This is a genomic window from Actinophytocola sp. (genome assembly GCF_035634895.1).
Taxonomy (GTDB): Bacteria; Actinomycetota; Actinomycetes; order Mycobacteriales; family Pseudonocardiaceae; genus Actinophytocola.
In genome coordinates this window covers 1-41,233 of the sequence record NZ_DASQCC010000122.1, presented here as the reverse complement: position 1 = coordinate 41,233, position 41,233 = coordinate 1, and the positions used below count along the sequence as shown (strand labels likewise).

Genomic DNA, 41,233 nt, shown 5'->3' with positions numbered 1-41,233 from the left:
CCGGCGCGCGCTACAACTGCGCGGGCGGCCCGACCAACAACTCGCCCAACAACACCGGACTGACGACCCTGCCACCCGTACGGCCGGCGTGGATCAAGTACGACGACTGCTCGATCGCCGCGTTCGGCTGCGGGTCGGAGTCGCCCATGGGCGGCCCCGTCTACCACTACGACGCGAACCTGAGCTCGTCCGTCAAGTTCCCGGCCGTCCTGGACGGACACGTCTTCCTCGGCGAGTACGGCCGCCGGTGGCTGCGCACCGCCCACGTCAACAGCGACGGCTCCGCCGGGCAGATCGACACCTTCCCGTGGACCGGCACCCAGGTCATGGACATGGCGTTCGGCCCGGACGGCGCGCTGTACGTGCTGGACTACGGCACGGGGAACTTCGGCGGCGACGCCAACTCCGCCCTGTACCGCATCGAGTACAACCCGGCCGGCAACCAGGCGCCGACCGCGACGGCCACCGCGAACCGGACCTCGGGGACGGCGCCGCTGACGGTGGGCTTCTCCGCCGCGGGCTCGTCCGACCCGGAGGGCGGGGCGCTCACCTACCTGTGGAACTTCGGTGACGGCACCACGTCGACCGCGGCCAACCCGACGAAGACCTACACCACCAACGGACAGCGCACGGCGACACTCACGGTCACCGACCCCGGCGGCCGGACCGCCAACGCCACGGTCGTGATCACCGTGGGGAACACCGCGCCGACGGTCACGCTGAGCACCCCGGTCAACGGGTCCACGTTCAACTTCGGCGATACGGTGCCGTACACGATCACCGTGTCCGACCCGGAGGACGGCACGATCGACTGCACGAGGGTCAAGCTGACCTACGTGCTCGGCCACGACAGCCACGGCCACCCGATCACGTCGCAGAACGGTTGCTCCGGTTCGATCACCATCCCGGTCGACGGAGAACATGACACCGCCGCGAACCTGTACGCGGTCTTCGACGCCGAGTACACCGACAAGGGCGCGAACGGCCAGCCCGCGCTGACCACCCATGCGCAGAACCGGTTGCAGCCGGCGCACCGGCAGGCGGAGCACTACAGCAGCCAGTCGGGCACCACCCTGATCGACAAGACCGGCGCGGAGGGCGGCAAGACCGTCGGCGACGTCAACAACGGCGACTGGATCGCGTTCCAGCCGTACGCGCTCGGCGGCGTCGCGCGCGTCTCCGCGCGGGTGTCCTCCGGCGGGGTGGGCGGCACGCTCACCGTGCGGTCCGGCTCGGCGACCGGCACCGTGCTGGGCACGATGACGGTGCCGAACACCGGTGGCTGGGAGACGTTCACCGACGTGGCGACGAACCTCTCGAGCGTGCCGGCCGGCACCACGACGCTGTACCTGACCTTCTCCGGTGGCACGGGCGCGTTGTTCGACGTGGACGCGTTCACCTTCTCGAAGACGGCGGCCGGCGGGCAGGGACCGATCCGCGGCAGCGGCAAGTGCGTCGACATCTCCGGCGCGAACACCGCGGACGGCACGAAGATCCAGCTGTACACGTGCAACAACACCGCGGCCCAGTCGTGGACGGTCACCGGCTCGACCCTGCGTGCGCTCGGCAAGTGCATGGACATCGCCGGCGGCGGCACCGCGGACGGGACGGTCGTGCAGCTGTACACCTGCAACAACTCCGGCGCGCAGAACTGGGCGGCCAACGCCGATGGCACGCTGCGCAACCCGCAGTCGGCCAAGTGCCTGACCCCGACCGGCAACGGCACGGCGGACGGCACCCAGCTGGTGATCTCCACCTGCACCACCGCCGCGACCCAGCGCTTCACCCTCCCCTGAGAGGAAACGACATGAGACACACTGCTCGCTCAGCGCTCGCGGTGGCGGCCGCCACCGCGACGATCATGGCCTGCACCACCGGCCCGGCCGCCAGCGCGGCCGACGCCCCGTACGACGTGCTGGTGTTCTTCAAGACCGCGGGCTTCCGCCACGACGCGATCCCGATCGGGATCCAGACCATCCGGGAACTGGGCGCCGCCAACAACTTCACGGTGACCGCGACCGAGGACGCCGGCGCCTTCACGACCGGCAACCTCGCGCAGTACGAGACGGTCGTGTTCCTCAACACCACGGGCGACGTGCTCGACGCCACCCAGCAGACCGCGTTCGAGTCCTACATCCGTTCCGGCCGCGGGTACGTCGGCGTGCACGCGGCCGCCGACACCGAGTACGACTGGCCGTTCTACGGCGAGCTGGTCGGCGCGTACTTCTCGTCGCACCCGGCGATCCAGCAGGTCACCGAACGCGTGGAGAACCGGGCGCACGCGGCCACCGCCCACCTCGGCCAGAGCTGGGTCCGTACCGACGAGCTGTACAACTACCGCACCAACCCGCGAAGCAGCGCGCGGGTGCTGGCCACACTGGACGAGTCGACCTACTCCGGCGGCACCATGGGCGCGGACCACCCGCACACCTGGTGCAAGGCTTACCAGGGTGGTCGCTCGTTCTACACCGGCAACGGCCACACCCAGGAGAGCTACGGCGATCCGGCGTTCCGGTCGATGCTGCTCGGCGGAATCCGTTACACCGCGGGCCGGTCGAAGGCCGACTGCCGTCCGGAGACCGGCTACACCAGCCTGTACAACGGATCCACGTCCGGCTGGTCGCAGGCGGGGCCCGGCAGCTTCACCAACTCCGACGCCACCCTCACCTCGGTCGGCGGCATGGGCCTGTTCTGGTACAGCGCGAGGGAGTTCCGGTCCTACTCGCTCAAGCTGGACTGGCGGATGGCCGGCGACGACAACTCCGGGGTGTTCATCGGGTTCCCGTCGAGCACCGACCCGAACTCGGCGGTGAACAACGGCTACGAGATCCAGATCGACCCGACCGACACGGCCGACCGCACGACGGGTTCGGTGTACGGCTTCAAGTCCGCCGACCTGGCGGCCAGGGACGCCGCGCTCAACCCGCCGGGGGAGTGGAACACCTACGAGCTGTTGGTCGAGGGCGAGCACCTGCAGGTGTTCCTGAACGGAGCCAAGATCAACGACTTCACCAACACCGACCCGGTCCGGTCGCTCACCGGCTACGTCGGCATCCAGAACCACGGCACCGGTGACGACGTGTCGTTCCGGTCCGTCCGGATCAAGGAGCTGGGTGGCACCACCCCGGGGGTCGGGGCGATCACCGGCAGCGGCAAGTGCGTCGACATCTCGGGCGCCGGGACGGCGGACGGCACGAAGATCCAGCTGTACACGTGCAACGGAACCGGCGCGCAGATCTGGACCGTGTCCGGCACGACGCTGCGTGCGCTGGGCAAGTGCATGGACGTCGCGGGCGGCGCCACCGCCGACAACACCCGCGTACAACTGTGGACCTGCAACGGAAGTGGCGCGCAGAACTGGGTGCCGCAGGCCGACGGGACACTGCGCAACCCGCAGTCGGCCAAGTGCCTGACGCCGCTCGCGGGCGGCACCGCCGACGGCACACAGCTGGTCATCGCGCCGTGCACGTCCGCGTCGAACCAGAAGTGGACGATGCCCTGACGGCCGGACGGGTGCCGCGGGTCCCTCGACCCGCGGCACCCGTCGCCGCGACCGCGCGCCGGCCGGACACTCAGGTGATGACGGCGCGGAACTGGTAGCGGTCACCCCGGTAGGCCTGGTCGGTCAGCTCCAGCGGATGGTCGTGCTGGCTGTAGGTGAGCTGTCGCGCCATCAGGACCGGGACGGCGGTGCCCGCCAGCTCCAACAGCCGCTGTTCCTCGCGGTTGGGGGGCCGGGCCTCGACGGCGTACTCGGCACGGCGCGGGATCTGGGGCGGGTCGGCGGTCAGCAGCGTGGCGTACAGCGACGCCTGGGTGAAGTCCGTGTCGACGAGGGCCGGGCACAGGGCGAGCGGCAGCCGGTTGTGTTCCAGGACGACGACCATCCCGTTGAGCGAGCGGAGCCGCCGCATCTCGAAGAGGTCGTCGCCCGGGGTGACGCGCAGGCGTTGCGCCTCCCGGACCGTGCAGGGCCGGACGCGGGAGAGCAGCACCTGGCTGCTGAGCGGGATGGCGTGCTTGCGGGCGTAGTCGGCGAAACCCTCGACATGCGCGGTGGCTGTCACGGCGGTCACCTCGCCGGCGACGAACCAGCCGCGGGCCGGCGCGGCCTGCACGGCGCCGCGTTTGGCGAGGAACGCCAGCGCGGAACGCATGGTCACGCGCGAGGCGTGGTAGCGGTCGGCGAGGACCCGCTCGGACGGGAGGCGGTCGCCGCTGCGTGCGCCGCTCGCGCGCAGCTCCTCCCAGAGCCGGCTCGCGATCCGCTCGTACAACGGGACCGACGTCGGGTCGAAGGCGCCGCGGGGGAGTTCGAGGGGTCTGAGTCGCCGGTCGGGGCCTGACATACCAGTATGCTACCAGTATCTGAATCGTTGCATACCAGTTTCAGCAACCCTACGTTCTTGCCATGACTTCACTGCGCGAACGGCTGGCCCGTCACCGCGATGGCGAGGCCGTCGGCGTGACCTCCGTGTGTTCCGCGCACCCCCTCGTCATCGAGGCGGCCGCCGTCCAGGCGTCGGCCGACGGCGCCGTGCTGCTGGTCGAGGCGACGTCGAACCAGGTGGACCAGTACGGCGGCTACACCGGCATGGGGCCGGCCGACTTCGCGGCGCTGGTGCACGGGATCGTCGACCGGGTGGGGTTGCCGCGCACCCGGGTCGTGCTCGGCGGCGACCACCTCGGGCCGCAACGGTGGTGTGACCTCGGTCCGGACGAGGCGATGGACCGGGCCGACGTCCTGGTGACCGCCTACGTCCGGGCCGGCTTCACCAAGATCCACCTGGACTGCAGCATGGCGTGCGCGGACGACCCCGTCCCGCTGCCCGGCACCCTGGTCGCCGCGCGTGCCGCCCGGCTCGCCCGAGCGGCCGAGAAGGCCGCCGCCGAGCTGGGGAGGTCGGCGGACCTCGGCTACGTGATCGGCACGGAGGTCCCGGTTCCGGGTGGTGCGCGGGAGACCATCGAGTCACTCACCCCGACCACGCCGGAGGCCGCGCGGGCGACCGTGGCCGAGCACCGCGCCGCCTTCGGCGAGGCGGGCGTGGGCGAGGCGTGGGAGCGGGTGATCGCGCTCGTGGTGCAGCCGGGCGTCGAGTTCGACCACGTCCGGGTGTTCGACTACGCGCCGGCGGCGGCCCGGCGCCTGAGCGCTGTCGTCGACGAGTACCCCGGTCTCGTGTTCGAGGCCCACTCCACGGACTACCAGACCCGCGACGCGCTGGCCCGGCTGGTGCGCGACCACTGGGCGGTGCTCAAGGTGGGGCCGGGACTGACGTTCGCGCTGCGCGAGGCGCTGTTCGCGCTCGCGGCGATCGAGGACGAGCTGGTCCCCGGCGCGGACCGGTCGGGCCTGGTGGACGAGCTGGAGTCGGCCATGCTGGCCGACCCGACGTGGTGGGCGGGCTACTACGACGGGGACCCCGGCGGGCAACGCCTGGCCCGGCGTTACAGCTACAGCGACCGGGCGCGTTACTACTGGCCGCAGCCGCCGGTCGCCGCCGCCGTGGCGCGGTTGTTCGACAACCTCGACACCGCCGGGATCCCGCTGCCGTTGCTGAGCCAGCACCTCCCGGACCAGTACCGGCGCGTGCGGGCCGGCGAGCTGCCGCCGATGGCCCGTGACCTGGCCGTCGACCACGTCCGCGACGTGCTGCGCGACTACGCCTACGCGTGCGGCGAGCGGGAGGTCGCGGCATGACCGGGGATGTGTGGACCGCACGCGAGATCGCCCAGCAGCCCGACGTCTGGCGCACGCTCGCCGGCTCCCTGGCCGCCGACAGGCCGCGGATCGACGCGTTCCTCGCACCGCTGCTGGCCGGTGACGACCTCCGGATCGTGCTGACCGGCGCCGGCACGTCGGCGTTCGCCGGGCAGATTCTCGCTCCCGGTCTGTCGAGGGCGTTGCGCCGCCGGGTGGACGCGGTCGCCACCACGGACCTGGTGAGCAACCCCCGTGAGCACCTGGCCGAGGACCTCCCGACGCTTCTCGTCTCCTTCGCGCGCTCCGGGGACAGCCCCGAGTCGCTCGCCGCGGTCGGGCTCGCGGACGAGCTGCTGTCCGAAGCCTGGCACCTGGTCCTCACCTGCAACCCGGACGGGCGGCTGTACCGGACCATGAGCGAGCCGGGGGCCGGGAACCGGAGCCTCGCGCTGCTGATGCCCGAGGGCACCAACGACCACGGCTTCGCCATGACCTCCAGCGTCACCAGCATGGTGCTGGCGGCCCTGACCGTGCTGGGGGCGGAGCCGGACGTCGCCCTCCTCGCGGACGTCGCGGCGGCCGTCCTGCCGGACCTGGCCAAGCGGGCGCGGACACTGGCCGAGGGCCGCGCGGACCGGTTCGTCTACCTCGGCAGCGGCCCGCTGACGGGGCTCGCCCGCGAGTCCGCGCTGAAGCTGCTCGAGCTGACCGCGGGCCGGGTCGTGAGCTACTTCGACTCGTCGCTGGGGTTCAGGCACGGCCCCAAGTCCGTGCTCAACGACGCGACGGTCGCGTTCGTCTACCTGTCGAACGATCCCCACACGCGCCGTTACGACCTCGACATCGCCCGCGAGCTCTGCGAGACCCTGCCCGACGGGCACGTGATCACCATCGGCTGCCGGGACGACGCGGGGGAGGAGACCTGGTCGTTCCCGGGGCTGCACGACCTGCCCGACGCCGTCGTCGCGCCCGCGCTGCTGCTTGCCGCACAACAGGTCGCGCTGGCGACCTCGCGTGCGCTGGGGCTGGACCCGGACAACCCGTTCCCGGCGCAGGAGGTGAACCGGGTCGTGAAGGGGGTCAGCATCCATGCGCTCGAACGGTGAGCCCGGCGTGTTCCTCGGCGTCGACGGCGGCGGCACCAAGACCGCCTTCGCGCTGCTGACCGGCGATGGCGAACTGCTCACCACCGCGCTGGCACCGAGCTGCTACTACCTCGGGCGCGGCATCGACCTGGTCGAGGAGGTCCTGCGTGCCGGCGTCGCGTCGGTGTGCGGCGAGACCGGCATCGCGCCGGGGGAGTTCACCCACGCGTTCGTCGGGCTTCCCGGCTACGGCGAGGTGAGCGCCGACGTCGAGACGCTGAACGCGATCCCCGGCCGGGTGCTCGGCCACCAGCGGTACCGCTGCGACAACGACATGGTCGCCGGCTGGGCCGGCTCGCTCGGCGCCGTGGACGGCGTCAACGTGATCGCGGGGACCGGGTCCATGACCTACGGCGAGCGTGCCGGCCGCGGGCTGCGCGTCGGGGGCTGGGGCGAGCTGTTCGACGACGAGGGATCGGCCTACTGGATCGCGATCCGCGGGCTGAACGCGTTCGCGCGGATGTCCGACGGCAGGCTGCCCACCGGGCCGCTGCGCGAACACCTGGCCGATCACCTGCGGCTCGCCGCCGACCTGGACCTCGTCGACGTCGTGCTCAACCGGTGGCACGGCGACCGGATGAAGGTGGCGTCCCTGGCCCCGGTCGTCACCGCGGCCGCGGCCGGCGGCGACACCGAGTGCGCGCGGATCCTCCGCGACGCGGGCACCCGGCTGGCGGACCTCGTGCGGGTCACCATCGACCGGCTCGGCTACGCACCCGGTGAGGTCGTCCCGGTGTCGTGGTCGGGTGGGGTCTTCGCGAGCGAGGAGGTGCGCGCCGCGTTCCGCGAGCGCCTCGCGGGCGCGTCGGTCGACCTGCGCGACCCACTCCTCCCACCGGTCGTCGGCGCCGCCCTGTACGCGGCCCGGCTGTCCGGCGAACCACTGCGCACCGAAGCCGTGCACCGGCTGCGCACTCGCGCGACCGGCATCGACGCCTGACCCCGTCGCGGTATTGGGCCGATATCACTTTCGGCTTTCCACGGTGAAAGTCCATTCCGTGAATCCACTGCGAGATCATTGATCACCGGCCTGAACAGCGCGCACCCGGGCCGGTGGAATCCGGACCTTGACGACCCCGCGCGTCGGGTTCAGAGTTAGGCGAACGTTCGCTCTCGATGAGGAGGGTGGTCGGTGCCACGCTCAGGGGCCCGCCACCCGTCGTCAACAGCAACCGGATCCACGGCGTCGCCGTCCCCACCGTGGGCTCCGACCACACCGTGACCGGCTCCCTCGCGGCCGGACACCTGCTCGGACTGCCCGTCGAACCGGTCGTCCGCGAGTCGACCAGTGTCCCGTTAGGACGGTGAAACATGACCGGTCCCCCCAGGAATGCGTTTACCCGACGTGACATGCTCCGCGCCACCCTGCTGGGGGCCGGGACACTGGCCCTGCCGAGCTGTTCCGCCGTCGGCGCGGGCCTGCTCGACACCGGGCCCTCCGCCGGCTCGCTGGCCTACTGGAACCTGTTCGGCGGCGGTGACGGCGTCCGGATGACGCAGATGGAGGACGGCTACCGCCGGGCCAACCCCGGCGTCGACCTCCAGGCCGTCACCCTCGCGTGGGGAAACCCCTACTACACCAAGCTCGCGCTCGCCACGGTCGGCGACAAGCCACCCGACGTCGCGGTCTCCCACCTGACCAGGATGAAGACCCTCGCCGCGGGCAACCTGTTGCAGGAGCTGCGTCCCGAGGACCTCGAGCGGCACGGCATGACGGCCGACAGGTTCAACCGGCGCGCCTGGGATGCCGGCCTGATCGACGGGAGGATCTACGCGATCCCGATCGACACCCACCCGTTCGTCCTGTTCTACAACACGAAGATCTGCGACGAGGCCGGTCTGCTCGACGCGAAGGGCAAGCTCAGGCCGATCAGGGGCCAGGACGCGTTCGTCGACGCCCTCACCAGACTCAAGAAGGTCACCGGCCAGTACGGCGCCACCCACGGCATCAACTCCGACACCGCCACCCCGTGGCGGCTCTTCCAGACCCTCTACGCCCAACTCGGCGGCGAGGTGCTCGCCGACGACGGCACCCGGATCGTCATCGACGACGCCAAGGCGCGGCAGGTGCTCGACTTCCTCCGGCAGCTCACCGTCGAGAAAGGACTGATGCCGGGGAGTATCGACTACCAGGGCGCGATCGCGCTGTTCGCCAGCGGCGCGGCCGGGTTCCACCTCAACGGCGAGTGGGAGATCTCCACCTTCCAGACCGCGCAGACGCCGTTCAGCATGACGTTGGTGCCCAACGTCTTCGGCGGCGACTACGCCGTCCAGGCCGACTCGCACACCCTCGTGCTGCCGGTGCGGCCCGACCAGGACGACCGGGCCAGGCTCGACCTCTCGCTCGGGTTCGTCCGGTCGATGCTCGACCAGAGCCTCACCTGGGCCGAGGGCGGCCACGTGCCCGCCTGGCAGCCGTTCGCCACCAGCGGCAGGTACGAGAAGCTCACCCCGCAGTCGGACTACGCGGCGGCCGCCGACGCCGCCGTCTACGACCCGCCCGCGTGGTACTCCGGGTCGGGCTCGAACTTCGAGATCGTGATGGGCTCGGCGGTCGGCGCCGTCGAGTCCGGCGGCATGTCCGCCGAGGCCGCGATCGCGCAGATCCGTTCGAAACTGTCCGAACTGGCCAACACCGCACCCCCGGTCTGAGCGAACAGCCTTACCGCACAAGGAGGTTGGCCGTGGCCACCACGATCGAACCGCCCACCATACGCACCCCGCCACCGGCCCGCCGGACCACGGGCACGCGCCGCGAGGCCCGGCCGCTCGGACACGGACGGCCCGCGCTCCTGATGCTCGCGCCCTTCCTCGTCCTGTACGTGCTGTTCATCGTCGGCCCGGCCGTCTACGGCGTGGTGATGAGCTTCTTCGACACCAGCATGGTGTCCACCGGCCTCGGCACGTTCGCCGGGTTCGACAACTACGGCGAAGCCCTGACCAGCGGCGACTTCTGGGCCGCGATGTGGCACACGCTGTGGTTCACCATCCTCACCACGCCGCCGCTGATCGTGCTCGCTCTCGTGTTCGCGCTGCTCGCCGAGCGGGCCCGCCGGGCGCGGTGGTTCTTCCGGCTGGCGTTCTTCCTGCCCTACATCCTGCCCTCGGCGGTCGTCGCGCTGATCTGGATCTGGATGTACACGCCGGCGCTCGGCCTGCTGACCCGCACGATGACCGCACTCGGCTTCGCGGAGCCCAACTGGCTCGGCGACCCGGACTGGGCGATGGTGTCGCTGGCGGTCACCACCGTGTGGTGGACGCTCGGCTTCAACTTCGTGCTGTACCTCGCCGGCCTGCAGGACATCCCGCGCGACCTCTACGAGGCGTCGGCCATCGACGGCGCCGGGCCGTGGCAGCAGATCCGCATGATCACCCTCCCGCTGCTGTCCCGCACCACGTCGCTGGTCGTGGTGCTGCAGATCATCGCGTCCATGAAGGTGTTCGACCAGATGTACATCATGACGCAGGGCGGGCCGAACTTCGCCACCCGCTCGCTCCTGGAGTACGTCTTCGACGTCGGGTTCACCGACTTCCGCAGCGGCTACGCCGCGGCCGCGTCCACGCTGTTCTTCGTCGCGGTGCTCGCGGTGTCGACCGGATGGGTCGTCATGACCCGCCGCCAGGAACCGGAGCTGTAAGCCATGGCCACTCTCACCTACGAAACCCGTGCGCTCAGCACCGCCGAGGCACGCCGCTACGCCGCGTCCGCCGACCGCCGCACCCGCCTGTTCAACCGCTGCTGCACCGGTGTGCTCATCGCCTTCGCCATCCTCTGGCTGGTGCCGCTGGCCTGGGCGCTCGACACCGCGCTCAAGCCCAACGCCGAGACGACCAACCCGACCTGGCTCATCCACAACCCGACGCTCGAGTCGTTCCGGGCGCTGCTCGCCGAGGGCGACGTGCTCAACTGGTACGCGGCGAGCTTCATCACCTCGGCGGTGGTGGCGGCCGGCACGGTGGTCACCGCGAGCATGGCCGCCTACGCCCTGTCACGCCTGCGGTTCCGGTTCCGCTGGCTGGCGTTCTGGGCGATCCTGATCGGCATCATGATCCCCAGCCAGGTGCTGATCGTGCCGCGGTTCCGCGAGCTGGGCAGCGTCAACCTGCTGAACACGTACTGGGCGGTGATCCTGCCGCAGATCCCCATCGCGATCGCGGTGTTCGTGTTCAAGCAGTTCTTCGACGGGATCCCGAAGGACCTCGACGAGGCGGCCCGCATCGACGGCGCGGGCTTCTTCCGCGCCTACGCCCAGGTCGTGATGCCGCTCGCGCGCCCCGCGGTGTCCGCGGTGGCCATCTTCAGCTTCGTCTGGACGTGGAACGACCTGCTGTGGCCGCTGCTCGCCCTGAGCAACCCGAAGATCATGACGATTCCCGTCGGCCTCGCGACCGTGCAGGGCACCTACGGGATCCGTTACGCCGATACGATGGCGTCGGCCATCCTCGGCGCGCTGCCGCTGGTGCTGGTGTTCCTGCTGTTCCAGCGCCGCATCGTGGAGGGAATCGCCGGCACCGGCCTGAAGGGATAGAACATGCAGCACGCCGCCATGACGATCGACCCCGCGTTCCGCATCGCCGTGGTGGACCCACGCCTGTACGGGTCGTTCGTGGAGCACATGGGTCGCTGTGTCTACACCGGAATCTACGAGCCGGGCCACGAGACGGCCTCCCCGGACGGATTCCGGCGCGACGTGTCCGCACTCGTTCGCAAGCTGGGCGTGCCGGTGCTTCGCTACCCGGGCGGGAACTTCGTGTCCGGGTACACCTGGGAGGACGGCATCGGCCCGCGGGACCATCGGCCGACCCGGCTCGACCTCGCCTGGCGCTCGTACGAGACCAACCAGGTGGGTGTCGACGAGTTCTGCAAGTGGGCGAGAAGGGTCGGCAGCGAGCCGATGATGGCGGTCAACCTCGGCACCCGGGGCATCGACGCGGCACGCAACCTCGTGGAGTACGCCAACCACCCCGGCGGCACGCACTGGTCGGAGCTGCGGCGCCGCAACGGTTTCGAGGACCCGCACGGCATCAAGCTGTGGTGTCTTGGCAACGAGATGGACGGGCCGTGGCAGATCGGTCACAAGACGGCCGACGAGTACGCGCGGCTCGCCGCCGAGACGGCGAAGGCGATGCGGCGGGTGGACCCGTCGATCGAGCTGGTCGCGTGCGGCAGCTCGCACCAGCGGATGCCGACGTTCGGCGACTGGGAGGCGACGGTCCTGCGGGAGACCTACGACCTGGTCGACTACGTTTCCCTGCACAGCTACTACGAGCAGCACGGCGACGACCGGGGAAGCTTCCTCGCCAGCGGCGTGAACATGGACCGGTTCATCGAGTCGGTGATCGCGACGTGCGACCACGTGCGTGGGGTGGGGCAGCACAAGAAGCGCGTCAACCTGTCGTTCGACGAGTGGAACGTGTGGTACCAGGCCAGGTTCCCCGGCGAGGACAACCTCGACTGGGGTACGCGGCCGCGGCTCATCGAGGACCAGTACTCGGTGGTCGACGCGGTCGTGGTCGGCAGCCTGCTGATCTCGTTGCTGCGCCACGCCGACCGGGTCAGGATCGCCTGCCTTGCCCAGCTGGTCAACGTGATCGCCCCGATCCGGTCCGAACCGGGCGGCCCGGCATGGCGGCAGACGACGTTCCATCCGTTCTCGCTGACGTCGCGGCACGGGCGGGGGACCGTGCTGCGGGTGGAACCGACCGGTCCGTCGTACGAGACGTCGAGGATGGGTGAGGTGCCGGTCGTGTCGGCGACGGCCGTGCACGACGAGGAGGCCGGCACGGTCACGCTTTTCGCCGTCAACCGCGCACAGACCGAACCGCTGACGCTGGCGGTCGATGTGCGGTCGTTGCCGAACCTGGTGGTGGGCAACCACACCGCACTGTTCGACGAGGACCCCGAGGCGACGAACACAATGGACAGTCCTGACCGGGTCACGCCGACCCGCCTCGCGGACGTGAAGGCCGTGGACGGGACGGTGACGGCGGTGCTGCCCGCGCTGTCGTGGAACATGATCCGGCTGCGGACCACCTAGCCGGGGGAGTGCGGCGGGCCGCGTGCCGGCGCACGGTCTTTCCGTGCCACGCGGGCGGTCCGTCCTGTGTGGACGTGGCACGCGAGCTCAACCTCGGCGTCGGCTCGCCGCGGTCTCGGCTGCGCTGGGTATGTGCCTCTGACGGTGAGTAACGAGCCACCCGATGGCGACGACGTCATACGGAGACCGCCGCTTTCGCGTTCACCTGGGAGGACAGCCGAGCCATGCCAAGTAGTGGAGCACCCTACTTCGAGCAGGACAACACCCTCGACTTCATCGAGAGCGTGGCGCAACAGCGGTCGCTGGTCATCTACGTGGGCGCCGGCGTGTCCATCGACCGGACCGGGCTGCAGTGGGAGCACCTGATCGACAAGCTCATGGCCAGGAAGGTCGCGAACGACAAGGTCAGGGAGCAGCTGCGGTCGGACAGCCCGCTGCAGACGGCCTCGATCGTCAAGCAGCTGTACATCAACGAGGCCAAGGACCTGAAGGCGGCGAACACCCAGATCGTGCGGGACGTGCATTCGTGCCTGTACACCGAACAGTGGCGGCGCGCCGACATCGCGCGTTCGGTGATGAAGCTCGTAGTCGCGCTCAGGGAGCGGAACAGGGTCTGCTATGTGGTCACGACCAACTACGACGACTGCCTGCAGCAGGAGCTGCGCACCCTGAACGTCGAACGCGGCCGGCGGAGGGAGAAGAAGCTCACGCTCAAGACGTTCGTGTCGAAGGCGGAGGTCGCGATCGACAGGATCGACGACGAGGTGGCGCGGCTCATCGGCCCGGACCGCATCGTGCACATTCACGGCTACGTTCCGGAGAGCGACACCCGTGTCCCGCGTCGCGTCACGGTGAGCGAGGTGGACTATGCCAAGGCCTACCCGTTGTCCAGCAGGTTCCTCGAGCAGTTGTTCAAGGACAACTCGGTGTTGGTGCTCGGCTCGAGCCTGACCGACCCGCCGCTGCTCAACGCGCTGGCCACCACCGCGAACACCGGCGGCCGAAAACGGGCTCGGTTCGCGGTGATGCCGATCCAGGGGTTCTCCCTACCGCTGGACCTGCAGAAGGACATCCGGGAGAATGTCGCGTCCCGGATGAAACACTTCGACGTGCAGGTCACTTTTCCCGACTTCTACGCCGAGGTCTCCCAGTTCGTCACCGAGGTGCGGATCCGCGCCGGGCAGAACGGTTCGCCGGGCCCGCTGCGGGAGTCGCCCAAACGGCACGGCGCCCGCCTTCGCGACTGGTGGTCGGCGTGGGAGAACAGGCGCAAGAGCGACTGGGCCCGCGCGAACGACGACGACCACAAGCTGCTGAGGTCGTGCGTCGACAGGGCGAAGAGCGGGCTGCAGAGCCAGGTGCGCGACGTGGAGATCGAGATCTGGGTCAGGTGGAAGCCGGACGAGCACGGCACGCGGCTGCGCCTGTGGGCGTCGTCCAAGGCGGCCTGGCCCGACGTGGACGCGCGGACCGCGAAGGTCGTCAACCGCTCGGAATACCTGTCCGTCAAGACGTTCACCCACGGCCGGGTGGAGATCCACCCACCGGAGGCACGGCGACCGCGCAGGTATCTGTCGGTGCCGATCCGGTCGTTCGAGTCACGGCAGGAGGAACTGCCGACCGCGGTGATCTCCTTCGCCTACCGGCTGGACAACGGCGACGATCCCGACAAGGACCTCGTGGTCATGGACAAGATGCAGGTTGTCAGGCTGCTCACCGAGTACGGCGAGAAGATCATCGAGACCTGACGTCACGACATCAGGCGTGCCGCAGCTGGCTTTCGACGATCAGGGTGATGTCCGCCTTGATCTGCTCGTAGGGCCGCGCGTCGAAGTTCGACCACAGATAGGTCAGCAGCCGGTCGACGACCAGCTCCTCGGCCGAGTCGGCGCGGCCGCGGCGGTCGTTGTGCTCCGCCTGCGCCTTCGCGAAGTTGCGTTGGTAGCGGCGGACATCGGTCTCTGTCGCGCCTGGTCGCGTCCCGACCGGCTTCTCGAACACCGCACGAGTCATGCCGTCACCACCTGTCCCGGGAGGAACCCGGTCTCGAGTCTGGCCAGAGACACTCGCGCGCGGCTGGCATCTCGTTGGGACGATGGTAGGTCGCCCCACCCCGGCCGAGGAAGCCGACCGCGGCCAACAGGCGCCGAACGCCGTCCATGGTCACATGGTCGTCGCCGCCGGCAAGCCCGTTACGGCGCGCGTGGTGGCGCCAACCATTGTCCGGCAGGGCCGACGGGCGGTAACGTTTTTCCCACCACGATCGTCGAAGCGCTTCGACAACGGTGATGGAGCGTGTCATGCATGAGCGAGGGTTCGGGCGGCGCGGGTTCCTGACCGCCGCCGGCTCGGCGGCGGCTTTGACGGCGGCGGTGACGGCGATGCCGGCCGCGGCACAGGCCACAGGTCACTCCAGGGGCAACCGCTACGCACCGCAGAAACGGTTCGTCGACTGGCGGTTCGGCATGTTCCTGCACTTCAACATGGGGACGTTCCACGACCGGGAATGGGTCGACCCCGGCCAGGACCCGATGTCCTTCGCCCCGACCGCGCTCGACTGCGGCCAGTGGGCCGACGCGGCCGCGGCCGCGGGCATGCGGTTCGCCGTGCTCACCGCCAAGCACCACGACGGTTTCTGCCTCTGGCCGTCCCGCTACACCGACTACGACGTCATGAGCAGCGGGTACCGGCACGACATCGTCCGCGAGTACGTGGACGCCTTCCGCGCCCGGGGCGTCACCCCGTGCCTCTACTTCTCGATCTGGGACCGCACCAACGGTGTCGGCCCGCCGGTCTGGGACGAGCCGGCCCCCGTGGACCTCGACCTGGTCAAGGGCCAGCTCACCGAGCTGCTCACCCGCTACGGCCGCATCCCGCTCCTGATCTTCGACGGCTGGGCCTGGCACCCCGGCCTCGGCCACCACACCATCCCCTTCGGGGAGATCCGCGCGCACGTCGCCGCCCTGCAGCCGGACTGCCTCGTGCTCGACCTGAACGGTCTCTCCGAGCCCTGGGACACCGACCTGCTCTTCGTCGAGGAGCCCAAGGGCGGCGTGTTCTGCCCGCCGGACAACCGGTATGCCGCCAGCCAGGGCCAGACGATCTCGCCGGCCGGCTGGTTCTGGCACCCCGCGACCCCGACCGCCCTGCTCACCCCGGAACAGATCGTCGACGGTCACCTCGCCGTGCTGGAACCCAGGTACTGCACGTTCATCCTGAACTGCCCGCCGAACCCGCGGGGCCTGCTCGACCAGAGCACGGTCGACACACTGCGGCAGGTCGGCGCGCGGTGGTCGCCGGACCGCGGCCGCCCGCCACTGCCCGCCCAACCGGACCAGCTCCGGTACCCCGTCACGCCCGTGTCGGCGACCGCCACCAGCGGCGACCCGGCGCGGGCCATCGACGGCCACAGCGACTTCGGCTGGAACGGCCAGGCGGACCAGACCCTGTGGCAGGCCGGCGATGCGGCGCCGCGGATCACCCTCGACCTCGGCCGCGTGTACGCCGGCGTCGACACCCTCACGTACCTGCCCAGGCAGGACACCGCCACCCCGTACGCCTACGACCACCTCACCGACGGCAACATCACCGCGTTCCGCATCGAGTCCAGCGCCGACGGCCGCCGCTTCCGGGAGGTCGCCCGCGGCGCGTGGGCACCGGACAAGACCCTCAAACGAGCGCGCTTCGACGCCCCACCGCTGCGCTACCTCCGCCTGACCGCCCACGCCACGGTGGGCGACCTCCCCGCCACCGCCAGCGAGATCGACTGCGGCGGCACCAACACTCCGCCGAGAGCGGCGCGCTGAGCATGCGGATCGTCGTCGACCGTGGCTGACGGCGTGTCCACCACACCGAACGCGTGCGCCACGCGGAACCGCGGCGGACCACGTCACCCGGCCAGGTCGCCTTCGGCGGCGCGCCGGACCGCGGAAAGCGGCGGCGGCTCGGGCAGGCGTGCCGCCGAGGCGTCGGACACCCAGCCGTAGTGGTCGCGGCCGGCGATCCTGACGTGCACCGTGGGCTCGAAGGCGTCCTGGTCGATGCTGTCGTACCCGTGGCGGATGATCGACTGGTAGATGAGGTCGGACACCACCAGTGCCAGCGGCGCGGTCGACCGGCCGAGGGTCGCCTTCAGCGCGGGGGAGTCGAGCAGGCGGAACGTGAGGTCCACGGCCTCACCGAAGCAACCGTGGCGGTCGTAGTGGATCTCACCGGCGTGGACGACCGCCCGCAGCCGCAGCTGGTGACTCGGTTGGCGGGCGTTGTGTTCGGCCAGGAGCCGGCCGAGCGCGGGGATCACCCGGGTCAGCAGCGACGTCTTGGGCACCCCGTCCGCCGGGCGGATCAGCGTCAGGATGCCGTCACCGCAGTTGATCAGTGGATCGCGGTGCCGGCGGGTGACGCCGCCATCGCGCAGTGCCGCTTCGAACAGCCGGTACAGCGCCGCACGCAGCACGAGTTTGTCCGGGTTCGTCCGGGTCGTGGAGGCCTCGACGTCCACCGCCATGATCGACCGGTGGCGCGGCGCGTGTGGTCCCCTCACAACCGCCGGCGCAGCACGATCGCGAGGCGCACCATCCCGCCGAGGATCTGCAGGGTGAACCGGGTCCTGGCGCGCCGGTCGGGGAGCGCGTGCAGCTCGCCGCTCCACTCCTCGAGCCAGCGTGCCCGGACCGCGGCGGGCAGCAGCACCGTCGAGACAGCGAGCATCCGCGACCCCCGTGGCGGCGCGCTCGCGAACCGCTCGGGGTAGAGCGTCGCCAGGGACACGGCCTCCAGTTGCGTCTTGAGCGTGCCGAGGCCGAGGCGGCCGGCCAGCGGCACCAGTACCTCCAGGGTCTGCCGGGACTTGAGCTCCTGCCTGGGCCGCGCGACGAACCTGATGGTCCGCATGTTGTGCAACCGGTCGGCCAGCTTGAGGATCAGCACCCGCCGCGAGGCGGTCTCCAGCGAACCGCCGCGGTCGAGCGCGAGCAGGCCCTGGACGAGCGCGGTGATCTCCTCGCCGAACTCCGCGCGCAGGTGGTCCACCGGACAGGTGGTGTCGTCGAGGACGTCGTGCAGAAGCCCCGCGCACACCATCGGGGCGTCGAGGCCCAGCCTCGCCAGCGACGCGGCGACCGCGACCGGATGGGAGACGTACGGGTCGCCACTGCGGCGCAGCTGCCCCCGGTGCCAGTACGCCGCGAACACGTACGCACGCTCGATCAGCTCGGCATCGCCGGCGGGATAGCGGCCGGCGATCTCGGTCACCGCGCTCATGTCAGCTCCCCGATCAGGCCGAGGCCGAGCATCCGCGACGGCCGGTGGACACGGGCGAGCGCGGTCCGCGCCTGCTCCGCGCCGTCGTCGGTCAGCCGGTAGTACCGGCGGCGGGGCCGGCCCTCGGTGATGTGCTCGTTGGGGTCCTCCCAACGACTCGCCAACCAGCCGGCCTGCTCCAACCGCGCCACGATCGGGTACACGGTCCCGCTGGGCAACCCGGTCTCGGCGCACAGTTCGAGGCCGTACTGCTCCTTGGCGGGCTCCTGCAGAAGCGCGCGCAGCACCAGCTGCGTCTGCAGCGTCATCCGGGGAGTCATATCTCGTACTCTACATAGCTAGTGTTCAGCTGTCGACACCGTTGCCGCGTTCGCGCCTTTCCGCACCGGACAGCGAGAACGCCGCGACACCACGATGAAGCCACGGTGAAACCCGCCGGCCGCATGCTCTCGTCCGCGTGGCCGTCGGCGCCACGGTGACGAGAGGAGGGACATGACGACATCGGCGATCGCGCTGCGTGGGCTGCGGAAGTCGTTCGGTGGCAAGGTGGTGCTCGACGGCATCGACCTGGACGTGCGTGAGGGGACGACGTTCTCCCTGCTGGGACCGAACGGCGCGGGCAAGACGACCGTGGTCCGGATCCTGTCCACGTTGATCGGGTTCGACGGCGGTCAGGCCCACGTCGGCGGGCACGACGTGGCCAGGGAACCGGACGCGGTGCGGGCGGCGATCGGCGTCACCGGCCAGTTCTCCGCCGTGGACAACCTGCTGACCGGCGCGGAGAACCTGATCCTCATGGCCGACCTGCACCACCTGCCCCGCGCCGAGGGCCGCGGGCGGGTCGCCGACCTGCTCGACCGGTTCGACCTCACCGAGGCGGCCGGCAGGCCGGCCTCGACCTACTCCGGAGGCATGCGGCGCCGGCTGGACCTCGCGATGACGCTCGTCGGGGACCCCCGGGTGATCTTCCTCGACGAGCCGACGACCGGGCTGGACCCGCGTGGCCGCCGGCTGATGTGGGAGATCATCCGCGGCCTGGTCGCCGGTGGCGTCACGATCTTCCTCACCACCCAGTACCTGGCCGAGGCCGACGAGCTGGCCGACCGGATCGCCTTGCTGGACAACGGAAAGCTGGTCGCGGAGGGGACGGCGGATGAGCTGAGGCGCGGGATCCCGGGCGGCCACATGCGGCTGCGGTTCGCCGACACCGCCCGCCTCGACGCCGCGGCACGCGTCCTCGGCGGCGCGACACGGGACGACGAGGCACTCACCCTGCAGGTGCCCGGCGACGGTGGCGTCCCGGCTTTGCGGACGTTGCTGGACCGGCTCGAACGGAACGGGATCGAGGTCGACGAGCTGTCCGTGCACACCCCGGACCTCGACGACGTGTTCTTCGCCCTCACCGGCTCCCCGACGAAGGAGGCGGCCCGGTGAGCGTCGCTCGCGAGACGATCCGTCCGGCGCGGCGGCGGGGCGTGGTCGCGTCCGACGCCGTCACCATGTTGCGGCGCAACGCCAAGCACACCCTGCGCAACCCCGGTGCCGTGATCATGACCATTGCGATGCCGGTACTGCTGTTGCTGCTGTTCGTCGGTGTGTTCGGCGGCGCGCTGAACGTCGGGCCCATGCCGCGGGGCGGCGGGTACATCGACTACCTCGTGGCCGGGATCCTCCTGATGACCGTCGGCTACGGGTCCAGCACCACGGCCCTGGCCGTCAACCGGGACATGACCGAAGGCGTCATCAACCGCTTCCGCACCATGGCGATCTCCCGCACCGCCGTGCTGACCGGGCACGTCGTCGGCTCCACCGTCCGCACCCTCGTCGGCGCCGGCCTGGTCGTCGGCGTCGCGGTGCTGCTGGGTTTCCACCCCACCGGCGACCCGGTCCGGTGGCTGGCCGTCGCCGGGCTGCTCGCACTGCTCGCGTTCGCCCTGGCCTGGCTGGCGGTCGCGGTCGGCCTGCTCGCCAGGACCGCGGAGGGCACGTCGCCGTTCGTCCTCGTCGTCCAGGTGCTGCCGTTCCTCAGCAGCGCGTTCGTGTCGCCGGACACGATGTCCCCGGCGGTGCGGTGGTTCGCCGAGCACGAGCCGTTCACGCCGGTCACCGACGCGCTGCGCGGGCTGCTGCTGGACACGCCCGTCGAGGACGGCGTCGTCGTCGCCGTCGCCTGGTGCGCCGGTCTCGCGGTGGCCGGCTACCTGTGGGCGCGGGCGCTGTTCAGGCGCGACCCACGCTGACCAGCGCCGCGGCCCGCAGGCCCTCGTGATCGAGGCCGGCGTACGACGACACCGCCTCGTCGTAGGCCGGCCCGTCGGCCTGCCGGGCCACCTCGGCGACCCGCTCGGGGGACATCGTCGGCTGGAACCCGCGCAGCAGCCCGAAACGCAGCGCGAGGGCGACCGACCGCACCCCTTCCGCGGTGGCGCCGCGGTCGAGGTCCGCGACGGCCTTGGCCAGCAGCAGCGAACCGCAGACCGGGAACCGCGCCACCGCCGCCGATGGCACGGTCGCGGACAGGATGCCGGGCAGCGTGTCGACGATGTCCGTGACCAGGTCGAGCCGGCCGAACCGCGCGTGGGTGACCACGGTGACCGCCTCGACCTCGTACGGCCACAGCCCGTCCTGGGACAGGTCGCCACCGGAGTTCCTCAGCCGGTCGGCGGCCCGGCGCCACAGCCGCAGGCCGTCCTCCACGTGGCCCCGGCCGAGCTGGAGCTCGGCACGGACACAGGTCTCGAACATCGCGAGGTCCTCCCCGTGGTGCCGCGGGGCCTCGGCCAGCTCCCGCTCGGCCTCGTCGAGCTCGCCACGCTGAAGGTTGGCCAGCACCAGCGCCCACCTGCCGCGGTTGGCGAGGTGCCACCCGAGGTCCGTCGCGATCGACAGCGCCGCGGACAGGTGGTGGTGGGCCGGGTCACCCGGGTCGAGCTGCAGGCACAGCTCACCGACCCGGCCGTGGGCGACGGCTCGCATCAGCGCCAGGTCGTCGTCCTCCTCGAAACACGCGAGCATCCGGCGGGCCGCGGTCAGCGCGTTGTCCGGGTCGTTCGCGTTCTCCCACCGGTAGCTGAGCAGGTAGTGGGCGATGCCGGCCAACACCGGCGCGTCACCGGCGGCCAGCTCGTGCAGCGCGGGGACGTCCGGTGCGGCCAGCGCCAGGTGGGTGGCCCGCATCAGGGTGTCCGGCGGGGCGGGCGGCAGCCGGCGCAGGGTGACCAGGCCACGCAACGGGCTGAGGTCCGGCATGATGAACCCGATCATCGCGCCCAGCACCGCGGCCGCCCTGGTGGCCTCGACGTACGCGGGCTCGGGCCGGACGTGCGACAGCAGCCACGCGGTGTCCCCGACCAGCGCCGCCAGCCGGGTGAAGTTCGACTCGGTGACCCAGAGCCCGCCCAGCATGGCCGCCGTCACCGCCACGGTCGCGCCGTCCGCGCGGTCGAGCCCGTGGCGCAGCGCTCGCACCAGGTTGTCCTGCTCGGCCCGGATCGCTTCCACGCCAAGGAAACCCGACGGCAGGTCCTGCCACGGCGTCCCGAAGTCACGTGCCCAGCCGAGGAACCGGTCGATGACGCCGGCGGTCTCACCGGCCTCCACCCGGCGGGCCGCACCGAACTCGCGCACCGTCTCGAGCATGCGGAAGCGGGTGCCCGACCCGCTGCCGGCCACCCGCAGCAGCGACTGGTCGACCAGCTCCTCCAGGACGGTGTCGTCGCCGAGTATGTGACGTGCCGCGGCCGCGGTGAACCCGCCGGGGAACACCGAGAGCGCACGCATCGCCGCCTGCCCGGCGGGTTCGAGCAGGTGCCAGCTCCAGTCGATGACGGCGTGCAGCGTGTGGTGCCGGCGCGGCGCGTCGCGCGTGCCGCCGCGCAGCAGGGCGAACCGGTCGTCCAGTCGCTCCGCGATCTCCGCGACCGACATCACCCGCACGCGTGCCGCCGCCAGCTCCACGGCGAGCGGCAGCCCGTCCAGCCGCTCGCACAGGCCCCGCACGACCGTCGGCGGCAGGTCGATGCCGGGGCGGGTCGCCCGCGCCCGCTGGCCGAACAGCTCGACCGTCGTCGGCAGGTCCAGCTCGGGCAGCGCGTACACCGATTCCGACAGGAGCCGCAGCGGGGCACGGCTGGTGGTGAGCACCCGCAGCCCGGCCGTTCGGGACACCAGCGCCTGAACCAGGTCCGCGGCGCCGCGGACCACGTGCTCGCAGTTGTCCAGCACGAGCAGCGCCGGCCCGGGGCCCAGGGCGTCGGCGATGCCGGTGAGCGTGTCGCTCCGAACGGCGAGGCCGGGACCGCCGTCCCGCACGCCGAGGGCGGACGCGACCTCGGCGGCCACGTCGGCGTCGGCGGTGACACCGGCCAGCTCGACGACGTGCACCACCCGCTGTTCGGCCTCCCGGGCGACCGCGTGCGCGAGCCGGGTCTTGCCAAGCCCGCCGGCCCCGACGATCGAGGTCACCCGCGACGCCCGCGCCATGTCGGCCACCGCGGCGACGTCCTTGTCCCGGCCGAGCATCGGGTTGGGCTCGGCCCGCACGCCGTGCCGGACCACGGGCGCGTCGGTCAGCAGCAGCTCGCGATGGAGGTTGCGGAGCGCGGGACCAGGGTCGCTGCCCAGCTCGTCACGAAGTGCGCGCCGGTAGGCGTCGTACCGAGCCAGCGCCGTGGCCGGCCCCACCGCGGCCGCCTCGCACCGCAGCAGCTCGACCAGGACCTCCTCGTCCCGGGGGCGTTCGCCGGCCAGCCCGGCCAGGGGTTCGAGCGCTTCGGCCGAGCGGCCCAGCCGGGACAGCGCCAGCGCGTGGGCGCGGGTCAACGATCGGTATGTCGACACTCGCGCCGCCCGCAACGCGGACAGCGGGTCGCCCTCGGCGAGGTCCCAGCCCGGCGCGCCCGCACACAGTGCGAGACCGGCGTCGGCGTGCCGCAGCGCCGCGGCGTGGTCGCCGTCGCGTGCGGACCGCTCGCCGGCGGCCGCGCTGAGCAGCACCGCGGAGGCGTCGACCTGGTCGGGCGCCAGCGACAGCCGGTAGCCGGTGGGGGTGTTGACGATGAGGTCGGCGCCGAGCCGGGCGCGGGCGCGGGACACGAGGAGCTGGAGGGCCTTGGTGGGATGCGCGGGGCGCTCGTCGGTCCACAGGGCGTCGACCAGTTGGGCGGTGCTGGCGCCCGTGCGGAGGTCGCCGGCCAGGAGCGCGAGCAGTCCCCGCGGCCCGGAGCCGGTGATCTCCAGGTCGCGGTAGGCCACCCGCGACAGCAGCACCAGCTCGATCGTCACCGGTCTCAGCGTATCGCCCTAGGGGAAAGATCAGGGAGTTGCCCGGATCACCGGCCGTGCCGAGCCCGGAAGGCTTGCGGCATGGGGACGTTCCGGCTGCCGACCACGCCGACCACCTGGTCGTTGCCGCTCGCGGGTTTCGGGGGTGCCGCGGTACTGGTGGCCGCGACCTCGGGTCTGCCGCTGCCCTCGGTCGTGCTTCTGACGGTCGGGCTGACCGGGATGGGCGTGGTCGTCCTGGCCTGGCTCGGGCTGGGGCGGTACGCGGCGGACCTCCCCGTCCGCGAGCTGTACCGGATCGCGGCGGCGTGGTGTGCCCCGTTGCTGCTCGCGCGCCCGCTGTTCAGCGGCGACCTGCACAGCTACCTGGCACAGGGGGTGATCGCCGCCGAAGGGGTGGATCCCTACCGGTTCGGTGCGGCGGCGGCGTTGGGCACGGACTCACCCGTGACCCAGCAGGTCAGCGAGTACTGGCAGAACACGCCCACCCCCTACGGGCCGGTGTGGGTGGCGATCTCCCGCACGATCGCGCGGGTCGCCGGCGACAACCTGCCCGTGACGCTGCTGCTGAACCGCCTCGTCGAGCTGGCCGGCGTCGTGCTGGTGGCCTGGGCACTGCCGCGGCTGGCCCGGCGGGTGGGCGTCGCGCCGGGCACCGCGCTGTGGCTGGGGTTGCTGAACCCGCTGGTGCTGTGGCATGTCGTCGCCGGCGCGCACAACGACGGGTTGATGGTCGGCCTGATGCTGGCCGGTGTGGAGCTCGTGCTGCGCGGCGCGGCCGCGCCCGCCGGACTCGTGCTGCTGACGGTCGCGGCGAACATCAAGATCGTGGCCGCGGTCGCGATCTGCTGTGCCGGCGCGGAGTTGGCCCGCCGGTCGGGTCGATCGACCTGGCACGGGATCGTGGTGCTGCTCGGCGTGCTCGCCGGGTTCGCGGTGCTCTCCGCCGCGATCGCCGCGGTGAGCGGGCTGGGGCTGGGCTGGGTCGGCTCGCTCGGCGCGTCGGCTCAGCTGCACAGCTGGCTGGCGCCGACCAACCAGCTGGGTTTCCTCGTCGGCGCGCTGGGCGGCGCCGGCCTGATCTCGGCGGCGATCTCCGTGGCCGTCCGGATCGGGGCGGTGCTGGGCGCGGTCGCCGGCGCCGCCGTGCTGTGGGCGATCTTCCGCGGCCGGCTCGACCCGTTGGCCGGGCTGGGCCTGGCGTTCGCGGCGATGGTGGTGACCGGGCCGGTCGTGCAGCCGTGGTACCTGCTGTGGGCGGTCCTGCCGCTGGCCGCGAGCCTGCGGACCGACCGTGCGCGCCGGCCGCTCGTGGTCGTGAGCGCCGTGTCCGCGATGCTGCTGCCACCCGTCGGCGGCGGTGTCCTGGTGCTGGTGGCGGGATATCTCGGCGCGGCGGTGCCGCTCGCGATCATGACAGGAACGCGGCGATTCGGTCCCACATGGCGACCGGGTTGGCGTACATCGGAAAGTGGCCGCTCCGGGGGATCTCGGCCAGCTCGACCCCGTTCGCCTCGAGCTTCGTCAGGTATGACAGTGACGAGTTCTGCGCCCCGTACATGAACATGCGCGGCAGGGGCAGCGACAGGAACTTCGACATCAGGTCGCCGTGATCGGACAGGTCGACCAGCGACTCGAGGATTCCCCGCACCCCACCGGGCCGCGCCTTGTGCCGAAGGCTCGCCGCGAACAGGGCGTTCGACGAGGACGGCGCGTGCCGGGTCCGCTCGACCAGGCCGTCGAAGAAGTCCTCGCCCGCGTGGGTGACGATCTGCCGGCTCAGAAAGCAGTCCTCCGGCGCGAGGTTGCCCTCGATGTTGACGAAGCGGAGCACCCGCGTGGGATCCTCGTGGGCCAGCAGCAGGGCGGTGAGTCCGCCCATGGAATGCCCCACGACGTGGAAACGCGTGACGCCCAGGTCGTCCAGCACCGCGCGTGCGGTGCTCACCAGGAACGGCATCGACACCTTCGACAGGTCGGCGCAGGACGTCTCCCCGAACCCTGGTGCGTCATAGGCGAGGAACGGCCGGCCGGCCAGACCCGGCTGGTGGACGATGTCGGCGTAGTCCTCCTTCGTGGACCCGAAGCCGTGGAGGAAGACGATCGGTGCGAGGTCGCCGCCGCGACCGGCCGTGGCCACCTGGAGGTCCACCCCGTCGACACACAGGTCCATACCTCTCAGTCCACCAGACCGCGGTCGCGGACTCCAGGCCGGGCGAAGCTGAGCAGCGTCAGCATCGGCCGCCGGTCCCGCACGACCGGCAGGTTCATGACCGCGCGGAACGAGCGGGACTTCCAGACGCCGCGCCCGTAGGGCAGGGGCAACTCCCGCACGCCGGCGACGGCTGGCAGCTCCCGCGGCAGGCGGGCCGCCTCGGAGACGGTGAGGCTGAACGGCATCGGCGGCGCGGTGTACCGGTCGGTGAGGCGGTAGCCCCGCAACGTGCGTTCGCTGAACCACTTCGGGAGCGAGTCGAAGAACAGCTGCCCGCCGGGGAACCGTTCGGCACAGTCGGCGATCAGCGACAGCACCTCGGTGCGGTCGAGGTACATGAACAGCCCCTCGGCCGAGATGAACACGCCGTTCGCCGGGTCGACGTGGTCCAGCCAGGCACGGTCGAGCGCCGACATCGCCAGGGTCGTGACCCGGGGTTCGGCGGGCAGCAGCGCCTCACGCAGCCTGACCACCGCGGCCAGGTCGACCGACAGCCAGTCGACCGTCGGGTTGGCGAGACGCCAGTACGTCGTCTGCAGCCCCTCACCGAGTGCGATCACGGTGGCCTTCGGGTGCGTGGCCAGGTATCCGGTGATCGCGCGGTCGAGGGCGAGCGCCCGCAGGGGATGCGTCTGGCTGGGCGCGCCGAACCGCTCGTAGTCGTAGGAGATCGCCTCGTACAACCGGACCGCCCAGAGGTCGTCGAGCACCGCGTCCGGGCGCCTGGCCTCGACCGCGCGGTTACGCAACGTCCAGAGCGTCGTGGCGGAGACGCCGTCCAGCTGTTCACCGTTGATTCTCACCGTTCCAGCATGGCGGGGCGGAACGGGCGTGGCTTGTACGAATGTCGCGACGGCGGGGTGGACGCGTCCACGTTTCGCCCACGTCTTCTCCACGTCGGTCCGGCAGGATGTGGCCAAGGGGAGGAACGACGCACGGGGTAGGAGCCCGGGGCTGGGGGAGAGGTGGCTGGGCTCGACCGTCGTCGGCCCAGCCACCCACCGGTGTCCCGCGCCGGACTTCCGGCGCGGGACCTGGCTCAGCCGGGCGTACTCGGCGAGCGCGTCGGACCTCGCCTGCGTGCCGTGCAGGTTGTCGCTGGCCGCGACCGCCCGCTCGGCGTAGCGGAGCGCCTTGTCCGTCTCACCGGACAGCCGGTGCGCCTGGGCGAGCGTGGTGAGTGCCAAGATCGCACCGAAGCGGTAGTCGATCCGCCGGGCGTGTTCGAGCCCCGGTTCAGCTGCGCGATCGCCTCGCCGTGCCACAGCCGCGCCAGGCGACCTCCGGAGAGCACCGCCCCCTCGCGAGGCCGTTTGTACGTGTCTTGTACGCGGGGCTGCCAGCATGTCCGCGTAGTCGGGCGAACGGAGTGTGCTGATGAAGTGGTTGTCCGCAGTCCTCACCGCGGTGTTGACGGTCGCGCTCACGTCGGGTGCCGCGCAGGCCGCCGACGATGTCGGGGTGCTGGCCATCTCGCACAGCAGCCCGTTCAGCTGTGGAAAGACGTTCTACGCCAACAACTGGTCCCCGGGGCACAGCCCGTCCGGGGCGATCGACTGGCAGAGCTACGGCGACGACGCCGTCGGCGGCGAGACGGTGCGTGCCACGGCGGCCGGCACCGCCAGCTTCTCCACGACCCTGTCGGCGGACATCGGCATCCTGGCGTACGGGAACTACGTCGTCATCACCCACAGCGACGGCACCAAGACCCGCTACGCCCACCTCGCCACCATGGTGCGCAACCCCGGCCAGTCGATGTCGGTCAGCCGGGGCACCGCGATCGGCACGGTCGGTGGCACGGGCGGTGACTACGCGCCGCACCTGCACTACGAGCAGATCGCCGCGAGCGGCGCGCTCGACACCAGCCCGACGGTCGAGGGCGTCACGGTGTCGCTCGGCCAGAAGAAGGCGGTGACCAGCACCAACAACTGCGGCGGCAACCCGTACACGCCGCAGGAGGTGTGTGGCAGCGGCTTCAGCGTCATCGACCAGGCGAGCCTCACCGGCGGCACCGTCTACCTGTTGTACAACTCCGGCAACAGCAACAACTGCGTCGTGACCCTCAAGTCGACGAACCTCGGCACGGCGTCGGCGGTGGGGGCGTGGCTCCAGCCGCAGGGCGGTACGAAGGCGACCGACTCGGGCAGCTACGCCTACTACGCCGGCCCGGTGAAGAAGTCCGCGGCGGGCGTGTGCGTCCAGTGGGGCGGCTCGGTCGGCGGCAGCACCTACACCAGCCCGTACGAACACTGCGGTTGATCAGGCGCCACAGGCCTGCTGGAGATGGTGGCCGGGCGCCACGTTGAGCCCGGCCACCCGTCTCAGCGGCCCGCCCCGGCGTGGCGGGAGACGAGGGCCGGGACCTGCCGGGCCGGCGTGATCCTGGTGTGCAGGGTCGGTGTCCAACCCGCGTCCGGGGCGAGGTCCGGGTCGTGCGCCGCGTTGTAGGCCGCGACCAGGTCGACGGGCTTGGCGTGCCTGCCGGTGCGGAGCAGGTTGTCCCGGGCGGTGATCATCGTGCCGCCCCAGTCGAACAGGATCTCGTCCGGGGTGACGCCCGGCGCCAGCCTGAACACGTTGCTCTCCGCGACGATCGCCGACTCCACGCCGACGCCCAGCACGTAGCTCAGCGAGCCGGGTACGTCGTAGTAGTTGTCGTACACGTGCACCTGGCCGAACCGGACCCGGGGCATCCGCTGCAGTGTCCCGCGGAAGTAGTTGTGGTGCACCGTCACGTTCAGTTTGCCGCGGTCGTTCGCCGGGTTGTTCGTCGACCCGATCAGCATGGTCTTGTCGTGGTCGGCGAAGCGGTTCCACGACACCGTCAGGAAGTTCGACGCGTTCGTGATGTCCAGCTCGCCGTCGTGCACCTGGTACGGGCGGTCGAAGTACCTGGGCTGCGTGCTGTCGGCGTTGGCGCCGTCGGTGAAGGTGGCGTGGTCCACCCACACGTGCGTCGAACCCGTCACGGAGACGTTGTCGTACGCCGAGTTCCAGTTGCCCGCGGCGCCGTCGGTCGGGTCCCACTGCGGGAAGCAGTCGGCCGCGTCCACGAACGTCAGGTTCCGGATGATGACGTTGTCCACCTTGTCGATCTGCAGGTTCAGTCCGGAGAGGACGGCCCGGCCGACGCCGGCGATCGTGGTGTCGGCACTGACCTTCAGCCTCATCCGCCGTGCCTGGTTCGCGGCCGACGCGGCCCGCGCGGTCTCCAGCGGGCCCGACGGCCTGGTCGTCCGGCCCCACACCGCCGGGTCGTACGCCGCGAGGTACGCGTCGAGTGAGTACCCGTCGGTGACGTAGTCCTCGCAGGACAACGGGTTTCCCGCGTCGTCGGTGTCGCCGTCGATCCGGCCGCGCACGTAGACGATCTTCGGGGACGGTGCGGCCAGCGCGGTCGCCAGCTCCGCGCGCGTGGAGACCACGTGCACGTTCTCCCGTGGCGCCGCCGACCCGCCGGTCGTGCCGGCGCCCGCCGCGGCCCAGCCGTCGTTCGGTGGCAGCACCTGCCGCCCCAGCGGCACGCCGTCCGCGGTTGCCGGGGCGGTGATCACCAACGTCGCGGCCAGCGCCGCGAGCAGAACAGGTCTCATCTCAGCTCTTTCCGGCTCCGGCGCCCGCCATGACGGACGGCCCGGCGTTGTTGGGTCACGGCCCGACCCGTTGTGCCCGTTGGGTCTCACCCGGATCCGCACCACCCGGTCCGCCCGGACGCCACCCACGAGCGTCCGCGCGTCCGAGCAGGTACACCCGCGACCCGTCGGCCGCCACGGATGAGCCACGGCCACGGACTTCGTCCAGCCTCAGGCAGTCCCGTTCTCGGCGTCGGCGCGCCACGCCGATGGTTTGATGCCGGCCACCCACCATGGCGTGGCCGGCTCTTTCTTCGCACGCACGGAATTCCTCCAGCGGCCAGGTGACTGATAGCAGGGGGCGGTCATCCGGTCTAGGAAAGCGCTTTCCGCGCCTCAACGCTAAGCCTCCGCTGCCGGCTTGTCAACGGCGGCCCGGGACCGAGATACCGGTTTCCGAGAGCGCTCCACAATCACCGCGCCCGGTGGGATAACGACCTCGATGTCCACGCCGCGGGCGATGACGATATCCGCGGCCCAGCGCCGCCGGCTCGGCGCGTCGCCGCGGTTCGTTATCGTCCGGACCTGGGCGGTGCGGGCCACGGCGCAGGGAGCGGCGAGATGAGGGTTCTGGTCACGGGCGCGGCCGGTGTCATCGGCCGGTGTGCGATGCGGCACCTGGCCGAGCGGGGGATGACGGTGACCGCGCTGCCGTGCGACGCGACGGACGAGTCCGGCGTCGGTGCCGCGGTCGCCGGCCATGACGCGGTCGTGCACCTGGCCGCGCTGGCCCATCCGTCACTCGGGACGCCACGTGCGGTGTTCGCCAACAACGTGGTCGCCACGTTCACGGTCCTGGCGCAGGCCGCCTCGGCCGGGGTGCGTCGAGTGGTGCTGGCCAGCAGCATCAACGCGTCGGGCATCCCGATGAACCCCGCGGGGCCGCTGCCGGCGTACTTCCCGCTGGACGAGGACCTGCCGGTCGACATCGGTGACGCGTACTCACTGTCCAAGCAGGTCGACGAGCACTCGGCGGCGATGGCGGCCCGGGCCTGGGGTCTGACGGTGGTCGCTCTGCGCTTCCCGCTGGTGCGGTCGCGAGCGGAGCTGAGGGCGTTCGCGGCCACCGCGGCGGCGGACCCGGCGGGCATGCTGCGTACGGGCTGGTCGTACCTGACCGTGGACGACGCGGCGAGGGCGATCGAGGCCGCACTGGTGGCGCCGCTGAGCGGTGCGCACGTCGTGGGCCTCAGCGCGGCGGACACACTGCTGGCCGAGCCGACACAGTCCCTTGTGGACAGTCATGCCCGCGGTGTGCCGTGCCGGCGGACGTTCACGGGGCGCGAGGCGTTGGTCGACACCACCAGGGCACGGACGCTGCTCGGGTTCGAGCCGGCGGAGTCGATTGCCTGACCGGGTCAGGGTTTGCGGCCGACGCCCGCGTAGCCCTTCGACCGTTCGGGTTCCTCGAGGTTGTCGAACTGTTCCGGATGCCAGAGCGGGGTCCACACGATCCCGGGTTCCACCAGTTCGGTGCCGGTGAAGAACGCCGTGAGCTGCTCGCGGGTGCGGGCGACGATCGGGATGGCGTCCTTCCGGTAGAGCGTGCGGGCCTGTGCCTGCTCGTCGGTGTCCTCCGCGGCGATGTGGGAGAGCACGAGGTAGCTGCCGGGTGCCATGGCGTCGACGTAGCGGGCGACGGCGGCGTGCGGCCCCTTGTCGTCGTCGATGAAGTGCAGCACGGCGACCGTCAGCACGGCGATGGGCTCGTCGAAGTTCAGCAGCCGCCGCGCGGCGGACGACGTGAGGAGGGTCTCGGGTTCGAGCAGGTCGCCGCCCACGACGGCGGCGTTGTCGTTGCCGGCGAGCATCCGCTCCGTGTGGGTCACGGCGACGGGCTCGATGTCGACGTAGACGACCCGGACCGACGGGTCGACCCGGTGGGCGATCTCGTGGACGTTGCCGGCGGTGGGGATGCCGGAGCCGATGTCGAGGAACTGCCGGATTCCGTTGTTCAGGCAGTACGTCACCGCACGGCGGAGGAAGGCCCGGTTGACCCGGGCGATCGACGCGGCATGCGGGGCGATCTTGGTGAGGTGATCGGCGAACTCCCTGTCCTTGGCGAAGTTCGCCGACCCGCCGAGGAGGTAGTCATACACCCGAGCGGCGTTGGGCCGATCCAGATCGATGTCCTCCGGTGCCCATCCGGGCCGCTGTGTCGACATGCGGGAATCGTAGTACGACCGCCCGGTGCGGCCCGGCCGCACCGGTACCCGGACAGTCCGGACACCGCGGCCGGCCCACCGCCGGCACGCTGCGGAATTGCCCGCCGGTCCGGGAACCCTGTCCGGGGATCCGCCGTCCGCCCCGTGCGCGGCGCACAGTCATGACCGCACCTTCGTCAGGAAAGATACGACAGGAGGTACCGAATGAAACCTCAGAGGAGACGGATCCCGACGCTGCTCGCGGTGTCGGCGACGGCCGTGGTCATCGCCGGTGGGCTGGCGCCGCCCGCCGGCGCGTCGCCGCGCGCACCGGTCGCGGCAGGGCAGGACGGCGGTCAGGCCGACGCGCTCATCTCCCTGGTGGAACACGACCGCACGACCTACGGCGGGATCAGCTTCGACCGGAAGACCGGCACCGCGACCATCCGCTACGACGACGGTGTCGGTGATCACGCCGCCCGCTCCCGGCTCGGTCAGCTCGCCGACCAGCGCGCCGGCGGGTGGCACGTGGTCCTCCAACCGGTCCGGCACAGCTCCGCCGAGCTCGACGTGGTGCGCGACGAGGTGGCGACCGACCCCGAATGGCAGGCCGTCGCGGGAAAGCTCGTCTCGAGGTGGTACGTCGACATCCGGCACAACCGGGTCGCGGTCGGCGTCACCGAGCTCACTCCGCAGGTCGGCCAGGCGGCCACCCGGTTGTTCGGCGACCTGGTCAGCCTGCACGTCGCGCCCCGGCCGGACCGGCAGTCACGGCTGGACGACTTCGAGCCGTGGGCCGCCGGCACGCGGATCTCCACGTGCAGCAGCGGGTACATCATCCGCACCACCACCACGCCGGTCCAGCGCAGGATGGTCAGTGCCGGGCACTGCGCCGCGCTCAACGCGACCGTGCGCAACAACGGCGACGCGGTCGGCACGGTCATGACACGCCAGCTCGTCGACGGCGGTCGCGACTTCGAGTTCATCGGCGGCCGCCCCTACCAGCCGTTCATGTACACCGGTGGGCCCGACAGCAACGGCGGCCGGGCGATCAAGGGCAGCAGGCTCTCCGGCGTCGGGCTCGGCGTGTGCACCAACGGCGCGACCTCCGGGCAGAACTGCGCGGGAGAGGTGACCGCCATCGACATCTGCGTCACGTTCGCGGACGGGTTGACCACCTGCCTGCTCGACGAGGCGGAGTCCACCGACGGCACGGAGATGTCCCGGCCCGGCGACAGCGGCGGCCCGGTGATCGCCTTCGACTCCGCCGGCCTGAAGGTGGTCGGCTCCATCGTCGGCGGCGACCAGACCGTCCTCTTCCACTCCTTCCACCACATCGTCCCGGCCGGGTGGACCGTCGACTCCATGTGACCAGAACGACTCCGGGTCGACCGGCACACCGTGGGCCCGCTCCCGACATGGGCGCGGGCCCACGGTGACCCGGTCTCGGCCCGGCGGGGCGTCCTCGCGTGGCGCCGGGGCGGGGAATACTCCGTCCGTCGAGCCGTTCGTGACTGGTGTGACGACACTTGGACTGATCGGCAGCGGACACATCGGCTCGACCGTCGCCCGGCTCGCGGTGGCGGCCGGCTACGACGTGGTCCTGAGCAACTCCCGCGGCCCGGACACCCTGACGGACCTCGTGGCCGAGCTGGGCCCGCGGGCCCGTGCGGCGACCGCCGAGGAGGCCGCGCAGGCGGGGGACATCGTGGTGGTCTCCATCCCGGTGAAGAACTTCCTGGCGGTGCCGCCGGCCCCGCTGGCCGGCAAGGTGGTCATCGACACGGGGAACTACTACCCGGCACGTGACGGCGAGATCGCCGAGCTGAGCAGCGGCACGCTGACCACCACGGAGCTGGTGGCCCGGCACCTGTCGGAGGCCCGGGTCGTGAAGGGCTTCAACAACATCTACTACCGGCACCTCGCCGAGCTGGCCCGTCCCGCCGGCGCCGGGGACCGCAGCGCGATCGTGATCGCGGGCGACGACCAGGACGCCAAGAAGAGCGCGGCGGAGTTCCTGGACGCCCTCGGCTACGACACCGTCGACGCCGGTTCGCTGGCGGAGAGCTGGCGCTTCGAGCCCGGCACCCCGGCCTACGGCCTGCCGTACACGGGCGGCGCGGAGGACTTCATGACGGCCCCCGGCCACCCGACCGGCACGGAACCCCTGCGCGAGGCGCTCGCGGCCGCGCAACGCTGATCACGGGCGCCGGCGACCGGTCAGAACTCCAGGTAGACCGCGGTCGCCGGCGCCGTCGTGGCGAGGGCGGTGGCCACGTCCGGTTTCAGCAGCGGCAACGCCTCCGCCGGGGTCGCCCAGCGCCACGCGGACAGCTCGGCCGCCTGCAGCCGGATCTCCAGGGACTCGTGGCTGCCCATGTCGAACACGAACCCGAACCGCGCGGAGCGGCGGGACGGGCGCCAGGTCACCGCGCACAGGTCGCCGGGCTCGAGGTCGACGCCCAGTTCCTCGCGCAGCTCACGGCGGCACGCCTCGGTGGGCGCCTCGCCGCGGTCGATCCGGCCGCCGGGTAGCTGCCAGTGCCGGCCCCCGATCGGCCGGACGATCAGCCAGCGGCCGGCCGGGTCACGAATCAGCCCGCGCGCCGTGGCCAGCCGAGCCGGGACCTGGCGCCATCGCATGAAGAACACCACGGCATTGTTCCCGCCACCGGCCGACGAGCCGGCCGGGACCTTCCGCGAGTACACGATGGGATGATCATCGGCCGTCCGCCGTTCGGCATTCCCGGCGGCGCCCGCACTACCCTGGGCGGGTGAGCGATCGCGTTCGGCGCAACGTCCGGGTCGAAGGGGTCGTCCAGGGCGTCGGGTTCCGGCCGTTCGTCCACGGGCTCGCCAACCGGACCGGCGTGGCCGGGCGGGTGGGCAACGACGTGCACGGTGTCTTCGTCGAGATCGAGGGCACGCCGGCGCAGGTCGACGCCTTCCTCACCGGCCTCGTCGCGCAGGCACCGCCACTCGCCGCGATCGAACGGGTCACCACCAGCACCTCGCCGCCGACCGGGGTCACGGACTTCACGATCGTCGCCAGCGACGCCGCGGGGGAGCGGCGTACCCTCGTCGCCGCGGACAGCGCCACGTGCGACGACTGCCTGCGTGAGCTCTTCGACCCGGAGGACCGCCGGTTCCGTTACCCCTTCATCAACTGCACGCACTGCGGTCCCCGCTTCACCATCGTCCGGGACGTGCCCTACGACCGTCCACTCACGACGATGGCGGGCTTCGTCATGTGCCCGCCCTGCGCGGCGGAGTACCACGACCCGGCCGACCGCCGCTTCCACGCACAGCCGACCTGTTGCCCCGACTGCGGTCCGCGGCTGACCCTCGGCGAAAGCGACGACCCGATCGGGACCGCCGCGGACCTGCTGTGTGCCGGCAAGGTGCTGGCGGTCAAGGGAATCGGCGGGTACCACCTCGCCGTGCTCGCCGGTGCCGAGACCGCCGCCGCCACACTGCGGCAACGCAAGCACCGCGAGGACAAGCCGTTCGCCGTCATGGTGTCCGACACCGGCGAAGCGGCAAAGCTCTGCCTCCTGGACGACACCGCGGTCGCGCTGCTCACCAGCCGACGCCGGCCGGTCGTCCTCCTCGAACGCCGGCCGGCCGGCGCCGTCGCACCGTCGGTGGCGCCGGGCAACCGCCGGCTCGGCCTCATGCTGCCCTACAGCCCCCTGCACCACCTGCTCCTCCGCGCTGTCGGCGCCCCGATCGTGCTCACCAGCGGCAACATCTCCGACGAGCCCATCGCCTACACCGACGAGGACGCCACGGCCCGGCTGAGCGACATCGCCGACGCGTTCCTCACCCACGACCGCGCCATCCACATCCGCACGGACGACTCGGTCGTGCGGCCGTTCCGCGGCAAGGAGACCGTCCTGCGCCGCTCGCGGGGCTACGTCCCGGAGCCGGTGACCCTCCACCAGCCCGTGCCGAGGCCGGTGCTCGCCTGCGGCGCCGAGCTGAAGAACACCTTCTGCCTGGCCAAGGGCCGGCACGCGTTCGTCTCCCACCACATCGGCGACCTGGAGAACTACGAGACGCTCCGCTCCTTCACCGAGGGCATCGAGCACTTCCGCCGCCTGTTCGACATCGACCCGGTGCTGGTCGCGCACGACCTCCACCCCGAGTACCTGTCCACCAAGCACGCCAAGGAGATGACCGGCGTGGAGTTGGTCGGTGTGCAGCACCACCACGCCCACATCGCCTCCTGCCTCGCGGACAACGGCGAGGCGGGCCCGGTCATCGGCGTCGCCTTCGACGGCCTCGGCTACGGCACCGACGGCACCATCTGGGGCGGCGAGTTCCTGCTCGCCGACCTGCGTGGCTTCGACCGGCTCGGTCACCTGGCGCCGGTCCCCATGCCGGGCGGGACCGCGGCCATCCGGCAGCCGTGGCGGATGGCCGCCGCCTATCTCGACGCGGCCTACGACGGCCGCCCGCCCGACCTCGATGTCATGCGGCGCAACGAGTCCCAGTGGACACAGGTGCTCGCCTTGGCCCGCAGGGGCGTGAACTCCCCGCCGACCTCCAGCGCCGGCCGGCTCTTCGACGCGGTCTCCGCCCTGCTCGGCCTGCGGGACCGCGTCAACTACGAGGGCCAGGCCGCGGTCGAGCTCGAACAGCTCGCCGACCCGGTCGAGCGGGGCGCCTACCGGGCGGGCGGCACGGACACCGTCGCCGGTGTTGACCTCGTCCGCGCGGTCGTCGACGACCTGCGAGCGGGGGTCCCGGCACCGGTGATCGCCGCGCGGTTCCACAACGGGGTGGCCGACGCGATCACCCGCATGTGCCTGCGCCTCCGGGAGGAAACGGGCGTCACCGACGTCGCGCTGTCCGGCGGTGTGTTCCAGAATCTGCTGCTGCTGCGCGGATCCGTGGACTCGTTGAGCGCCAACGGATTCCGGGTGCTCACCCATGGCCGCGTGCCGACCAACGACGGCGGTGTCAGCCTCGGCCAGGCCGTGGTCGCGGCAGCTACATCCGCCGGATCTCCAGGTACCGCCGCAGATCCGGCAGCGACCGGACGACCAGGGCGGCCACGGACGCGATGACCAGGCCCAGGAACAACTTCCTCAGCACGACGCGTCTCTCCTCTCCGCCGCGCCGGCGAGCAACGCGGCCAGCGTGCTGTCCCACGTCGGTAGCGCGTTGGCGCTCTTGAACCGCCGCAGCTCGGCCATCGTGTCCAGGCCGACCCGGAACCACGCGCTGTCCGGGAAGTGCAGCGCGACCGTCTCCCGCCACACCGGCACCGGCAGCGGGAACGCGCTTTCCTTGCTCCACGGCACCTGGTGCACGGACATCTTCCCGTCCGCCACACCGAACACGGTGCCGCTGAACAGCAGCAGCAACGGGATCACCCCGTCCTCCAGCGCGCTGAAGTACTTGGTCGACGCGATCTCCAGGTCGTAGGTGCAGGGGACAGGCAGGTCGTGGACGGTGCTGCCGGTGAACCCGGGGACCATCGTGGACAGTGTCGCCAGCTGGATCGGCTTGACCGTGTCCGCCCAGCGGTCGGTGTCGCCGAACAGGTCGTGCAGTGCCTCGGCCTCCTCGGCGGAGTACCGGCGGCGTTGCGGCTCGATCCGCAGCTGGCAGCGCAACGCGATGGCTGACACCCGCTCGCCGGTCGTCTCGGCGATCCGCAGCCGCAGCGTCATGGCCGGGACCGCCGAGTACCGGTCCGCGCTCGCCTCGACGCAGTCGAACACGAGGTCAACCATTCGACGACCGCCTGCGGAGCGAGACGAAGAACTCGTCGATCCGTTCGTGCGCCTCGGTGCCGCCGTCGAAGCCCTTCCAGCAGGTACGTACCAGCCCGACCAGCTCGTAGCACGCGTCGACCGGCACCAGGAACGACTCGCCGTCCCGGACGAGGATGGCCTCCACCTCGTCCAGTGCCGCCGCCAGCAGCGGGTGCGTCTCGCCGAGGGCCCGCCACGCGTCGAGGTTCAGCAGGCACTCGGTGGCGCCGGCCGGGCTCGGGTAGAACGCCGCCGTCCCGTGCTCGCCACGCAGGAAGAACGCCGAGCCGACGGGGATGCCGAGCCCGTCCCACTCGGCCGGCGACAGCCGGGGACCCGTCAGGTACCGGTCCGGCACCGACCGGTACCGGCCGCCGTCGGGGGTGAACAGCAGGTAGCACGGCCGGCAGGCGCACATCAGCGACCGCTTCTCCGTGTCCACGACATGCCCGTGTGCCGGACCGGTCACGGCGCCGCAGAACTCGCACACCTCCTCGACCGGCGGTGCGGGCGGAGGTGGCGGTGTCTCGGCCGCCCCGACGAACCGCCGCAACCCGCTCATGACGCCACCGGCACCGCGACCCGCACGCCCGCGCCGTCGGACAGCAGCGGCAGCGGCTCGAGGTGGTGGGTGGCGCCGTCCAGGCCGCGGCCCGCGAGCCGGACGTCGAACCGTGCGCCACACGACGGGCATGCCAGGGCGGCGCCGTCCAGCGCCCCCTCCGCGAGCGACGACCCGCACGCCGCGCAGCCGTCCCGGTAGGCGTAGAGCGTCCCGCGGACCGCGCACACCACCACGGCGACACCGTTCAGCTCCACGGCCACCGGCCGGACCGACGGGGGACCGAGGTCGGGCAGCGGCACCCAGCCGCCCTCGCCGCCCTCGTCCGACGGTGCGTGCCAGCCCGGCGGTGGGCCCATGCCCACCTGCAACACCGGCGCGGCCGGCTCGACCACGCCGGCCACCTCGATGCCGGACAGCTCGGGCGCGGCCTCACAGACCGCGCCCTCGATCGCCATCTTGACCGTGAGCGTCGAGGACGCGCAGCCGTCGCAGCTGCCCTGCAGCCGCAGCCGGGCCACGCCGTCCTCGACGCCGAGGTACTCGACGCCGCCGGCGTGCGACCCGAGGTAGGGGCGTATCCGGTCGAGCGCACGCTGGACGCGGGAGTCGACGTCGAGTGGATGAAGATCGTGCAGCAGCAGGAGGCCCTCGACGACGTCGTCGTCGGCGAGCCGGGTGAGCTGGCCGGGGTCCAGCTCCGCGACGATGCGCGTCAGGCCCTCACCGTACATCTCGACGAGGAGCCGGACGAGCTCCTCCGCCGTGTCCCGGCTCGGACCGGCCTGCAGCCCGGCGAGCAGCTCCTCGATGCGCTCGCCGGTCGTGTGCGCGTTGCGGGCCATGCTCAGTACTCGGCGTTGAAGGCGTGCGGCGTGTGCAGCTTCGTCAGTGTCTTGCCGGTGCCGAGCGACATGTGCACGCCGCACGGCAGGCACGGGTCGAAGCTGCGCACCGCACGCATGATGTCGATGCCCTTGAACGACTCCGGCGGGTTCTCCTCGAAGATCGGCGTGTTCTGCACCGCGTCCTCGTACGGTCCCGGTGTGCCGTAGGTGTCCCGCACGCTGCCGTTCCACGGCGTCGGCGGGTACGGGTGGTAGTTCGCGATCTTGCCGCCCTTGATCACCATGTGGTGGGACAGCACGCCACGCACGGCCTCGGTGAACCCGACGCTGACACCCTCCTCGGGCACCGTGAACGGCTCCCACGTCTTGGTGTGGCCGGCCCGGATCTCCGCCAGCGCCTTCTCGACGAACGTCAGCGCGAGCGCGGCCGAGTAGGCCTGGAAGTACGTGCGGGCCCGGTTGCGTTCGATGGCGTTGCTCCACTGTGGAATCTTCCACTCGAAGTCCACGGCGGGCTTCGTCGCCGACCTCGGCAGCGAGATCCGCACGCTGTGGCCGGTCGCCTTGATGTAGTCGGTGCTGACCAGGCCGGCGAGCGCGGTGGCCCACAGGCGCGCGATGGGGCCGCCGCCGGTGTCGAGCGCCAGGTGGTCCTTGCCGTCGAACCAGCGCGGCGACATCGTCCACGAGTACTTGTCGTCGAAGTCCCGTTTGGCCGGCCGCGGGATCGTGTGCTGGTTCCACGGGTGGCGGCGGTCCACGTCGTTGCCGAGCGGGTCCTTCTTGACGAACATCGCCTGGTCCTCCCAGTCCTCGTAGAACGAGTGACCGAGCAGGATCCGGATGCCGAGGTTGATGTCCAGCAGGCTCGTGGTGACCAGCTTGCCGTCGACCACCACGCCGGGGGTGACGTACATCTTGCGGCCCCACGACTCCATGTTCTGGTAGGTGAAGTCGCAGTAGTCGGGATCGTTGAGGCTGCCCCAGCAGCCCAGCAGGATCCGCCGCTGGCCGACCTTCTCGTAGCCGGGCAGGGCCTCGTAGAAGAAGTCGAACAGGTCGTCGTGCATCGGCACGACCCGCTTCATGAACTCCACGTAGCGCATGAGGCGGGTGAGGTAGTCGGTGAACAGCTGCACGGTGGCGACCGTGCCGACGCCGCCGGGGTACAGAGTGGACGGATGGACGTGCCGGCCCTCCATGAGGCAGAACATCTCGCGGGTGTACCGGGAGACCTGCAGCGCCTCGCGGTAGAACTCGCCCTCGAGCGGGTTGAGCGAGCGCATGATGTCGCCGATGGTCTTGTACCCGTGGTCGCCGGCGTGTGGCGACTCGGTGCGGTTGGCGAGGTCGAGCACGCCGGGGTTGGTCTCGGCGACCATCTTCTCGCAGTAGTCCACGCCGACCAGGTTCTCCTGGAAGATGTTGTGGTCGAACATGTACTCGGCGGCCTCGCCGAGGTTGATGATCCACTCGCCGAGGTGTGGCGGGCGCACGCCGTAGGCCATGTTCTGGTTGTAGACCGAGCACGTGGCGTGGTTGTCACCGCAGATGCCGCAGATGCGGCTGGTGATGAAGTGCGCGTCGCGCGGGTCCTTGCCCTTCATGAAGATGCTGTAGCCACGGAAGATCGACGAGGTGCTGTGGCACTCGACGACCTCCTTGGCGGCGAAGTCGATCTTCGTGTAGATGCCGAGACTGCCGACGATCCTGGTGACCGGGTCCCAGGCCATCTCGACGAGCTCACGTTCCGTGGCCTTCGTCATCGTCCTCTCCTCACCAGGTTGCCTTGTAGCCGGACAGCAGCTCGTCGCCCTTGGCACGCCACTTGGGTTCGGAGTCGGCCGTTTTCATCGTGAACCCGCGGAGTGCGCGGATGACCGTGCCGTACATGCCACTCGCCGCCGCGGACACCTTCGAGCCGGGCGGTTCGTCCATGAAGGGCATGAACTTGTCGGGGAATCCGGGCATGGTGCAGGCGATGCAGATGCCGCCCACGTTCGGGCAGCCGCCGACGCCGTTGATCCACCCTCGTTTCGGGACGTTGCACTTGACGACCGGGCCCCAGCAACCGAGCCGCACCAGGCATTTCGGCGAGCCGTACTCCTTCGCGAACTCGCCCTGCTCGTAGTACCCGGCCCGGTCGCAGCCCTCGTGGACGGTCGCGCCGAACAGCCAGTTGGGCCGCAGCGCCTCGTCGAGCGGGATCATCGGCGCCTGCCCGGCCGCCTGGTAGAGCAGGTACAGAATGGTCTCGGACAGGTTGTCGGGGTGGACGGGGCAGCCGGGCACGCACACGATGGGGATGCCGGCCTTCGACTTCCAGTCCCAGCCGAGGTAGTCGGGGACCCCCATGGCGCCGGTCGGGTTCCCGGCCATGGCATGGATGCCGCCGTACGTGGCGCAGGTGCCGACCGCGAGGATGGCCAACGCCGCGGGGGCGAGCCGGTCGAGCCATTCGCTGGTCGTCATGGGCTGGCCGGTGTCGGGGTTGTTCCCGAACCCACACCAGTACCCTTCCTTCTTGATCGCCTCGTTCGGGATCGAACCCTCCACCACGAGCACGAACGGCTCCAACTCACCACGATCAGCCTTGTGCCACCACTCGATGAACGTGTCCGCACCCTGCTCC

Annotated in this window: 36 protein-coding genes and 1 pseudogene; 20 read left to right on the top strand and 17 right to left on the bottom strand. The window is 71.1% G+C overall.

The features are described 5' to 3' along the window. Together VET29_RS17685 and VET29_RS17680 are read left to right on the top strand one after the other, a co-directional pair. A partial coding sequence (locus VET29_RS17685; protein WP_324921547.1) for a carbohydrate-binding protein occupies positions 1-1,796 on the top strand: 1,796 nt, incomplete at its 5' end. Between the two features lie 11 nt (positions 1,797-1,807). After that, complete coding sequence (locus tag VET29_RS17680) at positions 1,808-3,502, top strand: ThuA domain-containing protein (protein WP_414636523.1); 1,695 nt, start codon at positions 1,808-1,810, stop codon at positions 3,500-3,502. Between the two features lie 70 nt (positions 3,503-3,572). Here VET29_RS17680 and VET29_RS17675 read toward each other — a convergent pair whose 3' ends face one another. Then, positions 3,573-4,349, bottom strand: coding sequence for a GntR family transcriptional regulator (locus tag VET29_RS17675; protein ID WP_324921545.1), 777 nt, complete (start codon positions 4,347-4,349; stop codon positions 3,573-3,575). A 62-nt stretch (positions 4,350-4,411) separates the two neighbouring features. Here VET29_RS17675 and VET29_RS17670 point away from each other — a divergent pair, with 62 nt between their 5' ends. From VET29_RS17670 to VET29_RS17630, 9 genes are all read left to right on the top strand, one after another. Continuing rightward, on the top strand, positions 4,412-5,704 hold the full coding sequence (locus VET29_RS17670) for a D-tagatose-bisphosphate aldolase, class II, non-catalytic subunit (RefSeq protein ID WP_324921543.1): 1,293 nt from the start codon (positions 4,412-4,414) through the stop codon (positions 5,702-5,704). Further along, positions 5,701-6,813 carry an SIS domain-containing protein gene (locus VET29_RS17665; RefSeq protein ID WP_324921541.1) on the top strand — a complete coding sequence of 371 codons (1,113 nt, stop codon included), beginning with the start codon at positions 5,701-5,703 and terminating at the stop codon, positions 6,811-6,813. Before VET29_RS17670 ends, VET29_RS17665 begins: the two co-directional genes overlap by 4 nt. After that, complete coding sequence (locus VET29_RS17660; RefSeq protein ID WP_324921538.1) at positions 6,797-7,792, top strand: N-acetylglucosamine kinase; 996 nt, start codon at positions 6,797-6,799, stop codon at positions 7,790-7,792. Before VET29_RS17665 ends, VET29_RS17660 begins: the two co-directional genes overlap by 17 nt. A gap of 176 nt (positions 7,793-7,968) precedes the next feature. Then, entirely contained in the window at positions 7,969-8,160 is a 192-nt protein-coding gene (locus VET29_RS17655) for a hypothetical protein (protein ID WP_324921536.1), read from the top strand. A gap of 42 nt (positions 8,161-8,202) precedes the next feature. Further along, positions 8,203-9,504 carry an extracellular solute-binding protein gene (locus VET29_RS17650; RefSeq protein ID WP_324921534.1) on the top strand — a complete coding sequence of 434 codons (1,302 nt, stop codon included), beginning with the start codon at positions 8,203-8,205 and terminating at the stop codon, positions 9,502-9,504. A 32-nt stretch (positions 9,505-9,536) separates the two neighbouring features. Beyond that, complete coding sequence (locus VET29_RS17645; RefSeq protein ID WP_324921533.1) at positions 9,537-10,490, top strand: sugar ABC transporter permease; 954 nt, start codon at positions 9,537-9,539, stop codon at positions 10,488-10,490. 3 nt (positions 10,491-10,493) lie between these two features. Continuing rightward, positions 10,494-11,381, top strand: coding sequence for a carbohydrate ABC transporter permease (locus tag VET29_RS17640; protein WP_324921532.1), 888 nt, complete (start codon positions 10,494-10,496; stop codon positions 11,379-11,381). Between the two features lie 3 nt (positions 11,382-11,384). Beyond that, a complete protein-coding gene (locus tag VET29_RS17635) occupies positions 11,385-12,890 on the top strand; it encodes an alpha-N-arabinofuranosidase (protein WP_324921531.1) in 1,506 nt (501 codons plus the stop codon). Positions 12,891-13,114: 224 nt separating this feature from the next. Further along, positions 13,115-14,638 carry an SIR2 family protein gene (locus tag VET29_RS17630; RefSeq protein ID WP_324921530.1) on the top strand — a complete coding sequence of 508 codons (1,524 nt, stop codon included), beginning with the start codon at positions 13,115-13,117 and terminating at the stop codon, positions 14,636-14,638. A 10-nt stretch (positions 14,639-14,648) separates the two neighbouring features. Here VET29_RS17630 and VET29_RS17625 read toward each other — a convergent pair whose 3' ends face one another. Beyond that, entirely contained in the window at positions 14,649-14,903 is a 255-nt protein-coding gene (locus tag VET29_RS17625; RefSeq protein WP_324921528.1) for a hypothetical protein, read from the bottom strand. A 287-nt stretch (positions 14,904-15,190) separates the two neighbouring features. Here VET29_RS17625 and VET29_RS17620 point away from each other — a divergent pair, with 287 nt between their 5' ends. Beyond that, positions 15,191-16,696, top strand: coding sequence for an alpha-L-fucosidase (locus VET29_RS17620; protein WP_324921527.1), 1,506 nt, complete (start codon positions 15,191-15,193; stop codon positions 16,694-16,696). Between the two features lie 83 nt (positions 16,697-16,779). Here the strand turns inward: VET29_RS17620 and VET29_RS17615 are convergent, their stop codons facing one another. The 3 genes from VET29_RS17615 to VET29_RS17605 are packed head-to-tail and all read right to left on the bottom strand — an operon-like array spanning position 16,780 to position 18,472. After that, the gene (locus VET29_RS17615; protein WP_324921524.1) at positions 16,780-17,397 is read right to left on the bottom strand and encodes a hypothetical protein; all 618 of its coding nucleotides are present in this window, start codon (positions 17,395-17,397) and stop codon (positions 16,780-16,782) included. 32 nt (positions 17,398-17,429) lie between these two features. Continuing rightward, complete coding sequence (locus tag VET29_RS17610; protein WP_324921521.1) at positions 17,430-18,152, bottom strand: HD domain-containing protein; 723 nt, start codon at positions 18,150-18,152, stop codon at positions 17,430-17,432. After that, positions 18,149-18,472, bottom strand: a complete 324-nt coding sequence (locus VET29_RS17605) for a PadR family transcriptional regulator (protein WP_324921518.1) — start codon at positions 18,470-18,472, stop codon at positions 18,149-18,151. Before VET29_RS17605 ends, VET29_RS17610 begins: the two co-directional genes overlap by 4 nt. Positions 18,473-18,644: 172 nt before the next feature. Here VET29_RS17605 and VET29_RS17600 point away from each other — a divergent pair, with 172 nt between their 5' ends. Together VET29_RS17600 and VET29_RS17595 are read left to right on the top strand one after the other, a co-directional pair. Further along, on the top strand, positions 18,645-19,586 hold the full coding sequence (locus VET29_RS17600; protein WP_324921515.1) for an ATP-binding cassette domain-containing protein: 942 nt from the start codon (positions 18,645-18,647) through the stop codon (positions 19,584-19,586). Then, positions 19,583-20,392, top strand: a complete 810-nt coding sequence (locus VET29_RS17595; RefSeq protein WP_324921511.1) for an ABC transporter permease — start codon at positions 19,583-19,585, stop codon at positions 20,390-20,392. Before VET29_RS17600 ends, VET29_RS17595 begins: the two co-directional genes overlap by 4 nt. On the opposite strand, the gene VET29_RS17590 is transcribed toward VET29_RS17595, so the two are convergent. Beyond that, positions 20,373-23,435 (bottom strand): ATP-binding protein, encoded by a 3,063-nt coding sequence (locus VET29_RS17590; protein WP_324921509.1) that lies wholly within the window; start codon positions 23,433-23,435, stop codon positions 20,373-20,375. The genes VET29_RS17595 and VET29_RS17590 overlap by 20 nt on opposite strands. Before the next feature lie 81 nt (positions 23,436-23,516). Here VET29_RS17590 and mptB point away from each other — a divergent pair. After that, positions 23,517-24,794, top strand: a pseudogene (gene mptB, locus VET29_RS17585) (polyprenol phosphomannose-dependent alpha 1,6 mannosyltransferase MptB); the annotation flags it as partial. A gap of 52 nt (positions 24,795-24,846) precedes the next feature. Here the strand turns inward: mptB and VET29_RS17580 are convergent. Continuing rightward, on the bottom strand, positions 24,847-25,608 hold the full coding sequence (locus VET29_RS17580) for an alpha/beta fold hydrolase (RefSeq protein WP_414636522.1): 762 nt from the start codon (positions 25,606-25,608) through the stop codon (positions 24,847-24,849). Between the two features lie 5 nt (positions 25,609-25,613). Next, on the bottom strand, positions 25,614-26,837 hold the full coding sequence (locus tag VET29_RS17575) for a class I SAM-dependent methyltransferase (protein ID WP_324921505.1): 1,224 nt from the start codon (positions 26,835-26,837) through the stop codon (positions 25,614-25,616). Positions 26,838-27,027: 190 nt separating this feature from the next. On the opposite strand from VET29_RS17575, the gene VET29_RS17570 reads away from it, so the two are divergent. Further along, positions 27,028-27,909 carry a M23 family metallopeptidase gene (locus VET29_RS17570; RefSeq protein ID WP_324921503.1) on the top strand — a complete coding sequence of 294 codons (882 nt, stop codon included), beginning with the start codon at positions 27,028-27,030 and terminating at the stop codon, positions 27,907-27,909. Positions 27,910-27,971: 62 nt separating this feature from the next. Here the strand turns inward: VET29_RS17570 and VET29_RS17565 are convergent, their stop codons facing one another. Then, positions 27,972-29,243 (bottom strand): pectate lyase, encoded by a 1,272-nt coding sequence (locus VET29_RS17565; protein WP_324921501.1) that lies wholly within the window; start codon positions 29,241-29,243, stop codon positions 27,972-27,974. 600 nt (positions 29,244-29,843) lie between these two features. Between VET29_RS17565 and VET29_RS17560 the strand changes: the two genes are divergently transcribed. Continuing rightward, positions 29,844-30,635, top strand: a complete 792-nt coding sequence (locus VET29_RS17560; protein ID WP_324921499.1) for an NAD(P)-dependent oxidoreductase — start codon at positions 29,844-29,846, stop codon at positions 30,633-30,635. A gap of 5 nt (positions 30,636-30,640) precedes the next feature. Here the strand turns inward: VET29_RS17560 and VET29_RS17555 are convergent, their stop codons facing one another. Then, positions 30,641-31,447: an SAM-dependent methyltransferase gene (locus tag VET29_RS17555; RefSeq protein WP_324921497.1), complete on the bottom strand. Its 807-nt coding sequence runs from the start codon at positions 31,445-31,447 to the stop codon at positions 30,641-30,643. 204 nt (positions 31,448-31,651) lie between these two features. On the opposite strand from VET29_RS17555, the gene VET29_RS17550 reads away from it, so the two are divergent. Together VET29_RS17550 and VET29_RS17545 are read left to right on the top strand one after the other, a co-directional pair. Further along, positions 31,652-32,797, top strand: a complete 1,146-nt coding sequence (locus VET29_RS17550) for a hypothetical protein (RefSeq protein WP_324921495.1) — start codon at positions 31,652-31,654, stop codon at positions 32,795-32,797. A gap of 148 nt (positions 32,798-32,945) precedes the next feature. Next, positions 32,946-33,626 (top strand): NADPH-dependent F420 reductase, encoded by a 681-nt coding sequence (locus tag VET29_RS17545; protein WP_324921493.1) that lies wholly within the window; start codon positions 32,946-32,948, stop codon positions 33,624-33,626. Positions 33,627-33,646: 20 nt separating this feature from the next. Here the strand turns inward: VET29_RS17545 and VET29_RS17540 are convergent, their stop codons facing one another. Beyond that, on the bottom strand, positions 33,647-34,135 hold the full coding sequence (locus VET29_RS17540) for an NUDIX hydrolase (RefSeq protein WP_324921491.1): 489 nt from the start codon (positions 34,133-34,135) through the stop codon (positions 33,647-33,649). 65 nt (positions 34,136-34,200) lie between these two features. Here VET29_RS17540 and hypF point away from each other — a divergent pair, with 65 nt between their 5' ends. Continuing rightward, positions 34,201-36,498, top strand: coding sequence for a carbamoyltransferase HypF (hypF, locus tag VET29_RS17535; protein WP_324921489.1), 2,298 nt, complete (start codon positions 34,201-34,203; stop codon positions 36,496-36,498). On the opposite strand, the gene VET29_RS44075 is transcribed toward hypF, so the two are convergent. From VET29_RS44075 to VET29_RS17510, 6 genes are all read right to left on the bottom strand, one after another. Next, positions 36,422-36,583, bottom strand: a complete 162-nt coding sequence (locus VET29_RS44075) for a DUF6893 family small protein (RefSeq protein ID WP_414636521.1) — start codon at positions 36,581-36,583, stop codon at positions 36,422-36,424. The genes hypF and VET29_RS44075 overlap by 77 nt on opposite strands. Beyond that, a complete protein-coding gene (locus VET29_RS17530) occupies positions 36,520-37,170 on the bottom strand; it encodes a DUF6084 family protein (RefSeq protein ID WP_324921487.1) in 651 nt (216 codons plus the stop codon). Before VET29_RS17530 ends, VET29_RS44075 begins: the two co-directional genes overlap by 64 nt. Further along, positions 37,163-37,753, bottom strand: a complete 591-nt coding sequence (locus tag VET29_RS17525) for a DUF5947 family protein (RefSeq protein WP_324921485.1) — start codon at positions 37,751-37,753, stop codon at positions 37,163-37,165. Before VET29_RS17525 ends, VET29_RS17530 begins: the two co-directional genes overlap by 8 nt. Beyond that, complete coding sequence (locus tag VET29_RS17520; protein WP_324921483.1) at positions 37,750-38,598, bottom strand: NifU family protein; 849 nt, start codon at positions 38,596-38,598, stop codon at positions 37,750-37,752. The genes VET29_RS17525 and VET29_RS17520 overlap by 4 nt, the downstream gene beginning before the upstream one ends. 2 nt (positions 38,599-38,600) lie before the next feature. Then, positions 38,601-40,367 carry a nickel-dependent hydrogenase large subunit gene (locus VET29_RS17515; RefSeq protein WP_324921481.1) on the bottom strand — a complete coding sequence of 589 codons (1,767 nt, stop codon included), beginning with the start codon at positions 40,365-40,367 and terminating at the stop codon, positions 38,601-38,603. 10 nt (positions 40,368-40,377) lie between these two features. Continuing rightward, a partial coding sequence (locus tag VET29_RS17510) for a hydrogenase expression protein HypE (protein WP_324921479.1) occupies positions 40,378-41,233 on the bottom strand: 856 nt, incomplete at its 5' end.

Coding starts and splice junctions, on each gene's coding strand:
- VET29_RS17655 (WP_324921536.1), top strand. CDS start 7,969: ATGAGGAGGGTGGTCGGTGCCACGCTCAGGGGCCCGCCACCCGTCGTC.
- VET29_RS17560 (WP_324921499.1), top strand. CDS start 29,844: ATGAGGGTTCTGGTCACGGGCGCGGCCGGTGTCATCGGCCGGTGTGCG.
- VET29_RS17635 (WP_324921531.1), top strand. CDS start 11,385: ATGCAGCACGCCGCCATGACGATCGACCCCGCGTTCCGCATCGCCGTG.
- VET29_RS17520 (WP_324921483.1), bottom strand. CDS start 38,598: ATGGCCCGCAACGCGCACACGACCGGCGAGCGCATCGAGGAGCTGCTC.
- VET29_RS17650 (WP_324921534.1), top strand. CDS start 8,203: ATGCTCCGCGCCACCCTGCTGGGGGCCGGGACACTGGCCCTGCCGAGC.
- VET29_RS17605 (WP_324921518.1), bottom strand. CDS start 18,472: ATGACTCCCCGGATGACGCTGCAGACGCAGCTGGTGCTGCGCGCGCTT.
- VET29_RS17580 (WP_414636522.1), bottom strand. CDS start 25,608: ATGGACCTGTGTGTCGACGGGGTGGACCTCCAGGTGGCCACGGCCGGT.
- VET29_RS17675 (WP_324921545.1), bottom strand. CDS start 4,349: ATGTCAGGCCCCGACCGGCGACTCAGACCCCTCGAACTCCCCCGCGGC.
- VET29_RS17680 (WP_414636523.1), top strand. CDS start 1,808: ATGAGACACACTGCTCGCTCAGCGCTCGCGGTGGCGGCCGCCACCGCG.
- VET29_RS17665 (WP_324921541.1), top strand. CDS start 5,701: ATGACCGGGGATGTGTGGACCGCACGCGAGATCGCCCAGCAGCCCGAC.
- VET29_RS17660 (WP_324921538.1), top strand. CDS start 6,797: ATGCGCTCGAACGGTGAGCCCGGCGTGTTCCTCGGCGTCGACGGCGGC.
- VET29_RS17570 (WP_324921503.1), top strand. CDS start 27,028: ATGAAGTGGTTGTCCGCAGTCCTCACCGCGGTGTTGACGGTCGCGCTC.
- VET29_RS17550 (WP_324921495.1), top strand. CDS start 31,652: ATGAAACCTCAGAGGAGACGGATCCCGACGCTGCTCGCGGTGTCGGCG.
- VET29_RS17515 (WP_324921481.1), bottom strand. CDS start 40,367: ATGACGAAGGCCACGGAACGTGAGCTCGTCGAGATGGCCTGGGACCCG.
- VET29_RS17630 (WP_324921530.1), top strand. CDS start 13,115: ATGCCAAGTAGTGGAGCACCCTACTTCGAGCAGGACAACACCCTCGAC.
- VET29_RS17640 (WP_324921532.1), top strand. CDS start 10,494: ATGGCCACTCTCACCTACGAAACCCGTGCGCTCAGCACCGCCGAGGCA.
- VET29_RS17670 (WP_324921543.1), top strand. CDS start 4,412: ATGACTTCACTGCGCGAACGGCTGGCCCGTCACCGCGATGGCGAGGCC.
- VET29_RS17525 (WP_324921485.1), bottom strand. CDS start 37,753: ATGAGCGGGTTGCGGCGGTTCGTCGGGGCGGCCGAGACACCGCCACCT.
- VET29_RS17615 (WP_324921524.1), bottom strand. CDS start 17,397: ATGGCGGTGGACGTCGAGGCCTCCACGACCCGGACGAACCCGGACAAA.
- VET29_RS17600 (WP_324921515.1), top strand. CDS start 18,645: ATGACGACATCGGCGATCGCGCTGCGTGGGCTGCGGAAGTCGTTCGGT.
- VET29_RS17555 (WP_324921497.1), bottom strand. CDS start 31,447: ATGTCGACACAGCGGCCCGGATGGGCACCGGAGGACATCGATCTGGAT.
- VET29_RS17620 (WP_324921527.1), top strand. CDS start 15,191: ATGCATGAGCGAGGGTTCGGGCGGCGCGGGTTCCTGACCGCCGCCGGC.
- VET29_RS17530 (WP_324921487.1), bottom strand. CDS start 37,170: ATGGTTGACCTCGTGTTCGACTGCGTCGAGGCGAGCGCGGACCGGTAC.
- VET29_RS17625 (WP_324921528.1), bottom strand. CDS start 14,903: ATGACTCGTGCGGTGTTCGAGAAGCCGGTCGGGACGCGACCAGGCGCG.
- VET29_RS17610 (WP_324921521.1), bottom strand. CDS start 18,152: ATGAGCGCGGTGACCGAGATCGCCGGCCGCTATCCCGCCGGCGATGCC.
- VET29_RS17565 (WP_324921501.1), bottom strand. CDS start 29,243: ATGAGACCTGTTCTGCTCGCGGCGCTGGCCGCGACGTTGGTGATCACC.